Here is a 57,671-nt window from a genome sequence, read left to right as displayed (position 1 = left end):
GCCGTTCTCCAACGGTTTTGTGAATGGCTATCTCACGATGGATACCCTGGGCGCGATGGTGTTCGGCATTGTTATCGTCAATGCCGCCCGCTCGCGCGGCGTTGAGGACACCAGACTGCTGACGCGTTACACCATATGGGCCGGCCTTATCGCGGGTATCGGCCTGATGCTGGTGTATCTGAGTTTATTCCAGCTCGGTTCCGTCAGCGGTATCCTCGCGCCGGAAGCGCAGAACGGCGCCGAAATTCTGCATGTCTACGTCCAGCACACGTTCGGCAGCATGGGAAGCAGCTTCCTGGCGTTGCTGATTTTCATTGCCTGCATGGTCACGGCGGTCGGCCTGACTTGCGCTTGCGCCGAGTTCTTCTCTCAGTATCTGCCGTTCTCATACCGCACGCTGGTCTTTATACTGGGCGGTTTTTCCATGGTGGTGTCGAATCTGGGCTTGAGCCATCTGATCCAGCTTTCCATTCCGGTGATGACGGCGATTTACCCGCCCTGTATCGTGTTGGTTTTACTGAGTTTTACGCGATCATGGTGGAATAACTGCTCGCGTGTAGTGGCCCCGGTCATGTTGATTAGCCTGTTGTTCGGCATTATTGATGGGATAAAATCGTCGCACTTCAAACCGCTGTTGCCCGAGTGGAGCCTGCACCTGCCGTTAGGCGGACAGGATCTGGCCTGGCTGCCGCCATCCTTGCTGGTTTTGCTGGCGGCGGCGATTTACGACCGGCTGTGCGGCCGTCAGGAAGTCACTGTACATCAATAGCGCGGTGATCGTTGATTTATACGCCACAGACCACGGTCTGTGGTTTTTCTTTTTAACAGGGTTGCTTATTTATGGAACAACAATCCGCCAGGCTTAAGCGTGGATTAAGTACGCGGCATATCCGTTTTATCGCCTTGGGTTCGGCGATCGGGACCGGGCTTTTTTATGGTTCGGCCAGCGCCATTCAGATGGCCGGACCCAGCGTCCTGCTGGCTTATCTGATTGGCGGCGTTGTCGCTTATATCATTATGCGGGCGCTGGGCGAAATGTCGGTGAACAATCCGCAGTCCAGCTCCTTTTCCCGCTATGCGCAGGATTATCTCGGGCCGTTGGCCGGCTATATTACCGGCTGGACCTACTGCTTCGAGATGCTGATTGTCGCCATCGCCGATGTCACCGCGTTCGGCATTTACATGGGCGTATGGTTCCCGGCGGTGCCTCACTGGGTGTGGGTGCTGAGCGTGGTGTTGATCATCGGCGCCATTAACCTGATGAATGTCAAAGTCTTTGGCGAACTGGAGTTCTGGCTCTCTTTCTTCAAGGTGGCCACCATCATTATTATGATTTTGGCGGGGATCGGCATTATCGTCTGGGGCATCGGCAACGGCGGCGAACCCACCGGCATCCATAACCTGTGGACCAACGGCGGATTCTTCAGTAATGGCGTGATGGGGATGATCCTCTCGTTGCAGATGGTGATGTTCGCCTATGGCGGGGTGGAAATTATCGGCATCACGGCGGGTGAAGCCAAGGAGCCGCACAAATCGATTCCGCGCGCCATCAATTCCGTACCCTGGCGTATTCTGGTGTTCTATGTGGGTACGCTGTTTGTGATCATGTCGATTTACCCCTGGAATCAGGTCGGCACCAACGGCAGCCCGTTTGTCCTGACGTTCCAGCATCTGGGGATCACCGCCGCCGCCGGTATCCTGAATTTTGTGGTGATTACCGCCTCGCTGTCGGCGATTAACAGCGATGTGTTCGGCGTCGGCCGCATGTTGCACGGTATGGCCGAACAAGGCCATGCGCCGCAAGTCTTTACCCGCATTTCCCGGCGCGGCATACCCTGGGTCACGGTGCTGGTGATGATCACGGCGCTGCTGGTGGCGGTGTATCTGAACTACATCATGCCGGGTAAAGTCTTCCTGGTTATCGCTTCGCTGGCGACTTTCGCCACCGTTTGGGTCTGGATTATGATCCTCTGCTCCCAGATCGCGTTTCGCCGCCGCCTGAGTCAGGAACAGGTGAAGGCGCTGGCGTTTCCGTTACGGGGCGGCGCGGCGACGTCGATATTCGCGATCGTCTTCCTGTTTTTTATCATCGGGTTGATTGGTTATTTCCCGGATACCCGCGTGTCGCTTTATGTCGGCATTGTCTGGATTGTATTGCTGCTGGCGGGTTATGCGATCAAGCGGCGATATCAGCGGCGCTAGGCTGAACATCGACAAGCATACGGGGATGAAGATTTCATCCCCGTTTTACTTTGCGCGCGCGGCGGGCTAACGGGTCGTCACGACCTGCCGCGCCAGCGCCTGCATGTCATAGCCGGTCGGCGTCTGATGCACGCGCAAATCGAACTCCGGCATCACGGCGAAGATATGGTCGAAGATGTCCGCCTGTATGCTTTCATATTCCACCCAGGCGGTGGTATTGGTGAAGGCGTAAATTTCCAGCGGTAAGCCTTCCGGCGTCGGCGCCAGCTGGCGCACCATCAACGTCATGCCTTTATGAATCCCCGGATGCGCTTGCAGATAAGCCTGAAGATAGGCGCGGAACGTCCCCAGGTTGGTCAGCCGGCGTCCGTTGAGCGGCGAGGAGAGATCGAGGTCGTCCTGCGCATTATGTTGTTGCAATTCATTGGTTTTTTGGGCGATATACGGCGAGAGCAACCTGCTGCGCAGCAGCCGCTGCTGTTCGTCTTCGGTCATAAAATGCACGCTGGTGGTATCGATGTTGACGCTGCGCTTGATGCGGCGGCCGCCCGATTCCGACATGGCGCGCCAGTTTTTGAATGAGTCCGATATCAGGGCGTAAGTGGGGATGGTGGTGATGGTATTGTCCCAGTTTTTGACCTTAACCGTGGTCAGACCGATATCGATGACCGCGCCGTCCGCGCCGTATTTCGGCATTTCCAGCCAGTCTCCCAGCAACAGCATATTGTTGGCCGAGAGCTGAATTCCCGCCACCAGCCCCATAATCGGATCTTTGAACACCAGCATCAGGACGGCGGTCATCGCCCCCAGACCGCTGATCAGAATCAACGGCGATTTTCCGATCAGCAGCGACACCACCATAATGCCGATCACGATGGTGGCGATCAGCTTCAGGCTTTGAAAGATCCCCCGCAGCGGCAACTGGGTGGCGACTTTTGAACGCGCGGAAACGGTCAGCAGGATATCAAGCAGCGAAAACAGCGCCAGCAAAGCGAAAATCATAATCCAGACCTGGGAACAGATCACCAGCGCTTCACGGGTTTCACTTTGGGACGGCAGCCACAGCACCACCTGAATATTGAGAATGATGCCCTGGAGCAGAAAGGCCAGGCGATTAAACAGGTTATGCTGCGTTAACGCCTGCTTCCAACCCGTGGCGTCGGTACTGTTCGCTTTGTTTGACGAGCGCAAGACCATCCTTTTTAGCACCACCTGATGGAGAATCAGATGAATGACGGCTGAAATCAGCAATATCAGCCCCAGAACAATCAGTAGCGCAATGATGCCGGTGTGTTGCATTCCCGCGTTTTCCAGCCACAGAGCAAGATTTTGTTGCATGCGTCCCTCTTTGATATGCCAGCAAACCGGCCAGATGTTAACGATAGCTATCGTTTAAGGCTAAGGATTTGGCGCACTCAGTCAACTTTTTGTTTTGAAGACGCGGAATAGCGGGGTTGAGCTGGGGGACGATTTAACGGGCGATGAGAACGTCGTCGGAAAGCAAAGAAGCCAGCTGCTGCGGGCAACTGGCTTCGGCGGGATGACGTACGGGGCGATTACAGTTTGTCGGCGTTTTCCGACAGATATTTCGCGACGCCGTCCGGGGAGGCGCCCATGCCGGTTTTACCTTTTTCCCATTGAGCAGGGCATACTTCGCCGTGTTCTTCATGGAATTGCAGCGCATCGACCATACGCAGCATTTCATCAATGTTGCGGCCCAAAGGCAGGTCGTTGACCACCTGATGGCGCACGATGCCTTCTTTGTCGATCAGGAACGAGCCGCGCAACGCCACGCCGGCTTCCGGATGTTCGATACCGTAGGCTTTCTGTATCTCGCGTTTCACGTCGGCGACCATGGCGTATTTCACTTCGCCGATGCCGCCTTTGGCGACCGGCGTTTGACGCCAGGCGTTATGCACGAACTCGGAGTCGAAGGACACGCCGACCACTTCAACGCCGCGCTCCTGGAATTCAGCATAGCGGTGATCAAACGCGATCAGCTCCGACGGGCAAACAAAGGTAAAATCCATCGGCCAGAAGAAGAGCACCGCCGGTTTTCCATTGATGTGTTTTTTCAGGTTGAAATTTTCAACGATTTCGCCACTGCCGAGAACGGCTGCGGCGGTGAAGTCAGGGGCTTGACGCGTAACCAGGACCATAATTACTCCTGTAATTTATTGTTAATAATGGATTGATGTAAAAAACAATAGCGATTATAGGGACTTTGCCCGAGTGAAGACAGGTAAAGAGACCAATCGATAAGATAGTTTTTAGCTATCGATCTAATCGGCGGTTTATATCATAACCTTATATACCCGTCATCTTGCAAATTGCCGGCGCGCGGGCCGGGCAATTTCGTTCCAGACGAATTCGTCGCTCGGCGCGCCTCGAAATCTATTGGGGGCTGTTCGTCGGTCGCGCCGTTAAATTTGCCGCGATTGCGCCAGTTTCATCATCCTGGGATAAAACTGCCAGAAGAGCGTTTCAAATTGCGGATAGTGTTGTTCAATATCGCCGAACGAGCCGGAAAGCGCCGCCAGTTTAGGGCGACGAATCGACATTCTGTGCAGCACATCGGCAATGAACGGCAATTCGGCGTAGCGTTCCAGCCAGCGTTCCGGCCATAGGTAGCGATTCAGATTCTGAAAACGATCGGGCGTTTGCGCCAGATGCGGCGCGATCTGCGACTGCGCCCGCTCGACAAACGAAGACAGCGGGATCAGTGGTTCAAGCTGGAGCCAGTGGCGGGCGAGAAAGTGATCCCACAAGACATCCAGCGTAATCGGCGCGACGCGGCGGTAATCGGCGCTGAAATACTGACGGGCCTGCTTCACTTCCGGCAGGCTGTCGGTCAGGGTATCGACCCGGCGGTGCAGACGGATGCCCGCCACGATATCGTCGGAGTAGCTGTCCTGAGGATTTCCACGGACAAAATCCGCCATCAGATTACCTAACAGCGAGCTGTCGGCCAGCGTGGCCAAATGCAGGTGAGCAAGAAAATTCATCCGCACAGTATAAAGCATTCCGCTTTCCGCGTGCTTATTTCTTGCAGCCGGGTGCTTGCGGCTCTAGACTAGGCCGCCTTTTTTAATCAATAAACAGCTAAGTGAATTGTCATGCGCGTCGCCGATTTTTCGTTTGAACTTCCCGAATCGTTAATTGCCCATTATCCGCAGGCTCAGCGTAGCGGTTGCCGTTTGCTGTCGCTGGACGGGCCGACGGGAAATCTGACGCACGGCGTATTTACCGATTTACTGAATAAGCTGGAAGCCGGCGATCTGCTGGTATTCAACAATACGCGCGTGATCCCGGCCCGGTTGTTCGGGCGCAAAGCCAGCGGCGGCAAGCTGGAAGTGCTGGTTGAACGCGTGCTGGATGAACATCGGGTGCTGGCGCATGTGCGCGCCTCAAAAGCGCCAAAACCCGGCGCCGAACTGCTGCTGGGCGATGACGACAGCGTGCAGGCGACCATGACCGCCCGCCACGATGCGCTGTTTGAGCTGCGTTTCGACGACGCGCGCGACGTATTGTCGATTCTGAATGATATCGGCCATATTCCGCTGCCGCCTTATATCGACCGGCCGGACGAAGAATCCGACCGCGAACTGTATCAGACGGTCTACAGCCAGCGCCCCGGCGCGGTGGCGGCGCCCACCGCGGGTTTGCACTTTGATGAGCCCATGCTGGCCGCGCTGCGTGAAAAGGGGGTGGAAATGGCATTCGTCACCCTGCACGTCGGGGCCGGCACATTCCAACCGGTGCGCGTAGAGACCATTGAAGACCATATCATGCACGCCGAATACGCCGAAGTGCCGCAGGAGGTGGTTGACGCGGTGCTGGCCTGCAAAGCGCGCGGCAACAAGGTGGTGGCGGTCGGCACCACCTCGGTCCGTTCGCTGGAAAGCGCCGCGCAGGCCAGCGGCGGCGAACTGATTGCCCCTTTCTTTGGCGACACGCGGATCTTTATCTATCCTGGTTATCACTACCGGATTATCGATGCGCTGGTGACCAATTTCCATCTGCCTGAGTCCACGCTGATTATGTTGGTATCGGCCTTTGCCGGCTACCGGCACACCATGTCGGCCTACCGGCAGGCGGTGGCTGAGCAATATCGTTTTTTCAGCTACGGGGACGCGATGTTTATTACGCGTAACCCGCAGGCTGAGCAGGAGAAAATCGGCTAGTTTTTGGTCCGAACCTGTTGCGTACGCCGCAGACCAGGCTCTGTCAGGCGTTTATCTGGCATTATCAACATCAACATCAGACTGTTTTTCTGATGCTGGAGGCTAAGTGAAGTACGAATTACAAAAAACCGATGGCCGCGCCCGGCGCGGCAGATTGATTTTTGAACGCGGCGTGGTGGAAACCCCGGCGTTTATGCCGGTAGGCACCTACGGCACGGTAAAAGGGATGACGCCGGAGGAAGTCAAGGATACCGGCGCGCAGATCCTGCTGGGCAATACGTTTCACCTGTGGCTGCGCCCCGGCCAGGAAATTATGAAATTGCATGGCGATTTGCATGATTTCATGCAGTGGCACGGGCCGATCCTGACGGACTCCGGCGGTTTTCAGGTGTTCAGCCTGGGCGATATCCGCAAGATCACCGAGGAAGGCGTCCATTTCCGCAATCCCATCAACGGCGACGCCATCTTCCTTAGCCCGGAAAAGTCGATGGAGATTCAGCACGACCTGGGCTCCGACGTGGTGATGATCTTTGACGAATGCACCCCTTATCCCGCCGATTGGGACTATGCCAAGCGCTCGATGGAAATGTCGCTGCGCTGGGCGCAACGCTGCCGCCGGCGTTTTGACGAATTGAATAATAAGAACGCGTTGTTCGGGATTATTCAGGGCGGCGTTTACGAAGATTTACGCGACGTGTCGGTAAAAGGACTGGTAGACATTGGCTTTGATGGGTACGCTGTGGGCGGTTTGGCGGTGGGCGAGCCTAAAGAAGATATGCACCGTATTCTGGAGCATGTCTGCCCGCAGATCCCGGCGGATAAACCACGTTATCTGATGGGCGTCGGCAAGCCGGAGGATTTGGTGGAAGGCGTGCGTCGCGGCATTGATATGTTTGACTGCGTGATGCCGACGCGTAACGCGCGCAACGGCCATTTATTTGTTACCGACGGCGTGGTTAAAATCCGTAATGCGAAGCATAAGGATGATGTGAGCCCGCTTGATGAACATTGTGATTGCTATACCTGCCGCAATTACAGCCGGGCATACTTGCATCATCTTGACCGTTGCAACGAAATACTCGGCGCGCGACTCAATACCATCCATAATTTGCGTTATTATCAGCGTTTGATGGCGGGTTTACGTCAGGCCATCGAAGAGGGTAAATTAGAGCACTTTGTGGTGGATTTTTACCAACGTATGGGTAAACCGGTTCCGCCGCTTGCTGAAAAAGACGTTGCCGACAGCGACTGACTGCCGGTATTGCGGTGATTTTTATTCACTTTTGTCATACCTATAACTTATCTTTTTGATAACAATGAGGAAATTTAAATGAGTCTTTTTATCTCCGATGCTGTAGCCGCGACTGGCGCTTCGGCTCAGGGAAGCCCGTACTCTCTGGTTATTATGCTGGCCGTATTTGGTCTGATTTTTTACTTCATGATCCTGCGTCCTCAGCAAAAACGCGCCAAGGAACATAAAAAGTTGATGGATTCCATCAGCAAGGGTGATGAAGTCTTAACGACCGGCGGTCTGGTCGGGCGTGTGACGAAAGTGTCTGAAACCGGCTATATCGCTATTGCCTTGAATGACACCAATGAAGTTGTTATCAAACGTGATTTCGTGGCTGCCGTGCTGCCGAAGGGCACTATCAAAGCCCTGTAATTTTCGATTTTCCCGAAGGGAACTGCCGTGTTAAACCGTTATCCTTTGTGGAAGTACCTGATGCTGATCGTGGCTTTGGTCATCGGTCTGCTCTATGCGCTTCCTAACCTGTATGGTGAGGATCCGGCGGTACAAATTACTGGCGCGCGAGGCATCGCCGCCAGTGAAACGACGCTGATCCAAGTCCAAAATGTATTAAAAGAGCAAAACATCACCAGTAAGTCGATTGCATTGGAAAATGGTGCGATTCTGGCTCGCTTCTCCAACCCGGATATTCAGATCCGCGCGCGCGAAGCTCTCCTCAATGAGCTGGGCGATAAGTTTGTCGTGGCGCTTAACCTTGCTCCCGCAACCCCGACGTGGTTACGCGTCCTGGGGGCCGAGCCGATGAAGCTGGGCCTTGATTTGCGCGGCGGCGTTCACTTCCTGATGGAAGTGGATATGGATACCGCGCTGAGCAAGCTGCAAGAACAATCGATGGATTCTCTGCGCAGCGATTTGCGTGAAAAAAATATTCCTTACGCCGCGGTGCGTAAAACCGATAACTATGGCGTTGAAGTGCGTTTCCGCGATGCGCAGACCCGCGACGCGGGTGTGAGTTATCTGACGAGCCGCCACCGCGATCTGGTCATCAGCACCAGCGGCGGCAATCTGCTGCGCGCGGCAATGAGCGATGAGCGTCTGCGTGAGGCGCGTGAATATGCGGTGCAGCAAAACATCAATATCCTGCGTAACCGCGTCAACCAGCTTGGCGTCGCCGAGCCGCTGGTTCAGCGCCAGGGCGCCGACCGCATCGTGGTTGAATTGCCGGGCATTCAGGATACCGCTCGGGCGAAAGAAATTCTGGGGGCGACCGCCACGCTGGAATTCCGTCTGGTCAATAGCGACGCCGATGTGACCGCCGCCGCCAATGGGCGTGTGCCGGGCGATTCCGAAGTGAAGAACATGCGCGACGGCGCGCCGGTCGTGCTGTTCAAGCGCGTGATCCTGACCGGCGATCACATCACCGACTCCACGTCGAGCAATGATGAATACAACCGTCCTCAGGTGAACATCTCGCTGGATAGCGCCGGCGGCAACGCCATGTCCAACTTCACCAAAGACAGCATCGGCAAACCGATGGCGACGCTGTTCGTCGAATATAAAGACAGCGGTAAGAAAGACGCCAACGGTCGCTCGATACTGGAGAAACAGGAAGAAGTGATCAACGTGGCGACGATTCAGTCTCGCCTGGGCAACAGCTTCCGCATCACCGGTATCGATAATCCGAACGAAGCCCGTCAGCTTTCCCTGCTGCTGCGCGCCGGCGCGCTGATTGCGCCGATCCAGATTGTGGAAGAGCGCACCATCGGGCCGACATTGGGTATGCAGAATATCACCCAGGGGTTGGAAGCCTGTCTGTGGGGTCTGATCGCCTCCATCGTCTTTATGGTGGTTTACTACCGTAAGTTCGGCGTGATCGCCACCACCGCGCTGATCGCCAACCTGGTGATGATCGTCGGCGTGATGTCGCTGCTGCCGGGCGCCACGCTGACCATGCCGGGGATTGCCGGGATCGTGCTGACGCTGGCGGTGGCCGTCGATGCCAACGTGTTGATTAACGAGCGTATCAAGGAAGAGCTGAAAAACGGACGCAGCGTCCAGCAGGCGATTCATGAAGGGTATAAGGGCGCGTTCTCCAGTATTGTGGACGCCAACCTGACCACTCTGATCACCGCCGTTATCCTTTACGCTGTCGGTACCGGTTCGATCAAAGGCTTTGCCATCACTACGGCTATCGGGGTAGCAACGTCGATGTTTACGGCGATCGTCGGTACTCGTGCCATCGTTAACCTGCTTTACGGCGGCAAACGCATTAACAAGCTGTCTATCTGAGGAGTGCGTTGTGGCACAGGATTATACTGTTGAACAACTGAACTATGGACGCCGGGTCTATGACTTTATGCGTTGGGATAACGTCGCGTTTCTGATATCAGGAACGCTGCTGATCCTTTCGCTGATCGTGATGGGCGTACGGGGTTTTAACTGGGGATTGGATTTCACCGGCGGTACGGTGATTGAAATCAATCTTGAAAAACCTGCCGATCTGGATTTGATCCGTGATTCGTTACAGAACGCAGGGTTTCACGATCCGCTGATCCAAAACTTCGGCAGCAGTCGCGACGTGATGGTGCGGATGCCGCCGAGCGTCGGCACCTCCGGTCAGGAACTGGGTAATCGCGTACTGAGCGTGATTAATCAGGGTACCGAACAGCATGCGACGGTAAAACGTATTGAGTTTGTCGGCCCCAGCGTCGGGAGCGATTTGGCGCAGGCGGGCGGCATGGCGCTGCTGAGCGCGCTCATCTGTATCCTGATCTATGTCGGCTTCCGTTTTGAATGGCGGCTGGCGTTAGGAGCGGTGCTGGCGTTGGCGCATGACGTGGTCATCACTATGGGCGTGCTGTCTCTGTTCCATATCGAGATCGATCTGACCATCGTCGCATCGTTGATGTCGGTGATTGGCTACTCGCTGAACGACAGCATCGTGGTCTCCGACCGTATCCGCGAGAATTTCCGTAAAATTCGCCGCGGCACGCCTTATGAGATCATGAACGTTTCCCTGACGCAGACGCTGAGCCGTACCATTATGACGTCGGCCACCACGCTGGTGGTGGTGCTGATGCTGTATATCTTCGGCGGCGCGATGCTGGAAGGCTTTTCGCTGGCGATGCTGATCGGCGTATCCATTGGTACGGTGTCCTCTATCTATGTCGCTTCGGCTTTGGCTTTGAAATTGGGCATGAAACGCGAGCATATGCTGGTGCAGAAAGTCGAGAAAGAGGGCGCCGATCAACCCTCGATTCTGCCTTAATAAAACCAATGCAATCGGCGTTTTAGCATCGTCGAAAACATGGCGTTGTCCGCCCCATCCGCGCTCCCTGAGTCGGGTGGGGGGGAAGACGGTTCGCCGGTAGTCTGAAACCCCATGGTATGGGGTTTTTTTTATGGCGAACATTTCCGTCCGCCACTCTCAACGCCGCTGCCGGCGGCGTTGAACATCGCACCCCGCATCAAGGCGCTTCGATAGCGGCGACCGGCGGCGGCGTCTGTTCTTCCTCGATTACCTGATACAACCGGACAAACCCCAGCTGTTCCGGCGTCAGCCCGCTGAGTCGAAGTTCAATCACGGCCGCGGTTTTTGGCAGCAATGGCGGCAGGAATTTGAACGCCTGCGTTTGCGTATCGTTGGTTAACGGTTTACCACTCACGGGGTCGATTTGCCCCCAGTCGATGTGCGCGCTGAACGCGGGCAACCGCGCCGTATCAAGCGTGCGGATATGCAGCAGCGCACGCGTGCCGTTGGCTTCCGCTTCGATATTATCGAGCGATACGCCGAGTTGGCCGATAGCGCTCTGCAATAGGGCGCGGTTTTGCGCCTCGGGCAATAAATACACGCCGGCGTCCGATTGCGCATTCAGCGCATTTTGCCGTTCCAGCGCCGTAGCTTGATCGGTCAGCGTTTGTAACCGATGGTTCAACTGACTCAATTGATTTTGCAACTGCGGCGTCTGGCGTTGTTGCGCACAGCCGGCCAGAACGGCCAAAACCGGTAAAACGGCGAGCATACGGTATCGGGTTGTCATTTCTGTTTTTCCCCCTGCGTGGAATCCTTCGGTGTTCTTTTTTGACAGTGTAGTCGCGATTGCAGGCGAGACATATACCCCAGACGACTTCGACGGCGGTTTCCGGTTTTTCGCGCCGCTCGCGGCGGCGGCGGCCTGGTATTTTCATTCTATTGCCGGGGGATGCGAATCGGTTCGCAACAACACTCAGGAGTTTTGGTTAGTCTGATAATTCAGGGTAAACTGTCTTTATGTTAAGGATTACTGGTCAGGACGCATTATGCATTGCCCATTTTGTTCGGCTGTGGATACCAAAGTTATCGATTCCCGTCTGGTTGGCGAAGGTTCTCAGGTACGCCGGCGTCGGCAGTGTCTGGTTTGTAATGAACGTTTCACCACGTTTGAAGTGGCGGAGTTGGTGCTACCCCGGATTATAAAAAGTAACGACGTACGCGAACCCTTCAATGAAGATAAATTGCGCAGCGGCATGCTCAAGGCTTTGGAAAAAAGGCCGGTCAGCTCCGATGATGTCGAAATGGCGATTAATCATATTAAATCCCAGTTGCGCGCCACCGGTGAACGTGAAGTGACGGCCAAGATGGTGGGCAATCTGGTGATGGATGCGCTGAAAAAACTGGATAAGGTGGCTTATATCCGGTTTGCGTCGGTGTATCGCAGTTTTGAAGATATCCGGGAGTTCGGCGAAGAGATTGCGCGTTTGCAAGATTAAGCCTGATGTTGAGAATATCGTCAGTAGAGAAGGGGCGCAGGGAATGGTGGGGCAGCAGGACGAATTAGTACTTCCGCAGGATGAACGCTATATGGCGCTGGCGCTTGAGCTGGCGCGTCGCGGGCGGTTTACCACCTCGCCTAATCCCAATGTCGGCTGCGTGATAGTGAAAGACGGCGTGATTGTCGGGGAAGGGTATCATTTCCGCGCCGGCGAACCGCATGCGGAAGTTCATGCCTTGCGTATGGCCGGCGATCGGGCGCGCGGCGCAACCGCCTATGTCACGCTGGAGCCGTGCAGTCATCACGGCAGAACGCCGCCTTGCGCCGATGCGCTGATTGCGGCGGGCGTTTCCCGCGTCGTCGCCGCCATGCAGGATCCGAATCCTCAGGTGGCCGGGCGAGGGCTGCATCGTTTGCAACAGGCCGGCGTCCTGGTCAGCCATGGGGTGATGGCGTCTGAAGCGGAGAAGATCAATCAGGGTTTCCTGAAGCGCATGCGCACCGGGTTTCCCTATGTGCAGCTTAAAATGGCCGCCTCGCTGGACGGACGAACGGCGATGGCCTCCGGGGAGAGCCAGTGGATCACCTCTGCGCAGGCGCGGCAGGATGTGCAGCGCTTTCGGGCGGAAAGCGCCGCGATACTGAGCAGCAGCGCGACGGTATTGGCGGACGATCCCTCGTTAACGGTGCGCTGGCAGGAACTGGATGCCGAGACGCGGCGGATTTATCCCGTCGAACATCTGCGCCAGCCGGTGCGCGTTATCGTCGATAGCCGACAGCGGGTGACCCCGCGACATCGGATCGTTGCGCAGCCGGGGCGAACCTGGCTGGCGCGCCCGCTCGCGGATGAACAGGCGTGGCCTGAAAACGTTGAGCAGCTTGGGCTGCCGCTGCACAATGGCGGCATTGACCTGGTGGCGCTGATGATGGTGCTGGGCAAGCGGCAGATTAATTCCGTCTGGGTTGAGGCCGGCGCGAACCTGGCGGGCGCCCTGTTGCTGGCGGGCGTGGTGGACGAGCTTATCGTCTATCTGGCGCCGAAACTGTTGGGCGACGATGCGCGCGGGCTTTGCGTCCTGCCGGGATTGAGTCAATTGTCGCAGGCGCCTGAGTTTACGCTAACCGACGTACGCCAGGTCGGGTCAGATTTGCGGCTGCGCTTAAAACCGAATACGTAACCGGAAGAATATGATAGAATCCGCCCCCCTGCGGGGTATAAAGACCAGATAAAGGAAAGCTATGAACGTTATTGAAGGTGTTGTCGCTACTCCTGATGCCCGCGTGGCGATTGCAATTGCTCGTTTTAACCATTTTATCAACGACAGCCTGTTGGAAGGCGCGATTGATGCGCTGAAACGCATCGGTCAGGTTAAAGACGAGAATATTACCGTGGTTTGGGTTCCTGGAGCCTACGAGCTGCCGTTAGCCGTTCGCGCGCTGACCAAAAGCACGGCAAACGGCGGTTATGATGCGGTGGTTGCGCTGGGAACGGTTATCCGCGGTGGAACAGCCCATTTTGAATTTGTTGCCGGCGAATGCAGTTCCGGTTTGTCTCAGGTCGCAATGAGTAGCGATGTTCCTGTTGCCTTCGGCGTATTAACCACCGAAAGCATTGAACAGGCCATTGAGCGCGCCGGCACGAAAGCGGGTAATAAAGGCGCAGAAGCCGCCCTGACCGCGCTAGAAATGATTAATGTATTGAAAGCTATTAAGTAAGCCTGATTAAGTAAGGGGAATTCCGTGAAACCTGCTGCTCGTCGCCGCGCCCGTGAATGTGCGGTTCAAGCGCTTTATTCCTGGCAGTTGTCTAAAAATGATATTGCCGATATTGAACACCAATTCCTGAGCGAGCAGGATGTCAAAGACGTCGACATCACCTATTTCCGAGAGCTGCTGGCTGGCGTCGCCACTCAGGCTGAAAAGCTGGATCAACTGATGGCGCCTTTCCTGTCCCGCCAGCTTGACGAACTGGGTCAGGTTGAAAGAGCGATTCTGCGTTTGGCGATGTTTGAACTCAGTAAACGCGACGATGTTCCTTACAAAGTCGCCATCAATGAAGCCATCGAACTGGCGAAGGTGTTTGGCGCTGAGGATAGCCATAAGTTTGTGAACGGCGTGCTCGACAAGGCTGCGCCTTCCGTGCGGAAAGGTAAGAAGTAAATGAGTCAGGGCCGGATATCCGGCCCTGGTCTTTTGAATTAAACGCTGGCTGGAAAGGTTATGGTTGAAGGTGAGTTTGACCTTATTGCCCGCTATTTCAATCGGGTCAGAAATTCACGTCGGGATGTTGAGTTGGGCATCGGCGACGATTGCGCATTGCTGTCGGTGGCGGAGAAACAATTACTGGCGGTGAGCACCGATACATTGGTGTCCGGGATTCATTTTTTGCCGGATATCGATCCTGCCGATCTGGGTTACAAATCACTGGCGGTCAATTTAAGCGATTTAGCCGCCATGGGCGCCGATCCCGCCTGGCTATCCCTGGCGATTACCCTGCCTGAAACGAACAGCGACTGGTTGGCAAAATATAGCGACAGCCTGTTTGAACTGCTCGACTATTACGGCATGCAGCTGATCGGCGGCGATACCACTCGCGGCCCGCTGAGCCTGACGTTGACGATTTATGGTTTAGTCCCTGTCGGCAGAGCATTAACCCGCCGGGGCGCGCGGATCGGGGACTGGGTTTATGTGACCGGCTCGTTAGGCGACAGCGCCGCCGGGCTGGCGATCCTACAGAATCAACTGTCGCTCGATGATGGCGATGCCCGTCAGGCATTAGTTCAACGCCACCTGCGCCCGCAGCCCCGAATATTGCAAGGTCAGGCGTTGCGCGGTTTAGCCAGCTCGGCGATTGATATCTCAGACGGCCTGATTGCCGATTTACAGCACATTCTGAAAAGCAGCGAGTGCGGCGCCCGCATCAATCTGGACGCTATTCCTCACTCTCACTGGCTGCGCGATCTGGTGGACGAAGAACAGGCGCTGCGCTGGGCGCTATCCGGCGGCGAAGATTATGAACTGTGCTTCACCGTACCTGAAATTAATCGCGGCGCGCTGGATATCGCCTTAGGCCATTTGGGCGCCGATTATACCTGTATCGGGCAAATCGCGCCTTCATCCGAAGGATTGCGTTTCTTCCGGAACGAGCAAGAGATCGAACTGAACTGGAAGGGATATGACCATTTTAGCCGGCAAAACTGAAGGGGCGCAGACGGCGAAAAGTCGGCTGAATTTGCGCAATCCGTGGCACCTGCTGGCGACGGGATTCGGCAGTGGTTTGGCGCCCTGGATGCCAGGCACGTTCGGCTCGCTGGCGGCGATCCCGCTGTGGTATGCGCTGTCGTTTCTCCCTACCGAACTTTATTCGCTGGTGGTGATGTTCAGCATCTGCATCGGCGTCTATCTGTGTCATCGAACGGCAAAGGATATGGGCGTTCACGATCACGGCAGTATCGTCTGGGATGAATTCGTCGGTATGTGGATTACCCTGATGGCGATACCGGTTAATGACTGGCCGTGGGTCGCCGCCGGATTTGTGGTGTTTCGCTGTCTGGATATCTGGAAGCCCTGGCCGATCCGCTGGTTCGATCGCAATGTGCATGGCGGAATGGGCATTATGATCGACGATATCATCGCCGGGGTGATTGGCGCAGGCATGATTTATTGGGTGGGCCACCACTGGCCGTTATTCTAAATCCTGTCCAGACTCCCTGCGCGGACAACCTATTCGTCACAGGAACAGCAAGCGCATCGCCCACTCTTCATACGTCAATCTTGACTTACCAGTCGTAGCCTGATTCCTGCCATTCCCGCTGGGCGGCCTTTTGCCGATCAACGGTGGCGCTGGCAATCTCATCCATCGATACCGCATTGAAAAAATTGCTGGAATAGCGTGTGCTGGGATCTTTGGCGACGTTTTTCTCATCGAACATATGTTGCGTCTCACCGCTGTCGTTGATCCAGTCGAGCAGCTCGACGCCGATCGGGGGAATGCCTTCTTCCTGCATAAACTGTGAAACTTCGGCGCTGGTGACGTGTTTGATGTGATGCAACGCCTGGGATCCTGGTAAAGGATCGGCATTTCTGGCAATTTGATATAGGGCGGGAAAATCAGGATTACGATTGTGCGCTTGCGCCAGCGTTACCGCCGTTGGGAATCGAACCCAGGGATCCACCACAACGGTGTGTTGATCGCCCCAGAACTGATCGCGCGGATCGCCAATCAATACATATTCGTGGTCCCAGTTTTTATCGGACACATATTGCACGGGCGCATTGACCCGTTGTCCGGCCAACAGTGTGTAGCTCAGTTCCGCCTGTTCCCCGCAATTTCCTGCCTGATGGCGGGCCACTTCTTTGGCATTGACCACAGGAAACGGCGAAGCGGCTCGTTCTCGCAGCATCAGCAGACGCATGGCGCTTTCTCCCTTGGTATAAATCACGTCCGCCTTTTGGTTTCCTGCGCCGTAGGGCAGCATTCTTTTCACCTTGCGCAGCGTTTCCTGCGCCAGCTTAAGATTTTCCATCGTCGATGCATCAACCCTGATATTCTTGCCTGTAAACCGGGTGATGCCGAGGTAATCCGCGCTCACCACGTCGTGTAATTTCACCACCGATTCCTGCCTGATATCAGCCAGAGGATCGACGGTACTCTCGCCGCTGAAATAACGGTTATGTACAGGGTTCATCATCAATGCATCCTTGTTGTCGCTGAACGTTTATTACGACGCCGTATCGTTGTTCATCGCGGGGAACCTGGGCGGTACGGTATCGTCGGCCATTTTCTTAGCGCCAGTCGAGCTGGTCATCTGCTGGTGTATCCAGACTTTGAGGGTTGATACCGTTTCAATGAATGTGCTAACCAACTTATGGGTTTCGCCTTCGTCCAGTTCAATGAGCGGTTGGCGAGATGAAAGCGTGACTTTCTTCTTGCGCGTATCAATAGCAAGCGTAAAAACGGGATGCCTGGCGTTCCAGTTATTCATGGACAAAAGGGATAACAGGACGTTGGCCGGCGGGACGACGTCGGGTTCCAGAGAGATAAAAGGGCTCATTATATTCAGATAACCCGGCTGATTGCCCATCAGGAAGATTGGCGTTTCATCGTCCAGCGTAATAATGTAAACGTCATGCCCTTTCTGTTCTGCTTTTGCCGTATCGATATGGTACGGCTTCATCAATCTGGATATGACGATGTGAAAAGCGCGGTTATGATTCATTTATCTCTTCTCGGTTTTTTCTTCTGAGTAGAGAAAACGGTCTGCGGGTTCCCTGTACTGCGTGAATTAAAAGTGAGATACCGCGGTTGTGGCGACAGGCGCTAAAGGCCGGGCGCTTTATCAGATGGAAATATGTTTGATATCAGCGGGGTTGCCGATGTGGGGAAGGCAAGGCAGGCCGGGCAAAACCCGACCTGCTTATTTTATTGCGCCAGCCATTGGCTGATGCTGAGTTCAATGCCCGCGGCGTCCAGTCCCATATCCGCGCGAATTTCTTCCTGTCCGCCCTGGGGTACGAATCTGTCCGGCAGGCCGAGGTTCAATACGGAAACGGCGATACGTTTCGCCATCAGTAATTCGTTCACGCCGCTGCCTGCGCCGCCCATAATCGCGTTTTCCTCCAGCGTCACCAGCACGTTATGGCTGCCTGCCATTGCCAGAATCAGCGCGTCGTCCAGCGGTTTGACGAACCGCATATCCACCAGCGTGGCGTCCAGTTTATCCGCGACTTTTTGCGCTTCCGGCAACAGCGTGCCGAAATTAAGGATGGCGATCTCTTTACCCTGACGGCGAACCACGCCTTTGCCAATCGGCAATTCGTCCAGCGGCGCCAAAGCCGCGCCGGTGCCGCTTCCGCGCGGATAACGCACCGCCGCCGGCCCTTTATCATAGTGATAACCGGTATACAGCATCTGGCGACACTCGTTTTCGTCGCTTGGCGTCATAATCACCATGTTGGGAATACAGCGCAGGAACGACAGATCGAAAGCGCCCTGATGCGTCTGCCCGTCGGCGCCGACAATGCCGCCCCGGTCGATGGCGAACAGCACGGGCAGGTTTTGAATGGCGACGTCGTGGATCACCTGGTCGTAGGCGCGCTGCAAGAACGTGGAATAAATCGCCACCACCGGACGGTAACCGCCCACGGCGAGGCCGGCGGCGAAGGTCACCGCGTGTTGTTCGGCAATCGCCACGTCAAAATATTGCTGCGGGTATTCACGCGAAAACGGCACCATGCCGGACCCTTCGCGCATGGCGGGGGTGATAGCCATCAGTTTGCTGTCTTTCGCCGCCGTTTCCTGTAGCCATTGGCCGAAGATCTTGGAGTAGGTCGGCAGATTGTCTTTGCTTTTCGGCAAGGTGCCGCTGGCGGGGTCGAATTTGGGCACCGCATGCCAGCTTATCGGATCCTGCTCCGCCGGCGCATAGCCTTTCCCTTTCTTGGTCATGATGTGCAGCAACTGCGGGCCTTTCATGCTACGCATATTTTTCAGCGTTTGCGCCAGCGCCTGCACATCGTGACCATCCACCGGACCGATATAATTAAAACCCAGTTCTTCAAATAGGGTGCCGGGAACCACCATGCCTTTCAGATGTTCTTCCGTCCGCTTGACCAGTTCCTTAATAGGCGGCAGTCCGGACAGCACCTTTTTGCCCCCTTCGCGCAGGCTGGCGTAGAGTTTGCCTGACAGCAATTGAGCCAGATGGTTATTCAACGCGCCGACGTTTTCTGAAATCGACATTTCGTTGTCATTCAGCACCACCAGCAGATCGGTGTTAATGTCGCCTGCGTGGTTCATGGCTTCAAAGGCCATGCCCGCGGTGATGGCGCCGTCGCCAATCACGCAAACGGTACGGCGGCCTTTTCCTTCACGCTCCGCGGCGACGGCCATACCCAGCCCGGCGCTGATTGACGTCGATGAATGGCCGACGCTCAATACGTCGTATTCGCTTTCTTCCCGCCACGGGAAAGGATGCAGGCCGCCTTTCTGGCGGATGGTCGCAATGCGGTCGCGGCGGCCGGTCAGAATTTTGTGCGGATAGGCCTGATGCCCGACATCCCAGATCAGGCGATCGAAAGGCGTGTTGTAGACGTAATGCAGCGCGACCGTGAGTTCGACGGTCCCTAACCCCGAGGCGAAATGACCGCTTGAACGGCTGACGCTGTCCAGCAGATATTGGCGAAGTTCGTCACACAGCTTCGGCAGACTTTCTTTCGGTAGCAGACGCAGTTCATCAGGTGTTTCCACTAACGATAATGTAGGGTATTTCGCTGTATCAAAACTCATTAGAGACTCATTCAGAGATTTTATTTGTTGCGCTCGACGATGAAATTCGCCAAGGCTTGTAATGGCTCAATATTCAATGGGATCGGGCTGGACAGGGCTAAATCATCCAGCGACGCCAGTGATTCCCGGTAAAGCTCCCTGGCTTTTTCCCGCGCGCCTGCCAACCCCAGTAAAGCGGGGTAGGTGCTCTTACCCAACTGCTGATCGGCGCCCTGACGTTTTCCCGTCGTGGCGCTGTCGCCGACGACATCCAAAATATCGTCCTGCACCTGAAAGGCCAGGCCGATAGCGTCGGCATAGCGATCGAGATAGGGCATCGCGGCCCGGCCCGATTCACCGGCCGCCAGCGCCCCCAGTCTAACCGCGGCGCGGATCAGCGCGCCGGTTTTATGACGGTGAATTTGCTCCAGCGCCGCCAAATCGACCTGATGACCCTCCGCCGCCAAATCCAATGCCTGGCCGCCGCACATGCCGGCGACGCCGCTGGCCTGCGCCAGCTCGGACAGCATCGCCAGACGATTCTGCGCCGTGACGTGCGGCATCGGCGCATCGGCTAAAATCGAGAATGCTAAGGTTTGCAAGGCATCTCCGGCTAAAACGGCGCTGGCTTCGCCGAACTTGATATGACAGGTCGGCTGGCCGCGGCGCAGATCATCATCGTCCATCGCCGGGAGATCGTCGTGGATTAATGAATAGGCATGAATGCATTCCACCGCCGCGGCGGGCGCATCCAGACTTTCCAGCGGCATGCCGAACAGTTCGCCGGTAGTATAAACCAGGAATGGACGCAGCCGCTTGCCGCCTAACAATGAACCATACCCCATGGCATTAACCAGAGGACTACTCTGAAAGGGCAGCGCGGAAATAAAATGGCTTAAGATGCGATTCGTCCGCCGGCAGTGCGCGGTTAATTGTTCGGAGAAATCTGTCATAGCTATTCACTGTCCGGCGTAAACGGCGACAGCGCCGCATCCGGCTCATCACTCAGCAGAATCTGTACCCGTTGTTCCGCCTGTTGCAATTTTTGCTGCCCCTGACGCGCAAGCTGTATGCCATGCTCAAATTCATTCAGCGCCTCTTCCAACGGCAATTCGCCAGACTCAAGGCGGGTCACGATTTTTTCCAGTTCGTTCAGGGAGTTTTCAAAGCTCACTGGCTGCTCGGTTTTCTTGGGCATAGTATTTTCAGAATCCTGGTTTATACGCTGCTGCGTTGCGACCGCACAGCGCTATCTTACATTTGAATACCAACCAATGCCGATGGATTATACGGCTAAAGCGTGCGGTAATCTCTATACGTCGAGTATTTGTCGCCGTCGCGTTGTCGGCCGCAACGCCAATTACTTTGGGTATAGATAATGATATACTCCGCGCCCTGGATGCTATTGGTAAAATCATCCCGTTCGGATGAGTTTAGCGATAACGTGATTTTAGCGCTCAGGGTGAATTTATTTACACCTTATCTGATCAAGTAACGACAGCCACCATGAAGTTTATCATTAAATTGTTCCCGGAAATCACTATCAAGAGCCAATCTGTGCGGTTGCGCTTTATCAAGATCCTGACCGGGAACATCCGCAACGTCTTAAAATCTTATGATGAAACGCTGGCGGTTGTCCGTCACTGGGATCATATCGAAGTTCGCGCGCAGGACGAAAGCCGGCACGAGGCGATTCGCGATGCGCTGACGCGTATTCCCGGCATTCACCACATTCTGGATGTTGAAGAGCGCACCTATACCGATGTTCACGACATTTTTGAGCAGGCGCTGGCGCTGTATCGCGAGCAGGTGGAGGGCAAAACGTTCTGCGTACGGGTAAAACGCCGCGGCAAGCATGAATTTAGCTCGCAGGACGTGGAGCGATATGTCGGCGGCGGTTTGAATCAGCACATCGAAAACGCCCGGGTGAAGCTGACCGCGCCGCAGGTTACCGTCCATCTGGAAATCGATCAGGATCGGCTGTTGCTGGTTAACGGCCGCTATGAAGGGATCGGCGGTTTCCCCATCGGCACGCAGGAAGATGTTTTGTCGCTGATCTCCGGCGGCTTTGATTCCGGCGTCTCCAGCTATATGCTGATGCGCCGCGGTTGCCGGGTGCATTACTGTTTCTTCAATCTGGGCGGCGCGGCGCATGAAATCGGCGTTAAGCAGGTGGCGCATTATCTGTGGAATCGCTTCGGCAGCTCGCACCGGGTACGTTTCATCGCTATCGATTTTGAACCGGTGGTCGGCGAGATCCTGGAAAAGGTCGATGACGGCCAGATGGGCGTGGTGCTCAAGCGCATGATGGTGCGCGCGGCCTCCAAAATGGCCGAGCGCTACGGCGTACAAGCACTGGTGACCGGCGAAGCGTTAGGGCAGGTTTCCAGTCAGACGCTGACCAACCTGCGTCTGATTGATAATGCTTCCGATACGTTGATTCTGCGGCCGCTGATTTCCCATGACAAAGAGCACATCATCAAACAGGCGCGTGAGCTGGGAACCGAAGACTTCGCCAAAACGATGCCGGAATACTGCGGAGTGATCTCCAAAAGCCCGACGGTGAAAGCGGTGAAAGCCAAAATCGAGCATGAAGAGAGCCGGTTTGATTTCTCCATTCTGGAGCGGGTGGTTAGCGAAGCACGGAATATCGATATTCGCGAGATCGCCGAGCAAACCCGCGAAGAAGTGGCGGAAGTGGAAACCGTGGCGGCGTTTGCGCCGACGGATATCCTGCTGGATATCCGCGCGCCGGACGAGCAGGAAGACAAACCGCTGGCGTTGGATAATGCCGAGATTAAATCGTTGCCGTTCTACAAACTGAGCACTCAGTTCGGCGATCTGGATCAGAGCAAAACCTATCTGCTCTACTGCGAACGCGGGGTGATGAGCCGCTTACAGGCGCTGTACCTGCGCGAGCAGGGGTTCAGCAATGTGAAGGTGTATCGTCCCTGATTGACTTGTCGATGCCGCCGATATCCGGCGGCATCGCGTATTGTCGGTTAAAACCGATAATCCTTTTTATCAATGCCGTATTTCTTCATTCTCAGGTAGAGCTTCTTACGCGGCACCTGAAGGTATTCCGCCACATCGTTAATCCGCCCCTGATGAATATCCAGCGCCTCGGTAATGATCTGACATTCGTATTGTTCGATGCGATCGTCCAGCGGGGTGGGATTGGCGTTTTGACTCAGCCACGCCTTTTTTTCGCTGACGATAGGCATCACGCCGACGGCGAACAGTTCCGCCGCATTGCGCAACGCTTTGATATTCCCGCTCCAGTCGCGCCGACACAGGCTTTTGGCAAAGGCGTCGCTCAGCGTGGGATATTCCCGGTTGAGCCGTTGGCAGGCCAGCTTCAAATAGTGGCGGAACAGCGGTTCAATATCGCCCGGACGCTTGCATAACGGCACGCACTCTATCTGGGTCATGGAAAACAGATAATAAAGCTCCGGTATGATTTTTTGCTGCGTCGCCAACAGGGTTGCGCAATACCGGCCGATCGCCAGCAGTCTGAAAGCGCTCTCCTCCGCGTTTTGTCTCTGAGCCAGAAAATATTGCTGCTTGTGGCTGAGTTGTTCAATATTACGTACGATCAGCGTGCCTTGTCGCACCTGCTCGCATTGTTCTTCCAGCGTTTCCGCCGGGTCGCTGGCGGCGTCAAAAATGATCAGCGGCAAATGACGGTTCATGCTGAGCTGGTGCAGATGGCGAGCCGCCAGCGCCCGGCCCGTACCCAGTTCGCCATAAAAGAAAGCGGACATCCGCGTTTCGGCCAATACGCGCAGCCGCTCGCGCAATTGCTTGCTCCATCCGCTCACGCCAATAAAATTTTCCGTCAACTGGTTGCGTTGCCAGTGGCGGCGTTTGATCAACTGGCGGCGTTCTTTCAGCGCCTGCTGCAAACAGTGCAGCAGTTTTTCCGGCATGACGGGTTTTTCGAGAAAATCGTACGCGCCTTTTTTAACGGCCTCGACGGCCATAGGCACATCCCCGTGACCGGTGATCAGCAATACGGGCAGCTGTTTATCCCGGTTTAATAAATGTTCCAGCAACGACAGGCCGGAAAGTTGCGGCATATAAACGTCGCTGATGACCACGCCCGGCCATTCATCCGGGATCATATCAGCGGCGAACTGGGGCGTGTTACAGGGAACGACCTGATAGCCCGCCTGCTTAAGCATCTGACAGTAGGCATCAAGCACATCGCTATCATCATCAATTAAAAGGACTTGTTGTTCTTCAGTTAACGTCATCTGATTTCCTGAACCGTAGAATGACCAGAGCATGCCGATCTAACGTTGAGGCCAGATACAGTTCTCCACCGCATTGTTGCATGATGGATTGACTGATGGATAGGCCGATACCCAGACCGATATCCTTACTGGTGGTAAAAGGTTTCAACAACCGGGGAGCCAATACCAGCGGCCAGCCGGGGCCGTTGTCTTCGATCAGCAACAGGCTTTCGTCACCTTGCGTGATTTGGTTGATGGTGATGCGCGGCGTGGTCTCGGTCACCGCTTCCAGCGCGTTGGTCAGCAGATTGACCAGGATCTGTTGCACCCGGATAGTTTCGCCAATCACCCGATCCAGCTTCTCCGGCAGGATTAACTGAGCGTTGAGCGGCTGATGACGCAGGGCCAAGAGTTCCCAGGAAGAGAGGATGTCTTGATGCAAATCGATGGGACCCAGCGGGGTATCGCTGTCGCTGCGGCGCGAAAACTGCCGCAGATGACGAATAATGCCGTCAATACGTTGCAATAAACTGCGCATTTTCGCGAGGTTAGCGGATACGGTGTCCCGATCGCGCCGTTTCACCGCCTGTTCGCTGGTAAACAGATACAGAGAAAGGGCATTGAGCGGCTGGTTGATTTCATGCGCCAGGGTGGTCATGGTTTGCCCGACCGTCGCCAGTTTGGCCGCCTGAATCAACTCGTCCTGGGCGGTACGCAGATTATTTTCAATGGCCTTACGCTCGGTAATTTCCTGTTCAAGTTGCGATCGCTGATGTTTGATCTGCGCCAGCGTGTTGCGCAATAAGCCGGCAATGCGCCCCAGTTCGTCTCGCCCATATACCGGGATCGCGGCATTCAGATCGCCATAGCCCAGGCGGCCGACCGCCTGATTAAGCAGGGTGAAGCGTTTAATCAGCTTCGAGCGGATATAGACATGGTTAAGGATAAAAGCGAACAGCAACGCCAGCAGCGTGGCGATCACTATCACCATGCCGCTGATATTCATAATCTGTTCAAGGCGCAGGTTAAAGGTCTGCAATTGCTGGTGGCTATTACCCAACTGCTGTTCAATCTGTTGGCGAAACTGGTTTAGCGCCACGTCCTTGCTGCCGGTCGTTTGCCGCAGAGCCGTCTGAATCTGGTTTCGTCCGTTCAAAATGGCCGGTAATTTGTTTTCACTCAGTCCCAGCGCAAAGAGTTCATCGATGGTTTGCCGCAGCGTGATGGTGCTGGGATGGCGGGATAATGATTGAATACGTTCATCGGCGGATTGCTTGAGATAATTCAGATAGCGGATATGGCTGTCTTTGTTTTCACTATTTTGATCGGCCAACTGTTCCCGCAAATCGTCGACGATCTGGTTTTCGATATGCGCTAATGCGTAAATCAGTTCCAGTTCATCCTGAATATTTTGTAACGTGGCCTGCAAACGCTGGTTGTTATTTGCTTTCGGATTTTGGGTGAACTGATCCAGCAATGAGCTCTGCTGCCAACTGATATCCTGGGATAACGACGTTAATTCAAGATTAAAATCATCATGCAGCCAGTTAATGCGGGTGGTAATTTCATTCGCTTTTTCCCGGACGACAAAACTGGCCGCCAATATATCGTCAAGCCGGGTCAATAGACTGTACATTTGCTGGAGGGTCGCATCCAGAGAATGGCGATCGTCCAGGGTTAATTGCCGGCTGGCTTGGCGAATGATATCGAGTCGGGAAACAATTTGTTCCCGCCGCTGTAGTCTGAGGCTGGTGCTCTCCGCCGTCAGAAATTCGTTCAGCTCTTTAATCAGAATATTAAGATTATCCTCAAGCTGAAAAGAGGCCTGAATCTTGGGGAAATAATCGTTCAGCGCATAGCGAATCTGCGAGCTCTGTTCACGCCATGAATAAAGGCTGACGGCGCTGACGGCGAGCGTCAAAATGGCGCCAAAAGCAAACGCCCAGCGTAAGCTGCTGCTGATGGTCATGGTTTTAAAGAATTTAATCACTGCGCCGCCTCCAGTAGCTGAAGCGCCGACTGCTGTTGATGCTGAAAAAACTGTTGCCATTCTATTAAGCGTGATTCAAGCGGCGCGGTATTGTCCGTCGACGGGTTGAACTGCCGCAGGTATTCGGCATCGTCGGCTTGTTGCGCGCTGACGGGCATGGCAGTCAGTAGGGCGCGAATGTCGGGCAACGGGCGATGAAGACGCGCTTCCGCGTTATGCAGCGCTTTCCAGACATCCTGAGACTGATTCAGGCGGAAGGTAATGGCGGTATCGAACAGCCGCTGAACCAATTTCTGGCGTAGTAAAATGCGGCGGTAATCGGGCGGCGATGATTGCAGCAGAATATATTGTTGCTGGGCGCGCGGATTGGTTGTCGGCAGAGGAAAAACCGGGAATTTACCCGTATCGGTATCGGAGAGGATCTCCTGCCCCTGTTTGCCGAGTAAAAAGTGAATAAAACGTATCGCCTGCTCTTTATTCACGCTATTACGGGCAACGGCGATAAACGTAGGGGCGGCGCCGGAGTGGGGAATATAACGAAATATCAGATAGGGATCTTTTAACAGCGGCGTGGCGTAATTATCAATTATCGGACCGGCCATGCCCAACCCGGTTTTTATTTTGCTGGCGACGCCAAAACTGCGTGAGGAAATGGTCGCCAGGTTGCCGGAAATTTCCATTAGCGTCGACCAGCCTTCTCGCCATCCTTGTTTTTGCAGCAACATTTCAATCATCAGATGGCTGGTATCCGAGCGGGAAGGGTTGCTCATCAGAATCAACGACTGATAGCGAGGATCTTTTAGCCGATCCCAGCTATCCGGCGGCGGCAGGTTTCTCTCTTGCAGCGCGGCGGCATTAGCCAGAATGCCGAACCCGGAGATGGCGATAGCGGCGGCGCTGCCGCGGATAGAGTCGGGAACCAGCCGCTGACTTTCCGGGGGAAGCGCCGGAAGCGGCGATAGCAGTTGCTGATCCTGTAAATGCTGCATCAGCATGGGGGATGACGTCAGGATCAGATCGACGCCGTCGTTTAATGGCGTATCCATCAAACGCTCCAGCGAAGAGCTGGTGCGGTTTAGCGCGCGAACAGGGATGGATGGCGATTGCCGTTGCCAGTGAGACAGAATATTCGCCGTTGCCTCGGGCGAGAAGGTGGTGGCGATAACCAATTCATTCGCCCACAGCGGCGACAACATCAGAAAGTTTATAAGCCAGAGCGTTACCAGCCGGAACGAACGCATTTTTACACCTGTTTTGTGTGACTCGCATCAAAAAAATAAAAAATAGAGAATAAAGGATTTAACGCGTATTTGTTCCATTTTTTACCATTTTAACCGGGGTGATGTGAAATAAAAAAATTGAATTGAGATAATATCGACGCGTGATTTTTTATTTTTGAGTCAAATTTGACTCAATATCGGGCTGTTGCATCCGCGCCGCAATCTATTCATGCTGTGCGCATGCCGTAGTGGAGTCGAATGAAACCTCAGTTTATGTGATTTTTATCTAGCTTCGTTTATTCCATTTATATTTCACCCAAGCGTTTTACTTGGGTTGATGGCTATTTGTCTTTATTATTAGTCGTACCAGGGGAAATTATGTTTTCATTTATTAAACCCAAAGTCGCAACGCATAAAGTTCCTGATAGTAAAATTATGGCGGTTTATCAGCGTAATCGAATTCAGGCGCTTTTGGGCGTTTTTCTTGGTTATTTATCTTATTATATTGTTCGTAATAACTTCACGCTTTCCACGCCGTATTTAAAAGAACACTTACATTTAAGTGCGACGGAGATTGGCTTGCTTAGCAGCTGTATGCTGATTACCTATGGCATCAGTAAAGGCGTGATGAGCAGCCTGGCGGATAAAGCGAATCCGAAAGCGTATATGGCTATCGGGCTGTTGCTGTGCGCGTTGGTCAATATCGGCATGGGCTTCAGCGGCGCGTTCTGGCTCTTCACCCTGCTGGTGATATTTAATGGCGTTTTCCAGGGTATGGGCGTCGGGCCGTCCTTTATCACCATTGCGAACTGGTTCCCCCGGCGCGAGCGGGGACGCGTCGGCGCGATGTGGAATATTTCTCATAATGTGGGCGGCGGGGTGGTCGCGCCGATAGTCGGCACCGCATTCGCTTTTCTGGGCAGCGAGCACTGGCAGACCGCCAGCTATATCGTACCCGCCCTGATTGCGATGTTAATGGCGGGCGTGGTGCTGCTGATTGGCAAAGGTTCGCCCGTTAGTGAAGGCTTGCCTCCGCTGCCCGAGATCATCAAGGACGAAGTTGTCATTGATGGCGCGAAACAGGTTCATGCCGCGCCGGAAAATATGACCACCTGGCAGATCTTCTGTACCTATGTGTTGAAAAACAAACACGCCTGGTACATCTCTTTTGTCGATGTCTTTGTCTATATGGTGCGCTTTGGCGTCATTAGCTGGTTGCCCATCTATCTGTTAAGCGAAAAACATTTCAGCAAAAGTGAAATGGGCGTCGCGTTTTTGTTTTTTGAATGGGCGGCGATCCCGTCAACCTTATTCGCCGGATGGCTGTCGGATAAATTATTCCGTGGACGTCGTATGCCGTTGGCGATGATTTGTATGGCGTTGATATTCATTTGTCTGTTCGGATACTGGAAATCGGATTCATTGCTGGTGGTCACTTTCTTCGCCGCGGTTGTGGGCTGCCTGATTTATGTGCCGCAATTTCTGGCTTCCGTGCAAACCATGGAGATTGTTCCCAGTTTTGCCGTGGGGTCTGCGGTCGGCCTGCGCGGATTTATGAGCTATATCCTGGGGGCCAGCCTGGGTACCAGTCTGTTTGGTTTTATCGTCGATAAGTCAGGCTGGCATGGCGGTTTTTATCTGCTGATGGGCGGCGTCATTTGCTGCATTATTTTCTGCTATCTGTCTCACCGGGGCGCGCTGGAATTGGAACGGCAACGCGCCCGATAAAACAGCATGATGATTGATTAATGCCGCCTCGCCTGTGGGGCGGCATTGTCGTCCCTGGCGAGTCAATCTGCAAAGTTATAGATACCGGGCGGCAGAATCAGCTGCGCCGCTACCTCGGCCGCTTTCGCTTTGCCCAGCAGCAGGTCAATCAGCTTCAGGGCGAAATCCATGCTGGTACCCGGCCCTTGCGAGGTCAGCAGGCTGACGCGCGGATCGTAGACCACCCGTTTATCCATCCATTTCTCCGGCGCGATTTTATCCTGCAACGCCGGGTAACCGGTCATGTTTCCGACAGGAAACAGCTGGTGATGTTCCAGCACCAGCGCCGGGCTGGCGCATATCGCGGCGACGATTTTTCCTTCCTGATGCATCTGACGAATGCACTCCACCAGTAGCGGACTATCGCGAAAACATTCGGCGCCCTGTAGCCCGCCGGGTAAAACCAGCGCGTCGAAATGGCGATCGGCAACAGCGACCAGCGGGGCGTCGGCCAACAGTCTGACGCCGCGGGAACAGGTTATTTCAAGGTCGCCGTCGCTGGCCACGCTGGCGGTGGTGACCTGAATACCCGCCCTGACCAGCAGATCTATCGTCGTGACCGCCTCGGTTTCTTCGCTACCAGGAGCCAGACACACCAGTGCTGATGCGCTCATATTCATTTTCCTTACGCTTGATGGTTTCAAACAGGCGGCTATTTTCGGGCAGCGTCAGGCCGTGAATACGCGCCCGCCGCAGCAGATAACCGGTGATATAGTCAATTTCGGTATGCCGCTGCGCCAGGATGTCCTGTAGCATGGACGACGTATTGGCCGCGGTGTTCTGAAGGATCTGATTAATGTAGATCAGCAGACTCTCCGTTGAGGTATGAAAGCCTTCCCGCTCCATCACTTCCACAATTTCCTGACAAAGCGACGCTAATTGCGGCTGGCGATCCCGCAGGTCGCCGTTTTTGCAATGATAGAGGACGGTGAGCGGGTTGATGACGCAGTTAGCCGCCAGCTTCAACCAGCAGGTCACGGTAATGCTGTTATGCCAGGCGACGTCGGGTAAGGCTTGATGCAGAATCTCCGCCAGGCCGCTTTGCGCATCGGCATTGTTAAGCGAATTAACCGAACCGATGTGGGTGGTGCCTGCGGCGACATGAACGACGGTCGTGGCATCCCGGCGAGCGGCATGCGTCGTCACCCCTAAAATGACCGGTTGACTGAGCGGCGGCAGTTCTTCATACGTCCCCATCCCATTGTGTAATAACAAAATAGTGCAATGCGGATTCAACTGCGGCAGTAATGAGATAATGGCATCGGAAACCTGCCAGGCTTTTAGCGTAACCAATAACAGCTCGCTGTGCGCCAGATGATCGGGATCGTTCGCGGTCAGATTCAGATTACAGTGCTGTCCATTCAGTTGGACCACATTAACCGGGCAAAAAGGTTGTGGAATACGCAGCCACCCCTGAACATCATGACCCTGTTGATGCAAGGCCGCCAGCCATAGCTGCCCGATCGCACCGCAACCAAGAACGGTTATTTTCATGTGATTCTCCCTTAATTGACTCGGGAACAAGCGTTCTTAATATAGGCTACTATCCGTTTATAACCTTCACCTTTCAAGCTGCGGGTGTCTTGGCTCCCCGAATGTCCGGCGTCAGGGATATGCGCATTTGACGCAGTCTCGCATCATGAAATCTGTTGGGTATAGAGAAAAGGAGCGGTTATTATGCTTGCCGGTCAAAATTGTCAGGAGATTGATTATGCCATCTTTCGATATTGTTTCGGAAATTGATATGCAGGAAGTCCGTAATGCGGTGGATAACGCCACGCGTGAGCTGAGCACCCGTTGGGATTTCCGCAATGTGCCGGCCAGCTTTGAACTGAACGAAAAATCACAAAGCATCAAAGCCGCCAGCGAATCGGATTTTCAGGTTCAGCAACTGGTTGATATTTTGCGTGAAAAGCTGTTGAAACGCGGCATTGAGGGCAGCGCGCTGGAGGTCCCTGAAGAGATGGATCATAGCGGCAAAACCTATAGCGTCGACGCCAAATTGAAACAGGGCATAGAAAGCGCGCTGGCGAAAAAAATCGTTAAGCTGATTAAAGACAGCAAACTGAAGGTGCAGGCGCAGATTCAGGGCGAGCAGGTGCGGGTGACCGGGAAATCGCGCGACGATTTGCAAAGCGTGATGGCGTTGGTGCGCGGCGCCGATCTGGGGCAGCCTTTCCAGTTTACCAATTTCCGTGATTGAGTCTTTATTGGCCGCTATCATCGCGCGCGGACGGTTGCGAAACCACGCCGCGCAAGCGGAACGGTGAGGACGGGGGGAAGCGTACAGAGAGATAAGGCGCTGAACGTTAGCTGCGCCGTCCTGCAAGGGAGAATCCCAGGGATGAGATGGCAGTCGGCGTAAGGGGAGATTCAACGCGTCGGGCGAACCATCACGGTTGGCCCGACGCCTGGGGTTTGAATCATTCGCTCATAGCGTCATCAGACGGGTGTTTCCTCCCGCCGCGGCCGTGTTCACACAGGTGGCGCGTTCGATAAGAAGACGTTCAAGACGGATAGCCGTTTCGCCGCTATTCAGCCCTTGCACCGACACAATCGCGCCCTTGCGTTCGGCGACCTTGATGCAGACAGCTTGCCGCGATGCCGCGTCGCCGTGGTGTATCACCGAGTCAAAGTCGTGTGTGAAAAGCGTTGCCTCAGGCACAATATCAACAATCTCTTTAACCGCATCAGGCAATGAGTTATAGGCCGCCTTATTCTGTGCGCTATCCGGCCACAGGACCCGGCAACCCACGCTGGTTACCGCAGCCAACTGCGTCAGCAGGTCTTGCTGGTTTGCCGCCAGACATAACACCCGCTTTCTGGGCAACAGTTTATAGGTGTTTTCTTCTCCGGTTGGACCGGGTAAATGGCTATTGGTGTAGCTCGCGCTGTTTTCTTTGAACGCCTGGCATAACTGATGGATTTTACCGTCGTGTTGCTGCGACCATGCCAAGAGCGCGGTATGCGCGCGGCGTTGCGCGTATCCGGCGTCCAGTTTTTCCGGCTCGGATACGGCGGTATAGCGCAATCCTTGTATTTGCGCGTCGGCAGGACACTGCGCCAGTAAGCGATAAACGTAGAGCGGCCCGCCCGCTTTCGGCCCGGTTCCGGATAAACCTTCGCCGCCGAAAGGCTGAACGCCGACCACGGCGCCCACCACATTACGGTTAATATATAAATTACCGACGTTGATCCGTTTGGCCACGCCGCCGATGGTGTCGTCAATCCGCGAATGAATGCCGAAGGTCAGGCCGTAACCTAATCCGTTAATTTTTTCAACCAGTTCGGGAAGCTGCCGACTGTCATAACGCAGAAGGTGAAGTACCGGGCCGAATATCTCTTTATTGAGGTCTTCGATGGTTTTTATTTCAATTAATGTCGGCGTGATAAAATAGCCCTGTTTTTTCTCCGCATTATTCCGCTCGGCGTTATGGCTGGCCTGATAAACATAAAAACCTTTATTTTTCATCTGGTCGATATAGGACTCAATATTGCGCATGGCGTCCGCATCGATGACCGGCCCGATATCGGTGGCGATTTGTTCCGGATTCCCCATCCGGTATTCAATCATGGCGCCGCGTAATGCGGTTAACATCTGGTCGGCAACGTCGTTTTGCACGCAAAGCAAACGCAGTGCCGAACAGCGCTGACCGGCGCTGTCGAATGCTGAAATGATGCAGTCATTGATGACTTGCTCCGGCAGCGCCGAAGAATCAACAATCATGGCGTTAATGCCGCCCGTTTCCGCGATAAGCGGTATCGGTTTTCCCTGCGCGTCTGAACGAGTGGCGATCTTTCTTTGAATAATGGCGGCGACGTCGGTAGAGCCGGTAAACATAACCCCGTTCACGCTTGCTGCCGTAATCAGTTTTTCACCAACCGTTTCACCCTGACCGGGCAACAGTTGCAGCACATCAATCGGAATGCCGGCCTCGTGCAGAATTTTTACCGCCAGATAAGCGATAAGCGGCGTTTGCTCGGCGGGTTTGGCGATAACGGTATTCCCGGTCGCCAGCGCGGCTGCTATTTGCCCGGTAAAAATGGCTAAGGGGAAATTCCAGGGGCTGATGCAAACAATCACCCCCAGTGGGATATGCGTATCATTGGAAAATGCGCTTTTCACCTGTTCGGCATAGTAATGCAGGAAATCCACCGCCTCGCGGATTTCGGCGATGGCATTAGTGACTGTTTTTCCTGCTTCCCTGACCAGCACGCCGATCAGTTCGCACATGCGCTGTTCCATCATGTCGGCGGCTTTACCCAACATTTCCGCCCGTTGCGCGGGGGCGACGTTTGCCCAACCAGCGCAGGCCTTTGCCGCCGCCGTCAGCGATGTTGAGATATCGGTATCGGTCGCTTCGCTCACGAAGCCAATTATGTCTCGCGATTCCGCGGGATTGATAACCGGCGTTCGCGGCGCGAGCGCGGATTTTTCCGCGGCGATCGGTTCCGCGTTAACCGGCGTCTGAGCGCTTTTTAGCAATATCGCGGCTAAATGACGCAGGCATTTTTCGCTATATAAATTCAAACCGGAAGAATTCTTTCTGCCCGCGCCATAAATATCTTTGGGCAATGGAATCCTGGGATGCGGCAAGCCAATGGCGTTCTCGTGCCTGGCTAAATTTTCAACTTCCGCCACCGGGTCGGCGACCAAATCATCAATTGAGATCGCAGGGTCGGCGATTTTGTTGACGAAGGAACTGTTCGAACCATTTTCCAGTAAGCGCCGAACTAAATAAGGCAGCAGGGTTTCGTGTGAGCCGACAGGCGCATAAATACGGCAAGGACGGTTCAGTTTTTCACTGCCGACCACTTCCTGATAAAGCGGTACGCCCATGCCATGTAAACATTGAAATTCATATTGCCGGGGATGATAGGTCTCTCCGGCCAGATAATAGACGGCGGCAAGCGTGTGGGCGTTATGCGTGGCGAACTGCGGATAAAACCATTCGGGCGCCGACAGTAACGAGGCGGCGCACGCCAGATAGGAAACATCGGAGTAGACCTTGCGCGTAAACACCGGATAGGTGTCGAGCCCGGCAATCTGCGCCCGTTTTATTTCGCTGTCCCAATAGGCGCCCTTAACCAGACGCACGCGCAGTCGCCGCCGGCTTTTTTGCGCCAGGTCTTTCAGAAATTCAATGACGTAAGCGCAGCGTTTTTGATAGGCCTGAACGACAAAACCAATTCCGTCCCAGGACTGAAGTTCGGGTTCGTTGCACAGGCGAGTCAATAAATCCAATGAAATATCTAAGCGATCGGCTTCCTCGGCATCAATCGTGATGGCGACATCATAGGATTTGGCCAGCAGGACTAACGACTTCAACGTCGGATAGATTTCGTCAAACAGCCGGTCATATTGATGGCGGCTATAGCGCGGATGCAGCGCCGATAGCTTGAGTGAAAATTCGGCGCCGGAATAGATATCTTTGCCTGCGGAATATTGACCGATCTCGTGTAACGCGTTCTGGCAGCGCTGAATATAATTTTCCGCATCGCTTTGCGTTAACGCCGCTTCACCCAGCATGTCATAGGTGTAGGTGAATCCCTGGCGCTCTATGCTGGATGCGCACTGCAACGCTTGCGATATCGTTTCTCCGGTAACAAAATGTCCGCTCATGATATGCATGGCGGCGTCCATCGCCTTGCGGATAAGCAGGGATGAACCATTGGCGACGATTTTTTTTAAACTGCCCGACATCGCTTTGGGGTCATTGTAACGCACCAGCGAGCCGGTAATTAATAATCCCCATGTCGCGGCATTAATAAAAAGAGATCGGTTTTTGCCGAAGTGGGCTTTCCAGTTTCGTCCCATGATTTTGTCGCGGATTAATAAATCACGGGTATAGTCATCGGGGATCCTGAGTAAGGCTTCGGCCAGGCACATCAGGGCCACGCCCTCTTTTGAAGAGAGCGAATATTCCTGTAATAAATTCTGGATTATTGACGCGCGATCCGTGCTGACTTTTTTATTGCGTAATGATGAGGCAAGCGAATGCGCAAGATGATGCGTTTTTGTATTTTGATCATCAGACATTTTAGCCTGATGAAAAAGACGCGTGACGACGTCCTGTTCCGGCAGTTCCCATGCCTGCGTGATGGCTTCTCTTTTCTCATCCTGCTCAGTCAGTTGCAGCGCGAATGCATTGAACGGCGCATATTTTTCCACGCCCTTATCCGGAACGTCCGTTTTATCCGTACTGATAATCATAAAAAACCTCATTCTATTTATTAATCAATTCGTGAAATTAATAGTCAGACGCGGTAAATATGTTTTTAGCCTGATTCCGGCAATAGCGGCGCTCGCTTACCTTGTTATCTTGATAAGTATATCCCAGGCATATCCACTCGCCATTTGACGCTGTTTTTAAATGAATTATCGCGATGACGCGCTAATCAAAGATTAAGATGATTAAGAGCATGCTTTTGACTATGAAGAAATTTTTCTAGTCTTACATCCCTGGAATGATGAATTTCATTCGGCGTGCCAATGGCGAGAATATTGCCATCTTCCATAAAGACGATGCGATCGGAGATTTTGAAAGCAAAAGACATCTCGTGAGTGACGATAACCATGGTCATGCCCTCTTGCGCCAGATCCTCGATAACTTTCAGCACTTCGCCGACCAGTTCCGGATCTAAAGCCGATGTCGGTTCGTCAAACAACATGATCGACGGTTTCATGGCCAGCGCGCGGGCAATGGCAACGCGTTGTTGTTGCCCTCCCGATAACTGATGAGGATATTTGTGCGCATGTTCAAGCAGGCCCACCTTTTTCAACAATATTAACCCTTGCATCTGGATGTCTTCTTTGGCGCCCAGGTGATGGTATAGGGGGGCGAACGTCACGTTGTCCAACGCCGTTTTATGCGGGAAGAGGTAAAACCCCTGAAAAACCATGCCGATTTTATCGGCTTGCTGATAGTAGTTTTTATCCGGCCGGCCATTGGCGGTAGGCTGAAGGAAAAGTTTATCATCAAGCATAATCAGGCCTTCATCGAGAGGCTCCAAGCCATTCATAGCCCGGATTAAGGTCGTTTTTCCTGAACCCGACGGACCGATAATCGAGATAACTTCGCCTTTTTTAACATCGAGATTGATATTCTTCAGGACGGTTTTATTGCCATAGCGTTTGCTTACATCGTTAAGTTGCATGGTGACGCGATGCTTGCTGCTATCAAATTTCCTCGCCTCCTGAAGGACGGGCGCCGTCGGCTGCGCTTCAACCAGCGCCAGTTCCCCGGCGCTGAGGGACTTGTGGCTTTTTTGGCTGGTATCCATCCATTTCTCAAGCAGATAGACGATTCGGTCAAAAACAGTAACGATAAGAATGTAGTAACACGAAACCGCGAGTAATGTTTCAATCACTTTGAAGTTCTGCGTGTAAAGCCGTTGCCCCACAAGCAGTATTTCGCCTAATGAAATAACGGAAACTAATGAGGTCAGCTTGACGATAACAATGAATTCATTAGCCAGCGAAGGCAGCGCGATGCGTATGGCCTGGGGAATGATGATGCATCTTTGGATCCCGAGGTAGTTAATATTGAGCGATTTCGCCGCTTCAATTTGTCCTTTATGCACCGACATCAGCCCGCCGCGATAAATTTCGGCGATAAAGGCGGATTCACATAAGATTAATGATATTAATCCGGCGATGAACGGTGATGAAAGCAAGTCCGACGTCGAGGTGAAGAACTGAGGCAAGTTGTAGATGAGGATGATTAAGACCAGCAGCGGCAGACTGCGGAAGAACCAGATATATAATTTTGCTATGGCGCTGATTACGGTGAAATGGGACTGTTTTGCCAGCGCAAGAATAAGTCCTAATAGGTTGCCGCCGATCCACGAGGAGATGCTTAATGCAATGACGACCAGCGTCGCTTGCCAAAAGTCATAATAAGAAAATAGCTCTATGAAATAATGAGTATCAAAATCCATAATTCATCCTGTTCTGAAATAACGCCAATCATCATTCGGCGGCGCAGGGCATCTGATTGGGATTAAATATCGCCCAAGAAGATTTAACAGCGCTTATCTGCTGATAAATATCGCATGGCTCTTATTACGGCGTCAGGAAACACCGTTGTTGTGGCCAGTCGTTATCCGAAACAGACTCATATAGGGTAAAAATTGGATAAATTCACCCTGTGAGAATGTCCGTATCGTTATGGTTTAAAAAAATACTCCCGAGGCGTCATTACCGTCCCGACAGGATTTATTAATTAAATGCCGGCGGCTAATAAGCCCTGTTAACCGGCATGTTCTCCTTTACTGAAGCGTGCCGTTGAGTGCGGCTTCAACCTCGCTCGGCGAGGAAGCCGTAAGATTATAATTGGTCAGCAATGTTTTATATTCTGGCGACTGGACGACTTTTTTTACCGCCGCATCAAGCGTTTTATAGGTCTCTTCGTTACCTTTTTTCACGCCCAGTCCAATGAGGATAGGATAAATAATGCCGCTGCTTACGGTCAGCCGCTGCGTTTTTTTGGCGACATCGAATGCCACCGCCGAATCGTCAAACTGCACATCGACAGCCCGGGACATGACGGCCTGACTTGCTTCCGGGGCCGTTGGAAACTCTCTGATATCAATCGGTTTCAGCCCCTTATCGACACACAGGGTTTTAGATTCCCGGGCCATTTTAAACACCCACGCGGCGCCTTTGATTGAGCTGACTTTTTTACCGCATAGCATGCCGAGCTCCGTCGGCTGAAAGGCATCGCCTTTTCTGGCGATTAATACACCGCCGGTTTTTACATAGGGAATAAAGTCGATCTGTTTTGCTCGCTCTGGCGTCATATATAATGAAGAGGCGATAACGTCAAATTTTCCGTTGTTCACTCCCATAATAAGATTAGCGAAGCGCGTGTCGATAAATTCCGGCGTTACGTTAAGTTCTTTTACCACCATGCTGATAAATTCCGCATCAAAACCAGCCGCTTTATGATTTTCAATATAATTATAAGGCGGGTAGGTGAGGTCTGCGCCCACCTTCAGCGATTCCGCGAATACGGGTTTTATTAGTGCGGATAACAGCGCGGCACACACGGGAATCGTATATTTTTTCATAAAATATGTTTTTTTCTCGGATAAATTTTCGTCCATGTCATTCCCCTTGATAGGCTGGCGGTTTAAGTTATTCCTTTGTTGAAAAGCATATATCATGCCACCTTATAAAATAAGAAATTATTATCTATGTAAACCCGGACATAAACTTAACTTATTTCACTGTCTCTATGCGCAATATATCGGGGGCGATAGCCAATAATAATGGCTGATTTTATTTTTATGGCGCAGCCGATAACCGGTGAATTTTCGTCTGACTGCGGGGGTTTTGTCGATTGACAGGATTGATAAGGGCTTTTAATGTTCGATACCGGAGCAGTTGCACAATGACGGTGCGGACGACCGTTAATCCCTATTTTAAAATAGGGATACGGCGGTCATTAAGCTGATTTATCAGATGATTGATTTAGCCCTTGCGCGCTTTCGTGAATAGGATATTGCCAGATGAAACAAGGATATAGGCGTTTAATGCGAACTCAGGGTCAGCAGCCACTGTTCTAACTGCTGTCGGTTGATTTTCTTATTATCGATCTTGACGTAAGCGCTGCGCTCATCCGGCACGATAATCACCTCCGCCACGCCGGGCTGGGTACGCATTTGTTGTTCGAGATCGCGGTGATGCAAAGCCAAATCGGAGAGGGTAATTCTCAGACTGCTGAGGTAGGGCGGCTCCTGCATGGTGAAGCCGATAAGCAGCCACAATACGGCGATGCCTGCGCCGGCCGCGAAGACGACCGCCGCGCCATAGAGTTCAAACAGGGCGCCGCCCAGACTGCCGCCGATAGCCACGCCAAGAAACTGTGTCGTGGAATACACGCCCATCGCGGTGCCTTTATAGCCGGCTGGCGATTCTTTGCTGATCAACGACGGCAATAGTGCTTCCATCACGTTAAACGCCAGAAAAAACAACTGCACGCCGGCGATAATCTGCCAGAGCTGATTACCCGCGCCCCACAGCGCCAGCTCGGCGGCGATAAGCACCGCAATGCAGCCGACGAATACCTGCTTCATACGTCGTTTCAACTCGGCGTAGATAATGAACGGTACGACGCCGGCGAAGGAAACCAGCATGGTGACCAGATAGACTTTCCAGTGATCCTGCGGCGCAAGTCCGGCCTGTTCCATTACGCGCGGCAACGCCACAAAGCTCGACATCAGCAGAATATGCAAACTCATAATGCCGAAGTTCAGTTTCAGCAGGCGGCTATTGGCTAAAACCTTATGAAAGCTGCCGCGTACGATGGCCGATTCCCGATTCAGCACGTGAGCCGGAGGGACGGGGATCAGAGTCATGGTGATCGCAATGCCCATCAGCGCCAGCGCGGCAATCCCCCAGAATAAGGCCTGCAAGCCAAAAGCATGGGTGACGATAGGGCCTGCCACCATGGCGATGGCAAAAGTGACGCCGAAGCTGACGCCGATAAAGGCCATCGCTTTGGTTCGATTTTGCTCGCGGGTAAGATCGGACAGCAAAGCCATCACCGCGGCGGAAATCGCCCCGGAACCCTGTAGCGCGCGGCCAAGAATGATTCCCCAGATGGAGTCGCTGAGCGCGGCGATGACGCTGCCCAGGGTAAAGACCAGCAGGCCAACGACAATCAAAGGCTTGCGGCCGATACGATCCGACATCAGACCAAAGGGAATTTGAAAAATCGCCTGCATCAGGCCATAAATGCCGATAGCAACGCCGATAAGCGATTCGCTGGCGCCCTGCAATGCCATGCCGTAGGTGGTCAGAACGGGCAGTACCATAAACATGCCGAGCATACGCAGCGAAAATACCGTACCTAGCCCCCACGTTGCGCGCAGCTCGCCGGGAGTCATTTTATTGTCGTTCATTAATACCTCTGGAAAACAGTCGGCGTTATTCTAGTGCGTTATTCGTCTTTGCGTAAACGACAGGTTTGTTACGGTATTTGCCATTGACGCCCTCCCCAGCGAAGGGGAGGGGCGGGGGGAAAGCCGGAAGGGTTGCTTGAGCGGCGTGCCGATGATTAACGTAAATAAGTCAGTAACACTTCCTGCGTCGGCGCGATGGAGTCAACGGACATCATCACGCTCAGCGAGGTAATGGCGACAATCGAGAAGATAAACAGTTTTTTCGCCCATACCCGGTCATCATTGGCGTTTTTATAGCCTGACAACGCCATGCCTAACCACCACACGCTGACGGCGGCGGCAACCACCAGGTATTTGTAACCCGCATAACCGCCCAGAGACAGCATCAGGGTGGCAATCATAAACGCCAGGATATACAGCGTGATATGGTTTTTCGCCACGGAAATGCCTTTCACCACCGGCAATACCGGAATATTGGCGGCCTGGTAATCCTTAAAGCGGAAAATGGCGATCGCGTAGGAGTGCGGCATCTGCCACAGGCTGAAGATCAGCAGCAGAATCAGCGCGCCTGCGTCGAATTGGTTGCTGACGGCGCAATAACCGATAACCGGCGGCGCGGCGCCGGACAGGCTGCCAATCAGCGTGCCGTAAACCGAATGACGCTTCATATACAGGCTGTAAACGCCGACATAAACCACGAAGCCCATCACCGCCAGCCACATGGCCAGCGGATTGGCGGCGATATACAGCAGCGCAAAACCGGCAATACCCAGCAGCGAAGCGTAAACCAGGGTTACCTTCAGCGAAATCAGACCCTTCACCAGAACCCTGTTTTTGGTTCTCTCCATTTTTTTGTCGATATCGCGGTCGATAACGTTGTTAAACACACAACCCGACGCAACGACCAGCGATACTCCAAACAGCGTGGAAAGGAACAGGGGGTAATCAATGCTGCCTTGCGCGGCGAGGAGAAATCCGCCGATAACAGAAATCAGATTACCGAAAATAATGCCTGGTTTAGTGACTTGCAGGTATTTAATCATCTTTTACGGCTCGGTTACTGGATCATCATATTGGCGTGCGTGTTCCACATAATCCATATGGAACCGACGACGACAATGGCGATAATCAGGACGGTAAACACAAGGGCCACCACGTTCCAGCGCTCTTCCGAGGCGGAACTCAGATGCAGGAAGTACACCAGATGAACCAGAATCTGGATAACCGCACATCCGACAACGGCCAGGATGATGACGTTATGTGAGGCTGAACCGGCCATGACCATCGCAAAAGGGATCACGGTCAGGATAACGGACAGAACAAACCCTATCAGATAGGATTTGGCGCTACCGTGGCTGGCGCCTGCATGATCGGTGGTTGAATGACTCATTACATCGCCCCCATCAGATAAACAACGGTGAACACGCAAATCCAGACCACGTCCAGGAAGTGCCAGAACAGGCTCAGGCACATCAGGCGGGTTCTGTTGACGGCGGTCAGCCCACGGCTGGAAACCTGCGCCATCAAGATGGCGAGCCAGATCAGACCGGCGGTCACGTGGATGCCGTGGGTGCCGACCAACGCAAAGAACGCCGACAGGAAAGCGCTGCGATCCGGGCCGAAACCTTCGGCGATCAGGTGGTGGAATTCATAGATTTCCATGGCGATAAACGCCAGCCCGAACAGGAACGTCAGTCCCAGCCAGAGATTAACCTGCGATTTATTCCCCTTGTGCATGGCGATCATCGCCATGCCGTAGGTAATGCTGCTGAACAGCAGAACGAAGGTTTCCACCAGTACGAAAGGCAGTTCGAAAATGTCCTTTCCCGTCGGGCCGCCCGCGGTACCGTTAACCAGCACGGCATAGGTCGCGAACAGAGACGCAAACAGGATGCAGTCGCTCATCAGGTAGATCCAGAAGCCGAATACCTTGGTGGCCCCCGCATCGTGGTGCCCATGCTCGGCATGGGCTGCGCTATGGTTAGTCAGAGTTTCAGTTGACATGTTTCAGACCTGCTTTGCTGATTTGATCAAAATTCTGATTCTCAATTTGCTCGATGTCTTTAACCGGCACGTAGTAGTCAACGTCCTGATTAAAGCTATGCACGATCCAGGTCACGACCATACCGGCGAAGCCGATAATCGCCAGCCACCAGATATGCCAGATCATGGCAAAACCGAACACCAGGCTGAATGCAGAGATGATCACGCCCGCGCCGGTATTTTTCGGCATATGGATCTCTTCGTAACCCGCCGGGCGCTTATAAGCCTGGCCTTTCTCTTTGTCGTCCCAGAACGCATCGCGATCGTTGACGTGCGGCACGGTGGCGAAGTTATAGAACGGCGCCGGAGAAGAGGTTGACCATTCCAGCGTACGGCCGTCCCACGGGTCGCCCGTCAGGTCGCGGTTCTGATGGCGATCGCGAATACTGACGTAGAACTGCATCACCTGGCACAGAATACCGATGCCGATAAGCACGACGCCCGCGGAAGCCACCAGCAGCAGAGGATGGAATTCCGGGTTGATTTGCTGACTTAGACGACGGGTCATGCCCATAAAGCCCAGTACGTACAGCGGCATAAAGGCAACGAAGAAGCCGATGATCCAGAACCAGAACGCGCGTTTACCCCAGGTTTCGTTCAGGGTGAAGCCGAACGCTTTCGGGAACCAGTAAGTGATGCCGGCAAAGCAACCGAACACCACGCCGCCGATGATCACGTTGTGGAAGTGAGCGATCAGGAACAGGCTGTTGTGCAGCACGAAGTTGGCGCCCGGCACCGCCAGCAATACGCCGGTCATCCCGCCGATGGAGAAGGTGATGATGAAACCGGTGGTCCACAGCATCGCGGAGTGCGACTGAATGCGGCCCTGATACATGGTGAACAGCCAGTTAAAGATTTTCACCCCGGTCGGGATGGAAATAATCATCGTGGCGATGCCGAAGAAGGCGTTGACGTTGGCGCCGGAACCCATGGTGAAGAAGTGGTGCAGCCAGACGACGAACGACAGTACGGTAATCGCGATGGTCGCCCACACCAGCGAGGTGTAGCCGAACAGCCGTTTTTTACAGAACGTAGCCACGACTTCGGAATAGATACCGAATACCGGCAGCACCAGAATGTAAACTTCCGGATGACCCCAGGCCCAGATGAGGTTGATATACATCATCATGTTGCCGCCCATATCATTGGTAAAGAAATGGGTGCCGAGGTAACGATCCAGCGTCAGCAGCGCGATGGTCACGGTTAAAATCGGGAAGGCGGCGATAATCAGCACGTTGGTACACAGCGCCGTCCAGGTAAATACCGGCATTTTCATCAATGACATGCCGGGCGCGCGCATTTTCATGATGGTGGCGAAGAAGTTAACGCCGGTCAGCGTGGTGCCTAAACCGGATATCTGTAGACTCCATATCCAGTAATCGACCCCGACGCCGGGACTGTACTCCTTACCCGAAAGCGGCGGATAGGCCACCCAACCGGTCTGGGCGAATTCGCCGACCCCCAGAGAGATGTTGATCAGAATGACGCCGGCGACGAACAACCAGAAACTCAGCGAGTTCAGGAAAGGGAACGCCACGTCGCGGGCGCCGATTTGCAGCGGCACCGCCAGGTTCATCAACCCCACAACGAACGGCGTCGCCACAAAGAAAATCATGATCACGCCGTGCGCGGTAAAGATCTGATCGTAGTGGTGGGCGTTGAGGAAGCCGGCTTCGCCGGCGGAGGCAAGCGCCTGCTGACCACGCATCATGATGGCGTCGGCGAAACCACGTATCATCATCACCAGCGCGACGATGACATACATGATGCCGATCTTTTTATGGTCTACGGAGGTAAACCATTCCGTCCATAACCATTTCCACTTGCCGAAATAGGTTAATGCCGCCAGCAGCGCCAGGCCGCCGACGATGATCGCCACCACGGTAACCATGATGATGGGTTCATGATACGGAATTGCATCGAGTGTAAGTTTTCCGAACATCTTATTATCCCTCGGCTCCTTGATGTGAGGCATGCTCACTCATGTTCACACCCTCACTGTGCGGCATGTTTTCGTCGTGCTTCATGCCGTCACCATGATGTTGCATGTTCATGTCGTTGCCTGTGAATTTGCGAATAATATTTCTGAACAAATCCGGTTGAACGCTGGAGAAGTATTCCACGGGATGGTATTCACTTGGCTGAGCCAGCTTATTGAACTCATCCATGCTGTCGAGCGTTTTGGTCGATGCACGGACGTTCGCCACCCATTGGTCGAATTCCTGCTGGGTGGGGGTGGCAATGGCGGTGAACTTCATGCCGGAGAAGCCTTTTCCGCTATAGCCGCCGGAAATCCCGTCATATTTTCCAGGTTCATTCGCGATCAAATGAAGCTTGGTTTGCATACCGGCCATGGCGTATATCTGGCCCCCGAGACGCGGAATGAAGAAGGAATTCATGACCGAGTCAGAGGTGATTTTGAATGCGACAGGAACGTTTGCCGGGAACGCCAGTTCATTAACGCTGGCAATGCCCAGGTCCGGGTAAACAAACAGCCATTTCCAGTCAAGGGAAACCACTTCGACGTTAATTGGCTTAACGTCTGATTCCAAAGGCTTATAGGGATCAAGCGAATGGGTTGTCTTCCAGGTGATAGCGGCAAGGATCGCCACGATAATAATCGGCACGGTCCAGACAACGGCTTCAATCTTGTTGGAGTGCGACCAGTTGGGGGTATACTTTGCCTTTTCATTGGAAGCTCTGAACTTCCAGGCAAAGGCGATCGTCATAATGATGACGGGAACAACAACGATCAACATCAGCCCGATGGCCGTCAGTATTAACGATCTTTGTTCTAACCCGACTTGTCCTTTGGGATTCATCAGTGCCATATCGCAGCCGCTGAGTAGTACGGTAGCTGCAAATAAAGACAACATCCCAAAAATTTTATTGTAGTTCCTGAGTCTCATCTAGCGACCTCAATTACAAGGGCTCTATTGTCATTTCACGCGAGCGGGCATTTTACGGGAAGGTTACTGTACTGTAAACATGATTAAGGTTATGTCAGCCAGTTGTTGCCGCTTTTTGCACGGATTGTCACAAAGTCAGCGGTGAATAAAAATGGTATTTAAAAACAGGGAATTATCTCGTTACCCAAGCAAAAGTATGGATTGATAATAAAAAATTACAACCGCTAGCCGCTTTTATTTTCAAAGCGGCGAAAATTCCCGCCACAGCGAGACTTCTCGCCGTAGAAAATTTGTTTCGGCGAAATGTTTGGCGCGATGAAATAAATCTTTTCATTACGACATTATTCAGAATAAAAATAATTTAATAAGGGGAAAACAGCACAATAAGGCGCTTTTATCCCCTTAAAGCGTTCAACCGGAACGCGTTAAGGGCGCTCGCAACGCGAGATAATCCAGCAGGCTGCCCAGAATAATGCCCAGCAGCGCCAATCCGCCGCCCGTCATCAGCAAGTAATCAGCCAGCCGCGGCAGGATGGTCCAGCCGATGGCGTTGGTAATCAGCAATGCCAACCATAACCCCAGCAAGCCTGCGCCGATAGCCAGCGTGCGTAACGCCCCGGCATAATAACGGGAAAAAGCGTTGCGCGGCAGAAAATCGTCGGTTTGTTGCGTGTATTCCAGCGTTCCCCGACACACCATCAACAGCGCCAGCCCCGGCAGGGCGGCGAAGATGGAAAACAGATAAAACCACGCCCAGCCGTAGGACTCAACAAACCAGCCGGCAATCGGGCCGACATAGACCCGCCCCACGGCGGAAAGGGCCGACAGCAGGGCGAATTGCGTGGCGGAAAACGATCTGTTGCACAGCGTCATCAACAACGCCACGAACGCCGAGGTACCCATCCCGCCGCACAGGTTCTCCAGAAAGACGGCGCTGGCCATGGTGAACATGTTTTTATCGGTGACGGATAACAGCCAGTAACCCGCATTGGAAACCGCCTGCAAAATCCCGAACAGCATTAACGCCCTGAACAACGTTAGCCGCTGCATCAGCAGTCCGCCATAAACGGCGCCGACAATAGTGGCGAACAACCCGAGCGTTTTGTTGATCAGACCGACATCGCCGGCATTGAAGCCGACGCCGCGAATAAGGAAGGTGGTGGTCAGGGTGATGGCGAAGGCGTCGCCCAATTTATACAGCACGATTAACAGCAATATCAGCCAGGCATTGTTGCGTCCGAAGAAGTCACGCAACGGCGCGACGATCGCCTGCTCAATGGTGCGGGGCGCGGGTTGGCTGTTATGCGGTTCCGGCGCCAGCAGGGTGGCGAGCGCGCCGATGAGCATCAACCCGCCCATCAGCCAGTAAGTGGCCTGCCAGCCTAATACCCGGTCTGCAATCCATAGCGCCAGTCCGCCGGAAACCAGCATGGCCAGGCGATAACCCAATACCGAAACCGCCGCGCCGGTTCCCCGTTCTTCCGGCGGCAGCAGGTCCGTTTTGTAGGCGTCGAAAACAATATCCTGCGAGGCCGAGCAGAAAGCCACCAGCACCGCCAGCGCGGCCAGCCACCACAGGTGGTCCGCTGGATTCATAAACCCCATGGCGATAATCGCGCCAACCAGAGAGAGCTGGCTGAGCACCAACCATCCCCGGCGTCTGCCAAGGAACGGCGGAGTATAGCGATCCATCAGCGGCGACCACAAAAATTTGAACACGTAGGCTTGCCCGACCAGGGAAAAAAAGCCGATGGTTCTCAGATCGACGTTTTCCACCGTCATCCAGGCTTGCAGCGTGCCGGACGTCAACGCCAGAGGCAGACCGGAAGCAAAACCCAGCAGCAGAAGGAAAAGTGAATTACGCTGACTAAACAGATTAACGATACGACTAAGCATGAAAAGTCCTTTCCCTTGCTCCGCAGGGAAGGTTGCGGAGCAAAGGAAGCGGAATGGAAAGATTAACGGGCGTTTTCTTTAATGAAGGCGCTGACGCTGGTGTCCTGCGCCATGTCATTGATGACATCGGCCAACACCGTATTGACCGCATCGGTGATTTTATCGTTGGTCGCCGTGAAAGCGCCCTGAACATTATAGGTTGAACGATAGTTCTTAACCTGTTTGTTGCCGTTGGCGGCCTGGGAGATGATGGAAATGTCGGCTTTGGTCGTGATGTTGTAACGCAGGTTTCCTTCGGAGACGTCGGCATACAGATTGTTGACCACGATCTGTACAGCGACCGGGCCGCCGGTACCGATCATATAGCCCCGGGCGGTCATCTGTTTTTCCAGCGCTTCCTGCAACAGGAAACGCAGGTCGCGCGACGGGGTCAGGGTAACCAGTTGTCCCTCGCGGTTTACTTTCGCCAGAGCCTGGTCGGCGCGTTGATCTGCGCCATTGATACTGATCGTCACGCCCATCAGCGTCGGATCCTGTGAAGGAAGCGTAATCTTCGGCGTCACGTTAAGCGTGTTGCTTTTACTTGCGCAGCCGGCAAGCATCAGTACAGCTAAAAGCGGGAAAAATAATTTTTTTAACATGCGTAATTTCTCAGTAATGATTAGGGTGGTTAGCTGACAAAAATTGCTGGTATCATATCATTGCCGCCGACGGGGGAAAGAGCGGAGTCGGGGTAAATTTTTCTGAAATTTATCTTTATTCCCGTCATCGTTGTCGTTATCACGTCAGCGTCGGTGAAGATACGCCATTTAGCTGCTATTTATTATCTGCCGGCAGCGAGGCGTCAGCGATCATAACGGCTTGAAAAATAGCTAAGATTGAAGCGGACGGCCAGTCTGTCAACGACAGAGACGCCGGGCTGATACCGAACTTTTCAGCGTCGAAGGGGAAGCCGTATGATGCGTCAGGTTATAGAGGAAAAATTGCGGGCGGAATTCGAACCGCTTCACCTGGAAGTGATTGATGAAAGCTATCGTCATAATGTACCCGCCGGTTCTGAAAGCCATTTCAAAGTCGTTATCGTCAGCGACCGTTTTGCCGGGGAGCGGATGTTGGGACGTCATCGGGCTATCTATGCGGTGCTGGCCGCGGAACTGGCGAGTTCGGTGCATGCGTTGGCATTACATACCTACACGGCCAAAGAGTGGGATAGCCTGCAAAATGCCGTCCCTTCGTCACCGCCCTGCGGCGGCGCGGGCATCATGTCCTAGATTTCGGATCCAACCCGTTTCCGGACGGGTTGGATGAAAAAGAGCGCTAGTCCCTTTGAATAGTCTATCCGCCGTCCTCGACTCATCCTATCTATACCGCTATAATGCGGCGTCTATTTTTCCGGAATGTATTCGGGACGCTTCTGACTACAGGGAACAAGGGTCTGGTAACAACATGGTAGCCGTCCCGGTTCTGTAAGGTTTTTTTCCGTCGAGCGCTGCTGGCGCCTCGTTTGGAATTGAGCTTTGCTGTTGTGAGAATAGTTTTGGGGTTGACCGAGCACTGTGATTTTTTGAGGTAACAAGATGCAAGTTTCTGTTGAAACCACTCAAGGCCTTGGGCGCCGTGTAACGATTACCGTTGCTGCTGACAGCATTGAGAGTGCAGTTAAGAGCGAGCTGGTCAACGCGGCCAAAAAAGTACGTATTGACGGCTTTCGCAAAGGCAAAGTGCCGATGAATATTGTTGCTCAGCGTTATGGTGCATCCGTGCGTCAGGACGTGCTGAGCGATTTGATGCAGCGTAATTTCGTTGATGCCATCATCAAGGAAAAGATTAACCCAGTTGGTGCGCCGAACTATGTTCCGGGTGAATATCAAGTGGGCGGCGACTTCACTTACTCCGTTGAATTCGAAGTGTATCCAGAAGTTGAACTGAAAGATCTGGAATCAATCGAAGTCGAAAAACCGGTTGTTGAAGTGACGGAAGCCGATGTCGATACCATGCTGGAAACGCTGCGTAAACAGCAGGCGACCTGGAAGGAAAGCGACGGTGCGGCGACTGCTGAAGATCGCGTGACCCTCGATTTCACCGGTTCTATCGATGGCGAAGAGTTTGAAGGCGGTAAAGCTTCCGACTTCGTACTGGCGATGGGCCAGGGTCGTATGATCCCTGGTTTTGAAGATGGCGTTGTCGGTCACAAAGCCGGCGAAGAATTCACGATTGATGTGAACTTCCCTGAAGACTACCACGCGGAAAACCTGAAAGGTAAGGCGGCTAAATTCGCCATCGTGCTGAAAAAGGTCGAAGAGCGTGAATTGCCTGAACTGACTGAAGAATTCATCAAACGTTTCGGCGTGGAAGATGGTTCTCAGGAAGGTCTGCGTGCCGAAGTTCGCAAAAATATGGAACGTGAGCTGAAAGGCGCGGTACGTAACCGTGTGAAAACCCAGGTTCTGGATGGTCTGATCAAAGCGAACGACATCGACGTTCCGGCTGCGCTGATCGACGGCGAAATCGACGTTCTGCGTCGTCAGGCTGCGCAGCGTTTCGGCGGCAACGAAAAACAGGCGCTGGAACTGCCGCGCGAACTGTTTGAAGAGCAAGCCAAACGCCGCGTTGTTATTGGTCTGCTGCTGGGTGAAGTCATCAGCGCCAATGAGCTGAAAGCTGACGAAGAGCGCGTTAAAGTGTTGATCGACGAAATGGCTTCCGCGTATGAAGATCCGCAGGAAGTTGTCGAGTTCTACAGCAAAAACAAAGAACTGATGAACAACATGCGCAACGTTGCCCTGGAAGAACAAGCGGTTGAAACGCTGCTTGCCAAGGCAAAAGTGGTTGAAAAATCCGTCGGCTTTAACGAGCTGATGAATCAGACTACGACAGCATAAGCATCATTATCTTTGTTTTTCAGGGGATTTTTTCCCCTGTCAAAAAAGCCCGTAGCCCTATGGCGCGGGTTTTTTCTATTTAAATGATAGCCTGATCATCGGTTGGTTTTTCAACGGAATGCCTTAAAGTACACTACTATAAAAAGAGTATGTCGCGCCGGCTGGTTGGACGTTGACGTTATCGCCGATAACACTTTAATGTAAAACAAGGGATAGTGTAAGCTTGAAAAAACGGTGCGGATACCCCAAATAACTGAAGAGAAAAAGAGGCATCATTAGGGATCTCCGGCCAATCGTGTTTGTCCCTTGGATGAATGAAGCGCATGCATCGGCATGGTCATCATCATTTATCTAAAGTAGAATCGGACAAGAATGATGCCGGACGTATTTTATTTAGGAGACGTGAATGTCATACAGTGGCGAACAAGAAAGACAAGCACCGCACATGGCCCTGGTGCCGATGGTGGTTGAGCAAACCTCTCGTGGGGAACGTTCTTACGATATTTATTCCCGTCTGCTTAAAGAACGGATCATCTTCCTGACCGGTCAGGTCGAAGATCATATGGCGAACCTGATCGTCGCCCAGATGCTGTTTCTGGAAGCTGAAAATCCGGAAAAAGACATTTTCCTGTACATCAACTCCCCTGGGGGCGTCATTACCGCCGGCATGTCCATCTACGATACCATGCAGTTTATCAAGCCGGACGTCAGCACCATCTGTATGGGACAGGCTTGTTCCATGGGGTCGTTCCTGCTGGCCGCGGGCGCGAAGGGCAAACGTATCTGCCTGCCCAATTCCCGGGTAATGATTCACCAGCCGCTGGGCGGATTCCAGGGGCAGGCAACGGATATTGAAATCCATGCCAAAGAAATATTGAAAGTGAAGGCCAGAATGAATGAATTGATGGCCAAACATACGGGTCAGCCTCTTGAAGTGATAGAAAGAGACACTGAGCGCGACCGTTTCCTCTCCGCCAATGAGGCGGTAGACTACGGTCTGGTAGATTCTGTATTCACTAATCGTCATTGATGTTTTGCGATGTGAGCAGTTTATAGTGGCTGAAAAATCAGTGTTCGACCGATAGTCTGTTGTGCAGTGTATGCTTGCGCGTATTGGCTATAAATGTCGGCGTTCGCTGTAGCGATATCGCTGTGGTTGGCCTGCGGGCAAAAGACTAAGAAGAGGTTTACTGATGACAGATAAGCGCAAAGACGGTTCAGGAAAGTTGCTGTACTGCTCTTTCTGCGGCAAAAGCCAGCATGAAGTACGCAAGCTGATTGCCGGGCCGTCAGTGTATATCTGCGATGAATGTGTTGACTTGTGTAACGACATTATTCGCGAAGAAATTAAAGAAGTGTCTCCGCATCGTGAGCGCAGTGCGCTACCGACGCCGCATGAAATCCGTCACCATCTTGACGATTACGTCATCGGTCAGGAACAGGCCAAGAAGGTGCTGTCGGTCGCGGTATATAACCACTATAAACGGTTACGCAACGGCGACAGCAGTAACGGCATCGAATTGGGCAAAAGTAACATTTTGCTGATCGGCCCGACCGGTAGCGGTAAAACATTGCTGGCGGAAACGCTGGCGCGTTTTCTGGACGTACCGTTCACCATGGCCGACGCCACTACGCTGACCGAAGCCGGTTATGTGGGCGAGGACGTGGAGAACATCATTCAGAAGCTGCTGCAAAAATGTGACTATGATGTGCAGAAAGCGCAGCGCGGGATTGTCTATATTGATGAAATCGACAAGATTTCACGTAAATCCGACAACCCGTCGATTACGCGCGACGTGTCCGGCGAAGGGGTTCAGCAAGCGCTGCTGAAACTGATCGAAGGGACCATCGCCGCGGTGCCGCCGCAGGGCGGGCGCAAGCATCCGCAGCAGGAGTTTTTGCAGGTTGATACCTCCAAGATCCTCTTTATTTGCGGCGGCGCGTTTGCCGGTCTGGACAAGGTTATCGAGCAGCGTACCGACACCGGACGCGGCATCGGTTTTGGCGCGACGGTAAAAGGGACGTCGGAAAAGGCGACGGAAGGCGAGCTGTTAGGCCAGGTCGAACCCGGCGATTTGATCAAGTTTGGATTGATCCCTGAATTTATCGGTCGTTTGCCGGTGGTCGCCACGCTGAAAGAACTGAGCGAAGATGCGCTGATCCAGATTCTGCGTGAACCGAAAAATGCGCTGACCAAGCAGTATCAGGCGTTGTTCAACCTGGAAGGCGTTGAGCTGGAGTTTCGTGATGAAGCGCTGACGGCGATCGCCAAGAAAGCGATGGCGCGTAAAACCGGCGCGCGTGGTTTGCGCTCAATCGTGGAAGCCGCATTGCTGGATACCATGTACGACCTGCCGTCACTGGAAAGCGTTGATAAAGTGGTGATTGATGAGTCAGTCATCGCTGGTCAGTCCGAGCCTTTGTTGATCTACGGTAAGCCCGAAGCTCAGCAGGCATCCGGCGAATAGTTAACCAAAAAAACGTCTTGCAAGGCAAAAATGGGGGATTTTATCCCCCATTCGCTTTTACACGGATTCTGATCGTTGAATGTAAGATATTTATCCCCATATACTCAATTACCTATTTGGTGAAACCCGTGAAGATCGTGTTTCACGAGATTCCCTTAACCTGGCGGAAACGAAACTAAGAGAGAGCTCTATGAACCCTGAGCGTTCCGAACGCATAGAAATCCCCGTATTGCCGCTGCGCGATGTGGTGGTTTATCCGCACATGGTGATTCCGTTGTTTGTTGGTCGGGAAAAGTCAATTCGGTGCCTTGAAGCCGCGATGGATCATGATAAAAAGATCATGCTGGTGGCGCAGAAAGAAGCTTCAACGGATGAGCCAAGTATTAACGATCTTTTCTCGGTAGGGACGGTAGCCTCGATTCTTCAAATGCTGAAACTGCCGGACGGCACGGTGAAAGTGCTGGTTGAAGGGTTGCAGCGTGCGCGTATTACGACACTGTCTGACAGCGGCGAACATTTCACCGCGCAGGCGGAATATCTTGATTCCCCGGCGATTGACGAGCGTGAGCAGGAAGTTCTGATGCGCACGGCAATCAATCAGTTCGAAGGTTATATCAAGCTGAATAAAAAGATCCCGCCGGAAGTGCTGACATCGTTGAACAGCATTGACGATGCCGCGCGTCTGGCCGATACCATCGCCGCCCATATGCCGCTGAAGCTGACGGATAAGCAGTCGGTGCTTGAAATGTCCGATATAACGGAACGTTTAGAGTATCTGATGGCGATGATGGAATCCGAAATCGACCTGTTGCAGGTTGAAAAGCGGATCCGCAGCCGCGTCAAGAAGCAGATGGAGAAGAGCCAGCGCGAGTATTATCTGAATGAGCAAATGAAAGCGATTCAGAAAGAACTCGGCGAAATGGATGATGCGCCGGACGAACATGAAGCGCTGAAGCGCAAGATTGAAGCGGCGAAAATGCCGAAGGAAGCGCGCGAAAAAACCGAAGCGGAACTGCAAAAGCTGAAGATGATGTCGCCGATGTCTGCTGAGGCGACGGTGGTACGCGGTTATATCGACTGGATGGTGCAGGTTCCCTGGAATGCCCGCAGCAAAGTGAAGAAAGATTTGCGCAAGGCGCAGGAGATGCTGGATACCGACCATTATGGCCTTGAGCGCGTCAAAGAACGCATTCTGGAATACCTTGCGGTGCAGAGTCGCGTCAGCAAGATCAAAGGGCCGATCCTGTGTCTGGTCGGGCCGCCGGGGGTGGGTAAAACCTCGTTGGGGCAGTCTATCGCCAAAGCGACCGGTCGTCAGTACGTGCGGATGGCGCTGGGCGGGGTGCGTGATGAAGCGGAAATCCGTGGTCACCGTCGTACCTATATCGGTTCCATGCCGGGTAAATTGATCCAGAAGATGGCGAAAGTCGGGGTGAAAAACCCGCTGTTCCTGTTGGATGAGATCGACAAAATGTCTTCCGACATGCGCGGCGATCCCGCTTCGGCATTGCTGGAAGTGCTGGACCCGGAACAGAACGTGGCGTTTAACGACCACTATCTGGAAGTGGATTACGATCTGTCGGATGTGATGTTTGTCGCAACATCCAACTCGATGAACATTCCTGCGCCGCTGCTTGATCGTATGGAAGTGATCCGCCTTTCCGGCTATACCGAAGACGAAAAGCTGAACATTGCCAAACAGCATCTGCTGCCGAAACAGATTGAACGCAATGCGCTGAAGAAAAACGAGCTGGTGGTTGATGATAGTGCGATTGTCGGCATTATCCGTTACTACACGCGTGAAGCAGGCGTGCGTAGTCTGGAACGGGAAATTTCCAAACTATGCCGCAAAGCGGTGAAAACGCTGTTGATGGATAAATCGGTTAAGCATATCGAGATCACCGGCGACAACCTCAAGGATTTCCTTGGCGTACAGCGCTTCGATTATGGTCGGGCGGATGATGAAAACCGTGTCGGTCAGGTTACCGGATTGGCGTGGACGGAGGTGGGCGGCGACCTGTTGACCATTGAAACCGCCTGTGTTCCTGGTAAAGGCAAGCTGACGTATACCGGGTCATTGGGCGAGGTCATGCAGGAGTCGATTCAGGCCGCGCTCACCGTGGTGCGCGCCAGAGCCGATAAGCTGGGCATCAATGCGGATTTCTATGAAAAACGCGATATCCACGTGCATGTTCCCGAAGGCGCGACGCCGAAAGACGGCCCGAGCGCCGGGATTGCGATGTGTACCGCGCTGGTCTCCTGTCTGACCGGGAATCCGGTGCGGGCTGATGTCGCCATGACGGGGGAGATTACCTTGCGTGGTCTGGTGCTGCCCATCGGCGGTTTGAAAGAGAAACTGCTGGCAGCCCATCGCGGCGGTATCAAAACGGTATTGATCCCGGATGATAACAAGCGCGATCTTGAAGAGATTCCGCAAAACGTCATCGCCGATCTGGACATCCATCCGGTGAAACGGATCGAGGAAGTTCTGTCGCTGGCATTGCAGAATGCGCCGTATGGTATGCAGGTTGTTACCTCTACGGCCAAGGCGAAATAGTGATATATCGCAAAAACCCTTGAGAAAATCAGAGCTGGTAAGTGAAATCGTGCTTGCCAGCTTTTTTTTGTACCGCTAAGTTAGAGCACTGTTGGTTTTAGCGGTAACTTGCTAAGGTCTGACAGGATTGTTATAAATTTGGTGTCGTGTTTTGGGAATTTCAGCGCGACCATAGAATTCCAAAGGGGATGAAAGAGTGAACAAGTCACAATTGATCGACAAAATTGCCGCAGATGCTGACATTTCCAAGGCAGCGGCAGGGCGTGTGTTGGATGCAATTATTGGTTCCGTAACTGAATCTCTGAAAGAAGGAGATGATGTTGCTCTGGTTGGTTTCGGTACTTTCTCCGTACGTGAACGCGCTGCTCGTACCGGTCGTAACCCGCAGACGGGTAAAGAAATCAGTATCCCGGCAGCAAAAGTACCAGGCTTCCGTGCCGGTAAGACGCTGAAAGACGCCGTTAACTGATTATTACGTCACAGGTTTGGCGGGTAGCCAAACATTACCTGACGCAAAGATAATGGTAGGGTAAGATACGAGGCGCATCATTTTATGATGTGCCTTTTATTATGACGGGCCGTTTTGCCCACCGCCTCTGGGGCTGCCGCACGCGATGTTCAACATTGCTCCCGGCGATCTTTTATGCCGGTTATTCGCGGCGGCGTGCTTTAGTGGTCATTGTGGTGCAATGTTAAAGAACATTCCTGATGTTTTTTAGCGGGTAATTCAGGTTACTATTGTCAGATAAAGATTAAACTCGCCCTAGCCTTGTTTGTGGAGGATGCATGGTTTTACCAGCGCAGGGAGTGTTATTCATTCTACAGCGGAGTGTTGTCACATTATGATGGACAATTTACGCGCGGCCGCTAATAACGTCGTGCTCAAAATTATTCTTGCCTTAATCATTGCATCGTTCGTTTTAACCGGCGTCGGCGATTATCTTATCGGCGGCTCCGGAAACTATGCCGCGAAGGTTAATGGGCAGGAAATTTCCAGTGCTCAGCTTGAGCAAGCCGTACAGAACGAGCGTAACCGCCAGCAAAACGCGTTAGGTGAAAACTTTTCCATTCTGGCGGGCAACGAGGGCTATATGCAGCAACTGCGCCAGCAGGCGCTCTCTCAGCTGATTGATGAAGTCCTGTTGGATCAATATGCCGACACCTTAGGGCTGAACATCAGCGATGAACAGATCAAGCAGGCGATTTTCGCTGTTCCGGCATTCCAGACGAATAACCGTTTTGATAATGAAAAATATCTGGCTCAGGTTCGTCGTCTGGGTTTGACGCCCGATGGCTATGCCGAACTGCTGCGCAAGCAATTGACTTCCCAGCAGCTGATTCGCGGGTTTGGCGATACGGCGTTCATCCTGCCGCAGGAAATCGACAATCTGGTCAAGCTTGCCGCCCAGGATAGGGTAGTTCGTCTGGCGACCATCGATATTGACGCCGGCGCTAAAGCTCAAACCGCTTCTGATGAGGAAATTCAAAGCTATTACGACCAGAATAAGATCCGTTTCATTGCGCCGGAAGCGTTCAAGGTCAGCTATATCACGCTGGACGCCGCGAGCCTGATGGATAAAACCGTGGTCGATGATGCGGCTATCGCTGATTTTTATGAAAAAAATAAAAACGACTATACCCAGCCCGAACGCAAGAAATTCAGCATCATTCAGGTAAAAACCGATGCGGAGGCGCAGTCTGCGCTGGATGCGCTTAAACAAGGCGCAGACTTTGCGACCCTGGCGAAAGAAAAGTCGACGGACCCGATTTCTCGTCGCAACGGCGGGGATTTGGGATGGATGGATGAAAACGCCATCGTTGACGATCTTAAGCAAGCGAATCTGACGGAGAAAGGGCAGCTCTCTGCGGCAATCAAATCCTCGGTGGGATATTTGGTCGTGCGTCTGGATGATATCCAGCCGTCTCAGGTTAAACCGCTTGGCGAAGTGCGTGACGAGATTGCCGCCAAGGTTAAGCATGAAAAAGCGCTCGATGAATATTTTGCCTTACAGCAAAAAGTCAGCGAGGCCGCCAGCAACGACAATGAGTCTTTGGCTTCCGCCGAAGAAGCCGCCGGCGTGAAGGCGACGCAGACTGACTGGTTTACTCGCGAGCAGGTACCTGCCGCCTTGAATTTCCAGCCTGTGACTCAGGCCATTTTTGATGGCGGACTGATTGGCGAAAGCGGCAGCCCCGGAAGCAATTCCGACGTGATCAGCGTTGACGGCGATCGTGCCTTTGTCATCCGGGTTACCGATCATAAAGCGGAAAGCACGCGTCCGCTGGATCAGGTGCGCGATCAGGTCATTCAGACGGTTAAACGTCAGAAGGCGGAACAGCAAGCCCGCGTGGACGCTGAAAAAATTCTGGCCGACCTGAAACAGGGCAAGGATGATGCGCTAAAAGCGGCGAAACTGAGTTTCGGCGAGCCGAAAACCCTGTCTTCGCTTTCTCAGGGGGACGTGATGGCCGAGTCTGTTTTTGCTCTGCCTCATCCTGCCAAAGATCAATCATCTTACGGCATTACCCAGGATCAGGCGGGTAATGTGGTGTTGGTGGCGCTCGACAGCGTGAATCCGCACCCATTGACCGATCAGCAGAAAGAGCAGTTCGCCGGTCAGATACAGCAAAGTACGGTAGGATCGCTATTTGATGCCTTACTGATTAGCTTGCGCAGCGAAGCGAAAATTAAGCAGGGTTCCGCCGCTCAGGAACAGCAATAAGCTCCGCATAAATTTGCAAACCGTTGCAACGCCAAAAGGCCGCTTTCGCGGCCTTTTCCACATTGAGACAAGGCCATTTGCGGTGCGACAAGGCTTGCGGCAAGGTAGCCGGGCTGTCAAACACATGGAGGAAACAGCATGAAAAAGTCTGGAGTAAGAGCGCTTTGTCTGATCGTCGGCATGAGTTTGTCGGGGTTGCCGCTATTGGCGCAGGCGGCGCCAAAAAACGAAAATGCCGGTATTGAAGCGAAGTCAGCCCCGGCCTCTCAAAAGACGGAAAAGGCATTGCTTCCCGCCGCTGAAGAGGATGAAGTAAGCATTAACACGGGGACGGCGGAAGATCTGGCGGGCGTGATGAACGGCGTCGGTCTTAAAAAAGCGGAAGCAATCGTGAGTTACCGTGAACAAAACGGCCCTTTC

General features: G+C 53.4%; 49 protein-coding genes (2 of these 49 only partly in view). 24 read left to right on the top strand and 25 right to left on the bottom strand.

Annotation, left to right across the window (positions count from 1 at the left end; translation table 11 throughout):
* Positions 1-769, top strand: the 3' portion of a protein-coding gene (gene brnQ / locus ABRZ28_RS02055) for a branched-chain amino acid transport system II carrier protein (RefSeq protein WP_330519375.1). Its footprint begins 551 nt before the window's first position; 769 of the gene's 1,320 nt are visible here — the last part of the coding sequence; the start codon falls outside the window, past its left edge; its stop codon occupies positions 767-769.
* Between the two features lie 71 nt (positions 770-840).
* On the top strand, positions 841-2,202 hold the full coding sequence (proY, locus tag ABRZ28_RS02050; RefSeq protein WP_319603586.1) for a proline-specific permease ProY: 1,362 nt from the start codon (positions 841-843) through the stop codon (positions 2,200-2,202).
* Positions 2,203-2,268: 66 nt separating this feature from the next.
* Here the strand turns inward: proY and ABRZ28_RS02045 are convergent, their stop codons facing one another.
* The 3 genes from ABRZ28_RS02045 to ABRZ28_RS02035 all read right to left on the bottom strand — a co-directional run bounded on the left by ABRZ28_RS02045 (position 2,269) and on the right by ABRZ28_RS02035 (position 5,207).
* Complete coding sequence (locus ABRZ28_RS02045) at positions 2,269-3,540, bottom strand: mechanosensitive ion channel family protein (protein WP_319603585.1); 1,272 nt, start codon at positions 3,538-3,540, stop codon at positions 2,269-2,271.
* Between the two features lie 218 nt (positions 3,541-3,758).
* A complete protein-coding gene (locus tag ABRZ28_RS02040; RefSeq protein WP_319603584.1) occupies positions 3,759-4,361 on the bottom strand; it encodes a peroxiredoxin C in 603 nt (200 codons plus the stop codon).
* 264 nt (positions 4,362-4,625) lie between these two features.
* Positions 4,626-5,207, bottom strand: a complete 582-nt coding sequence (locus ABRZ28_RS02035) for an acyl carrier protein phosphodiesterase (RefSeq protein WP_319603702.1) — start codon at positions 5,205-5,207, stop codon at positions 4,626-4,628.
* A gap of 111 nt (positions 5,208-5,318) precedes the next feature.
* Between ABRZ28_RS02035 and queA the strand changes: the two genes are divergently transcribed.
* From queA to secF, 5 genes are all read left to right on the top strand, one after another.
* Positions 5,319-6,386: a tRNA preQ1(34) S-adenosylmethionine ribosyltransferase-isomerase QueA gene (gene queA, locus ABRZ28_RS02030; RefSeq protein ID WP_330519374.1), complete on the top strand. Its 1,068-nt coding sequence runs from the start codon at positions 5,319-5,321 to the stop codon at positions 6,384-6,386.
* 106 nt (positions 6,387-6,492) lie between these two features.
* The gene (gene tgt, locus ABRZ28_RS02025) at positions 6,493-7,638 is read left to right on the top strand and encodes a tRNA guanosine(34) transglycosylase Tgt (protein ID WP_319603582.1); all 1,146 of its coding nucleotides are present in this window, start codon (positions 6,493-6,495) and stop codon (positions 7,636-7,638) included.
* 78 nt (positions 7,639-7,716) lie between these two features.
* Positions 7,717-8,049: a preprotein translocase subunit YajC gene (gene yajC, locus ABRZ28_RS02020; protein WP_319603581.1), complete on the top strand. Its 333-nt coding sequence runs from the start codon at positions 7,717-7,719 to the stop codon at positions 8,047-8,049.
* Between the two features lie 27 nt (positions 8,050-8,076).
* Complete coding sequence (gene secD / locus ABRZ28_RS02015; protein ID WP_330519373.1) at positions 8,077-9,924, top strand: protein translocase subunit SecD; 1,848 nt, start codon at positions 8,077-8,079, stop codon at positions 9,922-9,924.
* Positions 9,925-9,934: 10 nt separating this feature from the next.
* The gene (gene secF / locus ABRZ28_RS02010; RefSeq protein ID WP_319603579.1) at positions 9,935-10,903 is read left to right on the top strand and encodes a protein translocase subunit SecF; all 969 of its coding nucleotides are present in this window, start codon (positions 9,935-9,937) and stop codon (positions 10,901-10,903) included.
* A 199-nt stretch (positions 10,904-11,102) separates the two neighbouring features.
* On the opposite strand, the gene ABRZ28_RS02005 is transcribed toward secF, so the two are convergent.
* Complete coding sequence (locus tag ABRZ28_RS02005) at positions 11,103-11,675, bottom strand: SadB/YajI family lipoprotein (RefSeq protein WP_330519372.1); 573 nt, start codon at positions 11,673-11,675, stop codon at positions 11,103-11,105.
* Positions 11,676-11,934: 259 nt separating this feature from the next.
* On the opposite strand from ABRZ28_RS02005, the gene nrdR reads away from it, so the two are divergent.
* From nrdR to pgpA, 6 genes are all read left to right on the top strand, one after another.
* Complete coding sequence (nrdR, locus tag ABRZ28_RS02000) at positions 11,935-12,384, top strand: transcriptional regulator NrdR (protein ID WP_319603577.1); 450 nt, start codon at positions 11,935-11,937, stop codon at positions 12,382-12,384.
* A gap of 43 nt (positions 12,385-12,427) precedes the next feature.
* Positions 12,428-13,564 (top strand): bifunctional diaminohydroxyphosphoribosylaminopyrimidine deaminase/5-amino-6-(5-phosphoribosylamino)uracil reductase RibD, encoded by a 1,137-nt coding sequence (gene ribD, locus ABRZ28_RS01995; protein WP_330519371.1) that lies wholly within the window; start codon positions 12,428-12,430, stop codon positions 13,562-13,564.
* Between the two features lie 61 nt (positions 13,565-13,625).
* Entirely contained in the window at positions 13,626-14,102 is a 477-nt protein-coding gene (gene ribH, locus ABRZ28_RS01990; RefSeq protein ID WP_319603575.1) for a 6,7-dimethyl-8-ribityllumazine synthase, read from the top strand.
* A gap of 24 nt (positions 14,103-14,126) precedes the next feature.
* Complete coding sequence (nusB, locus tag ABRZ28_RS01985) at positions 14,127-14,546, top strand: transcription antitermination factor NusB (protein ID WP_319603574.1); 420 nt, start codon at positions 14,127-14,129, stop codon at positions 14,544-14,546.
* 60 nt (positions 14,547-14,606) lie between these two features.
* Complete coding sequence (gene thiL / locus ABRZ28_RS01980; RefSeq protein WP_330519370.1) at positions 14,607-15,587, top strand: thiamine-phosphate kinase; 981 nt, start codon at positions 14,607-14,609, stop codon at positions 15,585-15,587.
* Positions 15,562-16,080, top strand: coding sequence for a phosphatidylglycerophosphatase A (gene pgpA / locus ABRZ28_RS01975; protein ID WP_319603572.1), 519 nt, complete (start codon positions 15,562-15,564; stop codon positions 16,078-16,080). The genes thiL and pgpA overlap by 26 nt, the downstream gene beginning before the upstream one ends.
* 85 nt (positions 16,081-16,165) lie before the next feature.
* Here the strand turns inward: pgpA and ABRZ28_RS01970 are convergent, their stop codons facing one another.
* From ABRZ28_RS01970 to xseB, 5 genes are all read right to left on the bottom strand, one after another.
* Complete coding sequence (locus ABRZ28_RS01970; RefSeq protein WP_319603571.1) at positions 16,166-17,077, bottom strand: hypothetical protein; 912 nt, start codon at positions 17,075-17,077, stop codon at positions 16,166-16,168.
* 30 nt (positions 17,078-17,107) lie between these two features.
* Entirely contained in the window at positions 17,108-17,605 is a 498-nt protein-coding gene (locus tag ABRZ28_RS01965; protein WP_319603570.1) for a CesT family type III secretion system chaperone, read from the bottom strand.
* A gap of 203 nt (positions 17,606-17,808) precedes the next feature.
* Positions 17,809-19,674 carry a 1-deoxy-D-xylulose-5-phosphate synthase gene (dxs, locus tag ABRZ28_RS01960; RefSeq protein ID WP_319603569.1) on the bottom strand — a complete coding sequence of 622 codons (1,866 nt, stop codon included), beginning with the start codon at positions 19,672-19,674 and terminating at the stop codon, positions 17,809-17,811.
* A 20-nt stretch (positions 19,675-19,694) separates the two neighbouring features.
* Positions 19,695-20,606, bottom strand: coding sequence for a (2E,6E)-farnesyl diphosphate synthase (gene ispA, locus ABRZ28_RS01955; RefSeq protein WP_330519369.1), 912 nt, complete (start codon positions 20,604-20,606; stop codon positions 19,695-19,697).
* A gap of 2 nt (positions 20,607-20,608) precedes the next feature.
* Positions 20,609-20,851, bottom strand: coding sequence for an exodeoxyribonuclease VII small subunit (gene xseB, locus ABRZ28_RS01950; RefSeq protein ID WP_319603567.1), 243 nt, complete (start codon positions 20,849-20,851; stop codon positions 20,609-20,611).
* 308 nt (positions 20,852-21,159) lie between these two features.
* Between xseB and thiI the strand changes: the two genes are divergently transcribed.
* Positions 21,160-22,608, top strand: coding sequence for a tRNA uracil 4-sulfurtransferase ThiI (thiI, locus tag ABRZ28_RS01945; RefSeq protein WP_330519368.1), 1,449 nt, complete (start codon positions 21,160-21,162; stop codon positions 22,606-22,608).
* 47 nt (positions 22,609-22,655) lie between these two features.
* Here the strand turns inward: thiI and pgtA are convergent, their stop codons facing one another.
* Genes pgtA through ABRZ28_RS01930 form a run of 3 tightly spaced genes read right to left on the bottom strand, consistent with a single transcriptional unit; the run spans position 22,656 to position 27,119 of the window.
* A complete protein-coding gene (gene pgtA, locus ABRZ28_RS01940; protein ID WP_319603565.1) occupies positions 22,656-23,909 on the bottom strand; it encodes a two-component system response regulator PgtA in 1,254 nt (417 codons plus the stop codon).
* Complete coding sequence (locus ABRZ28_RS01935; protein WP_330519439.1) at positions 23,896-25,857, bottom strand: sensor histidine kinase; 1,962 nt, start codon at positions 25,855-25,857, stop codon at positions 23,896-23,898. The genes pgtA and ABRZ28_RS01935 overlap by 14 nt, the downstream gene beginning before the upstream one ends.
* Before the next feature lie 17 nt (positions 25,858-25,874).
* Positions 25,875-27,119 carry an ABC transporter substrate-binding protein gene (locus tag ABRZ28_RS01930; protein ID WP_442878662.1) on the bottom strand — a complete coding sequence of 415 codons (1,245 nt, stop codon included), beginning with the start codon at positions 27,117-27,119 and terminating at the stop codon, positions 25,875-25,877.
* A 357-nt stretch (positions 27,120-27,476) separates the two neighbouring features.
* Between ABRZ28_RS01930 and pgtP the strand changes: the two genes are divergently transcribed.
* The gene (gene pgtP / locus ABRZ28_RS01925; RefSeq protein ID WP_330519367.1) at positions 27,477-28,826 is read left to right on the top strand and encodes a phosphoglycerate transporter PgtP; all 1,350 of its coding nucleotides are present in this window, start codon (positions 27,477-27,479) and stop codon (positions 28,824-28,826) included.
* Between the two features lie 62 nt (positions 28,827-28,888).
* Here the strand turns inward: pgtP and yajL are convergent, their stop codons facing one another.
* Both yajL and panE read right to left on the bottom strand, forming a co-directional pair.
* A complete protein-coding gene (gene yajL, locus ABRZ28_RS01920; protein ID WP_319603563.1) occupies positions 28,889-29,479 on the bottom strand; it encodes a protein deglycase YajL in 591 nt (196 codons plus the stop codon).
* Positions 29,442-30,359 carry a 2-dehydropantoate 2-reductase gene (gene panE, locus ABRZ28_RS01915; protein ID WP_319603562.1) on the bottom strand — a complete coding sequence of 306 codons (918 nt, stop codon included), beginning with the start codon at positions 30,357-30,359 and terminating at the stop codon, positions 29,442-29,444. Before panE ends, yajL begins: the two co-directional genes overlap by 38 nt.
* A 217-nt stretch (positions 30,360-30,576) precedes the next feature.
* On the opposite strand from panE, the gene ABRZ28_RS01910 reads away from it, so the two are divergent.
* A complete protein-coding gene (locus tag ABRZ28_RS01910) occupies positions 30,577-31,068 on the top strand; it encodes a YajQ family cyclic di-GMP-binding protein (protein ID WP_319603561.1) in 492 nt (163 codons plus the stop codon).
* Positions 31,069-31,296: 228 nt separating this feature from the next.
* Here the strand turns inward: ABRZ28_RS01910 and putA are convergent, their stop codons facing one another.
* From putA to ABRZ28_RS01855, 11 genes are all read right to left on the bottom strand, one after another.
* On the bottom strand, positions 31,297-35,079 hold the full coding sequence (gene putA, locus ABRZ28_RS01905; protein ID WP_330519366.1) for a trifunctional transcriptional regulator/proline dehydrogenase/L-glutamate gamma-semialdehyde dehydrogenase: 3,783 nt from the start codon (positions 35,077-35,079) through the stop codon (positions 31,297-31,299).
* Positions 35,080-35,264: 185 nt separating this feature from the next.
* Positions 35,265-36,806 carry an amino acid ABC transporter permease/ATP-binding protein gene (locus ABRZ28_RS01900; RefSeq protein WP_330519365.1) on the bottom strand — a complete coding sequence of 514 codons (1,542 nt, stop codon included), beginning with the start codon at positions 36,804-36,806 and terminating at the stop codon, positions 35,265-35,267.
* A 330-nt stretch (positions 36,807-37,136) separates the two neighbouring features.
* Positions 37,137-37,973: a transporter substrate-binding domain-containing protein gene (locus ABRZ28_RS01895; RefSeq protein ID WP_330519364.1), complete on the bottom strand. Its 837-nt coding sequence runs from the start codon at positions 37,971-37,973 to the stop codon at positions 37,137-37,139.
* Between the two features lie 426 nt (positions 37,974-38,399).
* Positions 38,400-39,773 carry an MFS transporter gene (locus ABRZ28_RS01890; RefSeq protein ID WP_319603557.1) on the bottom strand — a complete coding sequence of 458 codons (1,374 nt, stop codon included), beginning with the start codon at positions 39,771-39,773 and terminating at the stop codon, positions 38,400-38,402.
* 155 nt (positions 39,774-39,928) lie between these two features.
* On the bottom strand, positions 39,929-40,816 hold the full coding sequence (gene cyoE, locus ABRZ28_RS01885; RefSeq protein WP_319603556.1) for a heme o synthase: 888 nt from the start codon (positions 40,814-40,816) through the stop codon (positions 39,929-39,931).
* A 14-nt stretch (positions 40,817-40,830) separates the two neighbouring features.
* Entirely contained in the window at positions 40,831-41,163 is a 333-nt protein-coding gene (locus ABRZ28_RS01880; protein WP_319603555.1) for a cytochrome o ubiquinol oxidase subunit IV, read from the bottom strand.
* Positions 41,163-41,777 (bottom strand): cytochrome o ubiquinol oxidase subunit III, encoded by a 615-nt coding sequence (locus tag ABRZ28_RS01875; protein ID WP_319603554.1) that lies wholly within the window; start codon positions 41,775-41,777, stop codon positions 41,163-41,165. The genes ABRZ28_RS01880 and ABRZ28_RS01875 overlap by 1 nt, the downstream gene beginning before the upstream one ends.
* The gene (gene cyoB / locus ABRZ28_RS01870; protein ID WP_319603553.1) at positions 41,767-43,758 is read right to left on the bottom strand and encodes a cytochrome o ubiquinol oxidase subunit I; all 1,992 of its coding nucleotides are present in this window, start codon (positions 43,756-43,758) and stop codon (positions 41,767-41,769) included. Before cyoB ends, ABRZ28_RS01875 begins: the two co-directional genes overlap by 11 nt.
* 4 nt (positions 43,759-43,762) lie before the next feature.
* On the bottom strand, positions 43,763-44,725 hold the full coding sequence (gene cyoA / locus ABRZ28_RS01865) for a cytochrome o ubiquinol oxidase subunit II (RefSeq protein ID WP_319603552.1): 963 nt from the start codon (positions 44,723-44,725) through the stop codon (positions 43,763-43,765).
* 411 nt (positions 44,726-45,136) lie between these two features.
* A complete protein-coding gene (gene ampG / locus ABRZ28_RS01860; RefSeq protein WP_330519363.1) occupies positions 45,137-46,621 on the bottom strand; it encodes a muropeptide MFS transporter AmpG in 1,485 nt (494 codons plus the stop codon).
* 62 nt (positions 46,622-46,683) lie between these two features.
* Positions 46,684-47,262 carry a lipoprotein gene (locus ABRZ28_RS01855; protein ID WP_319603550.1) on the bottom strand — a complete coding sequence of 193 codons (579 nt, stop codon included), beginning with the start codon at positions 47,260-47,262 and terminating at the stop codon, positions 46,684-46,686.
* Between the two features lie 315 nt (positions 47,263-47,577).
* Between ABRZ28_RS01855 and bolA the strand changes: the two genes are divergently transcribed.
* The 8 genes from bolA to ABRZ28_RS01815 form a co-directional block, all read left to right on the top strand.
* Positions 47,578-47,892, top strand: coding sequence for a transcriptional regulator BolA (bolA, locus tag ABRZ28_RS01850; protein ID WP_330519362.1), 315 nt, complete (start codon positions 47,578-47,580; stop codon positions 47,890-47,892).
* Between the two features lie 306 nt (positions 47,893-48,198).
* Positions 48,199-49,503, top strand: coding sequence for a trigger factor (gene tig, locus ABRZ28_RS01845; protein WP_330519361.1), 1,305 nt, complete (start codon positions 48,199-48,201; stop codon positions 49,501-49,503).
* A gap of 406 nt (positions 49,504-49,909) precedes the next feature.
* Entirely contained in the window at positions 49,910-50,533 is a 624-nt protein-coding gene (clpP, locus tag ABRZ28_RS01840) for an ATP-dependent Clp endopeptidase proteolytic subunit ClpP (protein ID WP_319603547.1), read from the top strand.
* A 163-nt stretch (positions 50,534-50,696) separates the two neighbouring features.
* Positions 50,697-51,971 carry an ATP-dependent protease ATP-binding subunit ClpX gene (gene clpX, locus ABRZ28_RS01835; protein WP_319603546.1) on the top strand — a complete coding sequence of 425 codons (1,275 nt, stop codon included), beginning with the start codon at positions 50,697-50,699 and terminating at the stop codon, positions 51,969-51,971.
* Between the two features lie 190 nt (positions 51,972-52,161).
* Positions 52,162-54,528: an endopeptidase La gene (gene lon / locus ABRZ28_RS01830; protein WP_319603544.1), complete on the top strand. Its 2,367-nt coding sequence runs from the start codon at positions 52,162-52,164 to the stop codon at positions 54,526-54,528.
* 196 nt (positions 54,529-54,724) lie between these two features.
* Positions 54,725-54,997, top strand: coding sequence for a nucleoid-associated protein HU-beta (hupB, locus tag ABRZ28_RS01825; protein ID WP_005976031.1), 273 nt, complete (start codon positions 54,725-54,727; stop codon positions 54,995-54,997).
* Positions 54,998-55,370: 373 nt separating this feature from the next.
* On the top strand, positions 55,371-57,251 hold the full coding sequence (ppiD, locus tag ABRZ28_RS01820) for a peptidylprolyl isomerase (RefSeq protein WP_319603543.1): 1,881 nt from the start codon (positions 55,371-55,373) through the stop codon (positions 57,249-57,251).
* Between the two features lie 138 nt (positions 57,252-57,389).
* Positions 57,390-57,671 carry the 5' portion of a helix-hairpin-helix domain-containing protein gene (locus tag ABRZ28_RS01815; RefSeq protein WP_319603542.1) on the top strand. It continues 81 nt past the right edge of the window, so only the first 282 of its 363 coding nucleotides appear in the window; its start codon is at positions 57,390-57,392; its stop codon lies off the right edge, out of view.

The sequence above is a fragment of the Brenneria sp. g21c3 genome (genome assembly GCF_040240345.1).
In the GTDB taxonomy this organism is placed as follows: Bacteria; Pseudomonadota; Gammaproteobacteria; order Enterobacterales; family Enterobacteriaceae; genus Brenneria.
The sequence above is the reverse complement of the archived record's forward strand: the minus strand, read 5'-3'. Positions and strand labels throughout refer to the sequence as shown.

Bases quoted from the DNA above. Each gene is read 5' to 3' on its own strand.
- thiI (WP_330519368.1), top strand. From the start codon at position 21,160: ATGAAGTTTATCATTAAATTGTTCCCGGAAATCACTATCAAGAGCCAA.
- lon (WP_319603544.1), top strand. From the start codon at position 52,162: ATGAACCCTGAGCGTTCCGAACGCATAGAAATCCCCGTATTGCCGCTG.
- ABRZ28_RS01890 (WP_319603557.1), bottom strand. From the start codon at position 39,773: ATGAACGACAATAAAATGACTCCCGGCGAGCTGCGCGCAACGTGGGGG.
- cyoB (WP_319603553.1), bottom strand. From the start codon at position 43,758: ATGTTCGGAAAACTTACACTCGATGCAATTCCGTATCATGAACCCATC.
- ABRZ28_RS02005 (WP_330519372.1), bottom strand. From the start codon at position 11,675: ATGACAACCCGATACCGTATGCTCGCCGTTTTACCGGTTTTGGCCGTT.
- ABRZ28_RS02045 (WP_319603585.1), bottom strand. From the start codon at position 3,540: ATGCAACAAAATCTTGCTCTGTGGCTGGAAAACGCGGGAATGCAACAC.
- ABRZ28_RS01900 (WP_330519365.1), bottom strand. From the start codon at position 36,806: ATGGATTTTGATACTCATTATTTCATAGAGCTATTTTCTTATTATGAC.
- ABRZ28_RS01970 (WP_319603571.1), bottom strand. From the start codon at position 17,077: ATGATGAACCCTGTACATAACCGTTATTTCAGCGGCGAGAGTACCGTC.
- ppiD (WP_319603543.1), top strand. From the start codon at position 55,371: ATGATGGACAATTTACGCGCGGCCGCTAATAACGTCGTGCTCAAAATT.
- tig (WP_330519361.1), top strand. From the start codon at position 48,199: ATGCAAGTTTCTGTTGAAACCACTCAAGGCCTTGGGCGCCGTGTAACG.
- bolA (WP_330519362.1), top strand. From the start codon at position 47,578: ATGATGCGTCAGGTTATAGAGGAAAAATTGCGGGCGGAATTCGAACCG.
- thiL (WP_330519370.1), top strand. From the start codon at position 14,607: ATGGTTGAAGGTGAGTTTGACCTTATTGCCCGCTATTTCAATCGGGTC.
- ABRZ28_RS01875 (WP_319603554.1), bottom strand. From the start codon at position 41,777: ATGTCAACTGAAACTCTGACTAACCATAGCGCAGCCCATGCCGAGCAT.
- ispA (WP_330519369.1), bottom strand. From the start codon at position 20,606: ATGACAGATTTCTCCGAACAATTAACCGCGCACTGCCGGCGGACGAAT.
- pgtP (WP_330519367.1), top strand. From the start codon at position 27,477: ATGTTTTCATTTATTAAACCCAAAGTCGCAACGCATAAAGTTCCTGAT.
- cyoE (WP_319603556.1), bottom strand. From the start codon at position 40,816: ATGATTAAATACCTGCAAGTCACTAAACCAGGCATTATTTTCGGTAAT.
- putA (WP_330519366.1), bottom strand. From the start codon at position 35,079: ATGATTATCAGTACGGATAAAACGGACGTTCCGGATAAGGGCGTGGAA.
- panE (WP_319603562.1), bottom strand. From the start codon at position 30,359: ATGAAAATAACCGTTCTTGGTTGCGGTGCGATCGGGCAGCTATGGCTG.
- dxs (WP_319603569.1), bottom strand. From the start codon at position 19,674: ATGAGTTTTGATACAGCGAAATACCCTACATTATCGTTAGTGGAAACA.
- pgpA (WP_319603572.1), top strand. From the start codon at position 15,562: ATGACCATTTTAGCCGGCAAAACTGAAGGGGCGCAGACGGCGAAAAGT.
- queA (WP_330519374.1), top strand. From the start codon at position 5,319: ATGCGCGTCGCCGATTTTTCGTTTGAACTTCCCGAATCGTTAATTGCC.
- yajL (WP_319603563.1), bottom strand. From the start codon at position 29,479: ATGAGCGCATCAGCACTGGTGTGTCTGGCTCCTGGTAGCGAAGAAACC.
- ABRZ28_RS01880 (WP_319603555.1), bottom strand. From the start codon at position 41,163: ATGAGTCATTCAACCACCGATCATGCAGGCGCCAGCCACGGTAGCGCC.
- proY (WP_319603586.1), top strand. From the start codon at position 841: ATGGAACAACAATCCGCCAGGCTTAAGCGTGGATTAAGTACGCGGCAT.
- ribH (WP_319603575.1), top strand. From the start codon at position 13,626: ATGAACGTTATTGAAGGTGTTGTCGCTACTCCTGATGCCCGCGTGGCG.
- clpP (WP_319603547.1), top strand. From the start codon at position 49,910: ATGTCATACAGTGGCGAACAAGAAAGACAAGCACCGCACATGGCCCTG.
- nrdR (WP_319603577.1), top strand. From the start codon at position 11,935: ATGCATTGCCCATTTTGTTCGGCTGTGGATACCAAAGTTATCGATTCC.
- ABRZ28_RS02035 (WP_319603702.1), bottom strand. From the start codon at position 5,207: ATGAATTTTCTTGCTCACCTGCATTTGGCCACGCTGGCCGACAGCTCG.
- ABRZ28_RS02040 (WP_319603584.1), bottom strand. From the start codon at position 4,361: ATGGTCCTGGTTACGCGTCAAGCCCCTGACTTCACCGCCGCAGCCGTT.
- clpX (WP_319603546.1), top strand. From the start codon at position 50,697: ATGACAGATAAGCGCAAAGACGGTTCAGGAAAGTTGCTGTACTGCTCT.
- cyoA (WP_319603552.1), bottom strand. From the start codon at position 44,725: ATGAGACTCAGGAACTACAATAAAATTTTTGGGATGTTGTCTTTATTT.
- pgtA (WP_319603565.1), bottom strand. From the start codon at position 23,909: ATGACGTTAACTGAAGAACAACAAGTCCTTTTAATTGATGATGATAGC.
- ABRZ28_RS01930 (WP_442878662.1), bottom strand. From the start codon at position 27,119: ATGCGTTCGTTCCGGCTGGTAACGCTCTGGCTTATAAACTTTCTGATG.
- ABRZ28_RS01895 (WP_330519364.1), bottom strand. From the start codon at position 37,973: ATGGACGAAAATTTATCCGAGAAAAAAACATATTTTATGAAAAAATAT.
- ribD (WP_330519371.1), top strand. From the start codon at position 12,428: ATGGTGGGGCAGCAGGACGAATTAGTACTTCCGCAGGATGAACGCTAT.
- ABRZ28_RS01965 (WP_319603570.1), bottom strand. From the start codon at position 17,605: ATGAATCATAACCGCGCTTTTCACATCGTCATATCCAGATTGATGAAG.
- yajC (WP_319603581.1), top strand. From the start codon at position 7,717: ATGAGTCTTTTTATCTCCGATGCTGTAGCCGCGACTGGCGCTTCGGCT.
- ABRZ28_RS01935 (WP_330519439.1), bottom strand. From the start codon at position 25,857: ATGACCATCAGCAGCAGCTTACGCTGGGCGTTTGCTTTTGGCGCCATT.
- ampG (WP_330519363.1), bottom strand. From the start codon at position 46,621: ATGCTTAGTCGTATCGTTAATCTGTTTAGTCAGCGTAATTCACTTTTC.
- xseB (WP_319603567.1), bottom strand. From the start codon at position 20,851: ATGCCCAAGAAAACCGAGCAGCCAGTGAGCTTTGAAAACTCCCTGAAC.
- ABRZ28_RS01855 (WP_319603550.1), bottom strand. From the start codon at position 47,262: ATGTTAAAAAAATTATTTTTCCCGCTTTTAGCTGTACTGATGCTTGCC.
- ABRZ28_RS01910 (WP_319603561.1), top strand. From the start codon at position 30,577: ATGCCATCTTTCGATATTGTTTCGGAAATTGATATGCAGGAAGTCCGT.